Below are 57671 nucleotides of genomic sequence, written 5' to 3' on the forward strand. Positions count from 1 at the left end.
CATGCTGCCTAGATTGTTTTGAGCTAGCGCATGCCCTTGCTCAGCGGCCTTTCTATACCAAGACACCGCCTCTTTATAATCTTGAGAAACACCTGTGCCATCGGCGTACATCCATCCTAAATTGGTTTGGGCTCTCGCATACCCCTGCTCTGCGGCCTGTCTATACCAAGACACCGCCTCTTTATCATCTTGGGAAACACCTCTGCCTTCGTCGTACATCCACCCTAAGTTAGTTTGAGCGCTCGCATCACCCTGCTCAGCGGCCTTTCGATACCAAGACACCGCTTCTTTATAGTCCTGAGAAACACCTCTGCCTTCTTCGTACATAACGCCTAGATTGTTTTGAGCTCTCGCATGTCCTTGCTCAGCGGGCTTTCTATACCAAGACACCGCTTCTTTGTTATCTAAGGAAACACCGATGCCTTTTTCGTACATCCATCCTAAGTTAGTTTGAGCTCTTACATACCCCTGTTCAGCGGCCTTTCTATACCAAGACACTGCTTCTTTGTCATCTTGAGAGACACCTCGGCCTTTTTCGTACATCCATCCTAAATTGTTTTGAGCTCTAGCGTACCCCTGCTCAGCGGCCTTTCTATACCAAGACACCGCCTCTTTATCATCTTGGGAAACACCTCGGCCTTCGTCGTACATCCATCCTAAATTGTTTTGAGCTCTAGCGTACCCCTGCTCAGCTGCCTTTATATACCAAGACACCGCCTCTTTATCATCTTGAGAAATACCTCGGCCTTCTTTATACATCCATCCTAAGTTAGTTTGAGCTCTCGCGTACCCCTGCTCAGCGGCCTTTCTATACCAAGACACTGATTCTTGATAATCTTGGGAAACACCTCGGCCTTCGTCGTACATCCATCCTAAATTGGTTTGAGCTCTTGCATACCCCTGCTCTGCGGCCTTTCTATACCAAGACACCGCCTCTTCATAATCTTGGGAAACACCTCTGCCTTCTCTATACATCCATCCTAACTTAGTTTGAGCTCTCGCGTACCCCTGCTCAGCGGCCTTTCTATACCAAGACACTGATTCTTGATAATCTTGGGAAACACCTCGGCCTTCGTCGTACATCCATCCTAAATTGGTTTGAGCTCTTGCATACCCCTGCTCAACGGCCTTTCTATACCAAGACACTGCTTGTGTATCGTCCTGAGATACACCTTTTCCTTCTTCATACATAACGCCTAGATTAAATTGACCATGAGCGTCCCCTTGCTCTGCCTGTTGAAAGTATGCAGCTTTTTTTGCTTCAATATCTTCTTGATGTCGATCTTGAGTGCACCCAGCCAAGCTAATAGAAACTATTAAGAAAATTAAAATTCGCATCTCTGACTCTGTTGTATAAGTAATAATTATTATTTATGTGTGTAACTTGTGATTTCCACAAAATCTATGACAAGTAGTAGCAAAGTCGCTATAGCGACCTTTAAATAGCAAGTAATAAGATAATGCGATCTTCTCTTTGTGACTTTTTATAAAATCAATAAGTTAGAAGAAAGTCAATCGAGTGAATTGCTTATTGTTGCATATGTTGAATATTTACTGCGTTTGAGTGAATTCTAGTCGGGAAAGGCTCGTCGCTAAATTGTGTAGAGTATTCAATCTGTCAAATAAACGGGCAGGGATGTGACAGTCGAGAATCAACCGACTCGACTATTGAGAAGTTAACTAGGAATAAGTTATTGAGGGTCAAACTTAACAAGTTCAGTAGCTGAAACTCCTGTGTTGCGTACATAACGAGTCACAAAGTTGTGCCCCCCTCACGCATAACACAACTAGCTCCCCTAATGACTCACCGACGTCGAAAACAGGTTGATAATCACCACACCTGCAAGAATCAAAGCGATGCCAATGATCGCGAAGATATCGAGTTTTTGTCCGTAGACTAGCCAAGACAGAGCTGCGACTAACACAATCCCTGCACCACACCAAATCGCATACGCCACACCTAAAGACATAGTTTGAACCGTGAGAGACAACAGATAGAAAGCAAAGCCATAACCGACTAGCACTGCGGCAGTCGCGGGTAAAGAAGTAAACTGTTGCGTTTTAGGTAATAGAGAAGTCGCGGCAACTTCAAGCATAATGGCAAGTGACAGCATCACAGGAGGCGGGAGAGATAAAAGCATGTTTAAGTCCACAACAATAAAATACGGCGCTCAGAATATTGTAGTTTTATTTCCGATTCATGCGATTTTCAGCAAGTAATTATTATGATGCACCTTAAAAATTCTTAGGTGTAATTCTCGATTAAAACGCAGAACAGATATACAAAAGAGCCCTACAGCATCATGTGTAGAGCCCTGTTTTTTAATAAGAAAATAAGTTAATCAGCTAACAATCTAAATAGATTAATTTGCTGATGATGAGCCTCTTAGGATATCGCGCTTCACTTCACCTTTAAGGTCGGTCAGGGTTTGTTGGTCGATATCAATCAAGAAGTGGTCACTTGCTTGGCCTGTTGCGAATTTTTCAAGAATCACGAACAAGCTACCAAAACGAGAGCGGAACACTTCACCAACGGTATACTGGCCAAGATCACCTAGCTCTGAATCCACCGTGCCATCAAACTCGGCAAGCTCACGGCTTAGCAGTTCGTATTGGCGCAGCTGTGTTTCACCGATATCACGGAATGCCAGTTCGTCTGCGTTACGTAGTCGATAGAAGTCTGTCGCTAGTAGCTCACCGCTCCACTCTGCAAAGTCAGTTAAGCTTAACCCCTCAGTAGATGCCAAAACCTCAGCTTCTACTTTGGCAGCCTGCCAGTCTTGTTGGAATTGCTCGTAGTCATCCACACCATTTTCAACGCAAGTTCCTACGTCATAGCCCAGTTCATTTGCTAGCTGACAAACCGTAAAATTGGTTTCTAGCTGAGACATGATCATCATCTCTTCACCGTTCATGTGCATGATCATTTCACGCATTTCGATTGGCCAATCACTAGGAAGGAAACGCAGACGCGTTAATTCACGGATATGCCAGTCAGTCAGTTCGTAGTAGCTCTCTGAATCCAGAATATCTTTGTTCCAGATCTTAGCTTCTGCATCAGGATCTCCATTCGCAGCTTGAGTAAGGTATGCATGCTCTTCTTCGTAGTGACTAAACAGTTCGTTGTAACGAGCCACTTGGTCAATCACTACGGTTTCAACTTCGATCTGGTTATCAGGGCGAATGTTCAGCAGCTTGTAAGCTGGGATGTAACCCGCTAACGATGGCGCTTGGATATTAAAGAGCGTGTGCTGAACACCATCGATATTGAAGCTTTTCTTACCTGTATCGTTAAAGTGCATGTGACCGCCAACGTGGATGTTTAAGCCCGTTGCAGCCAATGCTCGACTGGTATTGTCATCCGGTTCACGCGCTAATTGATGACTACCTTCACCAAACAGATCTTCAATCTCTTCAGAAGCACCGTTATAGAAATCAGTCATTGGGAAGTGTGAGAAAGAGACAAGCGTCTTGTTCTGCTCTTTCGCTGCTTTTACCACATCAGAGATCCAATCGATCACGTGTTCTTTGTGAGTCAGCATCATGTTATAGCCAGCGCTGCTTGAACCATCAAACGTGTCGCCATCGACAGAGTTATCAGACGAGTTTTCTTTAGGGCGATAGACATTCGCATCAATGGCCAATAACCACAGTCCTTTAACTGGCTCAACTAAGTAGCTGGTATCAGGTACTTCAGAACAACTTGTATAGCCACTCTCTTTGTAACTGCCACCTGTGCCTTCATAACAGATCTCGTACATACGTTGGTCAAAAGCCGCTTCTTCTTTGGCTAAATCATAGCTGTAGTTGGCACGAGCTTCGTCACTACTGTAAGGCGTTTCAAAGTAGAGATAATCTTGCTGAGGATAGAAACCGTGAGTGCCTAAGATACCCATGATCTCTTCATAGCCCCATTCACGAACTTCTTCAGTACAAATGGTTGCTAGGTTATCGCCGTCACCGGGAATGGTTGTCCACTCATCTTCATAGCCAACACACTCTTCTTTACCCCGACTATAAATACGTTGGTTCTTACCCCCTTCCCCCAAAAAGTCCGACTTACCCGCAGGGATAGTAAATGGCCTCACTGGATCGTGGTTGCCAGGCGCTGCAAAAAACTCAAGGCCGTACGTGTCACGATAGTGGTCAAAAATGCTCACTAATCCACGCATATGTACTGGCTGACCGTCGTCACTGAAGTCCCCCGGCAGTGCTACGTACTTCACACCGCGCTCAACCACATCATCAAGCGCTGCGATCATCGCGAAATAGTTTTCGTTGAATAGACGGGTAGAGTTCATCTGAGACTCCATCGTTCTGATCGTTGCATTCTTACCACTGATTGCATTAGGTAACCCTTCGAACGAGCCGTCCTGAAAATCACCGTAAACATCATGAAAATGGATATCAGGCATGAACGCCACTTGCACTGCGCTATCCATATTGCCGCTGTCATCACTTGGCGAACTTGAATTGCAACCGACCAAAGCTGTTGCTATCAAGCCTGACAGTACGGTCAATGTACTCTTTTTCATTTTCTCTTCCCAAAAAGTTAGAACTCAAAATTTGGCGAGGAGATTAGGTGAGAAAAATGACAGTATTGTTTCTGATATCTTACAAAACGTCGCGTACAGAGTGCTTATGCGACATTGCTTCAATCCTTAAAATTCAATTGGTTAATAACGATCATGAGTATTGATGACTCTACCGTACGAATCAGTTATTAATATATAAGCTGCCATAAGACAACCACTCAAACATCAATGGTAGCTATGCATTCAGACTATTTGGATAAGTAGCCCTCCATCAAAAATCGGCTCGATCCGAATAAAGTAATCACTGGGAAAACAGATCAGCTTTCCATACCCATTATTACAAATACGTAATAATCATTTTCTATTTAAGGGGATTATCAAAACACGCACTCACACCTATACTAGCTCCAACAAAACGAGAGAGCGGAAACAATTAAGCTCAACTACGCTTAACGGGTTGAATTTAATTGCACGGTTATCCGCTGTACTGACATATATAGGAAACATCCAATGACAATCGAAATTAAACCTGGTCAAACTCATATCAAATCAAAAGCAATGGTTGCATGGGCAGCTGGCGAGCCACTAAAAATGGAAGAAGTTGATGTACAACTTCCTAAAGCTGGTGAGGTTCTAGTTCGCATCGTTGCTACTGGTGTTTGTCACACTGACGCATTCACATTATCAGGTGACGATCCAGAAGGTATCTTCCCTTCAATCCTTGGTCACGAAGGTGGCGGTATCGTTGAGATGATCGGCGAAGGCGTTACAAGTGTTGAGATTGGCGACCACGTTATCCCACTTTACACAGCTGAATGTGGCGAATGTAAGTTCTGTAAATCTGGTAAAACTAACCTATGCCAAGCGGTTCGTGAAACGCAAGGTAAAGGCCTAATGCCAGACGGTACAAGCCGCTTCTCTATCAATGGCGAAACAATTTTCCATTACATGGGTTGCTCTACTTTCTCTGAGTACACAGTACTTCCAGAAATCTCTCTAGCGAAAGTAAGCAAAGAAGCACCGCTTGAAGAAGTTTGTCTTCTAGGTTGTGGTGTAACAACGGGTATGGGCGCGGTACTGAACACAGCTAAAGTTGAAAAAGGCGACAACGTTGCTGTATTCGGCCTAGGTGGTATCGGTCTATCTGCAATCATTGGTGCTCGCATGGCTGGTGCTGACCGCATCATCGGTGTTGATATCAACGAGAGCAAATTCGAGCTAGCAAAACAGCTTGGCGCGACTGACTGCATCAACCCAACTAAATTCGACAAGCCAATCCAAGACGTTATCGTTGAGATGACAGACGGTGGTGTTGAGTACTCTTTTGAGTGTATTGGTAACGTAAACGTGATGCGTCAAGCACTTGAGTGCTGCCACAAAGGTTGGGGCGAATCAGTAATCATAGGTGTTGCGGGTGCAGGTCAAGAGATCTCAACTCGTCCATTCCAACTAGTGACTGGTCGTGTATGGCGTGGTTCTGCTTTCGGTGGTGTTAAAGGCCGCTCTGAGCTTCCAGAAATCGTTAACCGCTACATGGCAGGTGAGTTTGGTCTTCAAGAGTTCATTACTCACACTATGGGTCTGCAAGACGTAAACGAAGCATTCGACCTAATGCACAAAGGTGAATCTATCCGTACTGTTCTACACATGGATAAATAATTCTCCTTGGCCTCGATTCTTTCGAGCATCGAGGCCAAAGTTATAAATGAAAAGCAACAAACTGTCTTCACCACCTCCTGCCCGGTGGGTGGTGAAACTTTAAGTGATATAGAGAAATTTACTCCCAAAACCATCAACCTAACGGAGCACAATAGATGACAATCGAAAACATTAGCCAAGCAAAGGTTGCTGGTGGTTGGCACAAACAATACACCCACTTTTCTGCAACGCTTGACTGCAACATGCGTTTTGCGATTTTCTTGCCGCCTAACGCAAGCAAAGAAAACCCAGTTCCTGTTTTGTATTGGTTATCAGGCTTAACCTGTACCGATGAAAACTTCATGCAAAAAGCCGGCGCGTTCAAAGCCGCGGCTGAGCAAGGCATTGCTATTGTTGCACCTGATACAAGCCCACGCGGCGAAGGCGTTGCCGACGATGAAAGCTACGATCTCGGCCAAGGTGCAGGCTTCTATGTGAATGCCACTCAAGCACCATGGGACAGCCATTACCACATGTACGATTACGTGGTAACAGAGCTTCCAGCATTGATTGAATCTTTCTTCCCAGTAACGTCTGTGAAATCCATTTCAGGTCACAGCATGGGCGGACACGGTGCCCTAACGATTGGTATCAAAAACGAAGATAGCTACCGTTCTATCTCGGCATTCAGCCCAATCACCAACCCAATGCAATGCCCTTGGGGACAAAAAGCATTCAACCAATATCTAGGCTTAGATATTGAAGAGTGGAAGCACTACGATGCCTCTGAGCTTCTAAAAACCAAAGGCACTAAGCTGCCAATGTTGGTTGACCAAGGTGAAGCCGATAACTTCTTGATTGAGCAACTTAAGCCTGAGCAATTAGTCGAAGCGGCTAAGGTAACCAATGCCGATTTAGAGCTACGTATGCAGCCAGGTTACGACCACAGCTACTACTTCATCTCTAGCTTTATTGATGAGCATATTGAGTTCCACGCTGCTTACCTAAACAAGTAGTCACACCGATTTAGCCCACACCTTGCAAAAGCGTGAGGTGTGGGCTTTTTTGTGCCTGCTGTTTGGGCAAATACGCTGTTACTAAAGAGCAGTAACAACGATTAACACTTTCAAATACCCCGCTATACCAACAAAAAACAATACAACTAAAAGGTACGACTATGAGCTGGTTTTTCTTAATGATGGGCGTGATGGCGGAAGCACTTTCTCACGTAGCACTTAAAGCAACCGACGGTTTCAGTTTGTCTAAACCCATCCCTGCTCTATTAGTGATTTCAGGACATTTGGCGGCATTTCTATTTTTGAGCCAAGCCATGAAAGGGATGCCTGTAGGTGTGGTTCACTCTTTATGGGCGGGCTTGGCTATCGTAACCGTGAGCTTGATTTCTACGTTTGTTTACCGCCAGCACCTCGATACTATGGTGTGGGTTGGTATGTTATTTGTGGCAGCAGGTGTTGTGATGATCAACCTATCTCAAGGCCACTCGCACTAGTGTAGATGGTGACTTATTAACAGTGTGTCAATTCATTCAAACTTCCTAACAGACAGGTGTCGCCTTCACTTATTCATACTCTTACAATCAGCAAATCAAACCTGTTACCATAGCGCCTTCAACATCACCTATTTTGAAGGTTGCTATGAAAGCAATTAAGACTCTTTTCTTCCTGATGGTTTTACTGAGCGGTCTGTTTACCGCTTGGCTGTTTATCCCAATTCCAGCGACCATGGACAAGCAAACGCTCGATGTTCCATTAACGGAACCGTTCAAGCTTGTAGCGTACCGCAGCAACCCGAATGATGCGAGCAAGCCGCTGACTTACCACTACTATGTGATTTCAGATGTGGTTGGCGTGGACGACATGGACCCGTTTCTGATTACCACAGACCAATTCGTGAAACTTGGCGAATTCGACGAGAACACGTTCAATTTAACGGTTAATGGCAAGATTGAGAGCTACACCAACGATTTGTGGATCAAAAAATCTGACGGTAAGCTTCAGCACTGGTACGTGAGTATCGATGCGAACTATGTTCGTTAGCGTCGAACCCAAATAGACCCGATTTAAAACTGCGCTTTGGCTTCCAAGCGCAATTTTTGTTTCAAGCCGCCCGCTTTACACTCTCCCTCACTTTTTACCCATCATTGCCGTGCTCTTAAAAATGCTACTAGCAGAGCGGGTGTTATAAGCTCATGAGATACGATAAGCTCCACCTATGCTCGACTCCCTATAAATCAAAAATAATAAAGGATCACTAGTGGAATTTACGCTCGACAAATTTAACGGCATCATCATTGACCCAGCAACAGCCCCTCACGATGCTGATTCATTCAATGCCGAACTCAGCGAGATCACCGAATTTTCAAATCAGAATAACAAAGGCATCATTTGGATTAGCTTACCTATTTCACTCTCGCACCTTATTCCGGTGGCGACTGAACTTGGCTTTGTGTTTCACAACTGTCTAGAAGACGAGATTACGCTGATCCACAAATCTGAGATTGTCGAGTTTGTGCCTTTCATCCCCACCCACACCTTGGGTGCAGGCGCATTGATCACTAACGAACACAATCAAGTGCTGATGATTAAAGAGCACGGTATGACTGGCTACAAGTTACCTGGCGGCCATATTGAGTTGGGTGAAGGCATTGAAGAATCGGTGGTTCGTGAAACCTTGGAAGAGACAGGTATCGAGGCAAGGTTCGTTTCGGTGGTTGGCATGGCGACAAGACACCCGTATCAATTCGGTAAATCAAACCTCTACTTTATTTGTCACCTTATCGCTAAAACTCAAGAGATCGCGATTCAAGACACTGATGAAATTGCAGAAGCCAAATGGATTGATGTTGAAGAGTATATTAACAACCCCGACAGCTACCCGTTCAACCGCCAATTAGTCGGTTCTCTGATAGGAAAGCAAGGCTTGGAACTCACTCAGCTAGAAGGCAACTATGGCCCTGTCCACAAGCCCGAGATCTTCTTTTCGCAAAGCTAGAACGATTAAGACATAAAAACGCCCAACTCAAATGAATTGGGCGTTTTGGTTTTGCTTTCACTTTTTATTTTTCTTGATTAAGCCGACTGCGTTGTTAGTTATTATTCATTCCCTCAACTATCTAGCACTTAAAGCTAATCCGTCTTAGAACATATCTTTTTTAGAAAAATCCTAGTGGATTGGTATCGTAGCTGATCAGCAGGTTCTTCGTATTTTGGTAGTGGTCGAGCATCATCTTATGTGTCTCACGGCCAATGCCCGATTTCTTGTAACCACCAAACGCGGCATGAGCTGGGTACGCATGGTAACAATTCACCCAAATACGCCCCGCTTCAATGTTACGACCCATGCGATACGCTAGATTTGCATCACGTGTCCACACGCCTGCACCCAAGCCATACTCGGTATCGTTAGCTATTTCTAACGCTTCCGCTTCGTCTTTAAACGTCGTTACTGCGATAACAGGGCCGAAGATCTCTTCTTGGAATACACGCATCTTGTTGTGTCCTTCCAGCATGGTTGGCTGAATGTAGTAACCGTTGCCGAGATCATCTGGTTGTTGCGCAATTTCACCACCTGTCAGCACTTTCGCACCCTCTTGACGACCGATTTCTAGGTAGCTCAAGATCTTATCAAACTGCTCTTTTGAAGCTTGTGCGCCCACCTGAGTATCGGTATCTAACGGGTTACCTTGTTTAATAGTTTGAGCACGCTCGACCACCTTGGCGATGAACTTGTCGTATACCGATTCATGAATCAACACACGTGATGGACACGTACACACTTCACCTTGGTTGAAGAACGCAAGCAGCATGCCTTCGACACACTTATCAAGGTATTCGTCTTCATGGTTAAAGATGTCTGGGAAGTAGATGTTTGGAGACTTACCGCCAAGCTCAACCGTTGATGGAATCAAACTTTCAGCCGCACATTTCAGGATATGGTGGCCGACCTCTGTTGAACCAGTAAACGCCAGCTTCGCCAAACGATCGCTGGTTGCTAACGCTTGACCCGCTTCGCTACCAAAACCATTCACGATGTTGACCACGCCTGCAGGTAGAAGATCAGCGATCTTCTCCATCATCACCAAAATCGATGTCGGTGTTTGCTCGGCTGGCTTCATCACCACACAACAGCCCGCAGCAAGTGCTGGAGCCAGTTTCCAAGCCGCCATTAAAATCGGGAAGTTCCAAGGAATGATCTGCCCCACCACACCAATAGGTTCTGGGAAGTGGTAGCTTGCGGTGTTTGAATCTAGCTCTGCTGCGCTGCCTTCTTGAGCTCGAATACAGCCCGCAAAGTAACGGAAGTGATCGACAACCAAAGGAATGTCTGCTGCCAAAGTTTCACGCACAGGCTTGCCGTTTTCCCACGTCTCGGCGACTGCGATTTCTTCTAGGTTCGCTTCAATGCGGTCGGCAATTTTAAGCAGAATGTTCGAACGCTCAGTCACACTGGTCGAAGCCCAACTTGCACGAGCAGCATGCGCCGCATCGAGTGCCAAGCTAATGTCCGCCTCGGTTGAGCGCGCCACTTGGCAATACACCTGACCATTCACTGGGGAAGTGTTATCAAAATACTCGCCGCTAACAGGCTTCACCCACTCACCACCGATAAAATTATCGTATTGCGCTTTAAAGTTAACCACTGCGTTATCACTACCCGGCTGTGCGTAAATCATAGTTAGATCCTTCTTAGATTTTTAGTCGTTATTCATTCGTTGTTGAGATTATGTTGTCGAGCTTGCATGGCGGCTTCCCTTGAGAAGAGATCACGTGAGAAGAAAGCTCGTAAGAAGAGAGCCACCATGTTTATACTTTCTGTTTAAAACACTGATACTTCGTGTTTTCTTCACAACAGTAACAACGCAAATCACACGCCAGAACTTCAAAACTTGTTGTTGATAAATTGTAAAACTATGATTACCAAACGTTTACAACCCAAAGTGAGTTGGTATTGAACGGACGTCTGGAAAGCACTCCAGTGTTCAACTGTTCCAAATTGGTACACCCTCACTGTTACGACATGGAACAGTCATGCACCTTCAACAAGCAAACACCTCAGATTGGCTTTCGTCTTCTTGGCACCGCAGCACAGAAGCGGGTCTAAAACAGAGACGACTTCCCGAAGACATTCGCCTGCCACAATCGATTCTTAAACAGCGACGTCATCAATCTTCGAGCTTAATTCAAATAGTCGAACGTAATGCTCTACCTCTGTTTAATCAGATGTTTGCACGCACCGACAGTCGTTTGATTCTGACCGACATTGAAGGGGTGATTCTGGCGAGTTGGGGACAGGAGCGGTTTAAAGAGAAGCTGACATCAATTGCACTCAGCTCGGGAGCGTGTTGGCAGGAACAACTTAAGGGCACCAACGCGATTGGCACCGCGATTGTTGAAGCGAAACCCGTATCCATCATTGGCGAACAACACTTCATCCACCAGCATCGATTTATCAGCTGTTCAGCAAGCCCGGTGTTTGATCATCAAGGTCAAATGGTTGGCGTACTGGACATCACCAGCGAGCAGCAACAACACGACAGCTCAGTGCAATTACTGGTTCAAAATATGGTTCAGCTTGTTGAGAACCAGCTACTGAGTCACATCCCACAAGGCACCACTCGAATCGATCTCGCGTGTGAGAAATCTTTATTACACAGTGGTTGGCAAGGGATAGTGATAGCCAATGAAGCTGGCGAGGTAGTAGCGCACAATCAAGTCGCCTCTCAGCTGCTGGATCAAACCTCGATCGTCGGCGAATGCATAGATACCCTGTTCAATCGAACTTCATTAGATACACCTTTTGTGTTTGAGAAACAACACCTCAAACAACCAACCGTAAAACGCACTCGCTCTATTTCAGCATCGTGCGATTTGCACCATGGCGAACAAAAGATAGAGCACGCTTGGCAGCAAGCTAATAAGGTTATTGATAAAGGGATCAGCCTATTAATCCTAGGAGAAACAGGGGTCGGAAAAGGCGAATTTGTTAAAGCATTACACAAGCAAAGCCAACGCAAATCTTCGCCCTTAGTGGCGGTAAATTGTGGTGCACTACCGAAAGATCTTATCGAATCAGAACTGTTTGGTTACGCGCCGGGGGCTTTTACGGGCGCAAGCCACAAAGGTTTCCAAGGCAAGATCCGACAAGCAGATAAAGGCATTCTATTTTTAGATGAGATTGCCGACATGCCATTGAAGGCTCAATGTCGATTGCTCCATGTTCTGCAAGACAAATCGGTAGTGCCTGTGGGTTCGAACCAAAGCTACCAAGTCGATTGTCAGATCATCGCCGCGACTCATAAAAACTTAGAACAGTTGGTCGCTACGGGGGAATTTCGACAAGATCTCTTTTACCGCCTGAATGGCTTGGCCTTTACTCTGCCAAGCTTGCAACACCGACAAGACAAGCACGCCTTAATCGAGCACATTCATCGTAACTACGCAGAAGACGAACAGACAATCTGTCCGCACTTAATGAGCTTACTGTGCGCTTACTCATGGCCCGGTAATATCCGCGAGTTAGACAATTTACTTATGGTCGCAGCCCTACTCGCGAGTGATGAACCACAGCTCACCTTAGCGCACGTGCCTAGCCACCTTGCTCAACATCTCACGTCGTTAGCACACGATAATCAGCATCAACTAATAACTCCTAATGCCATCAAAGGTACAGCGCATTCCGATTTAAGAAGTACCGTTGAAAAAACCTTGCTACAAACCTATCAAGCGAACCAAGGCAACATCAGTAAGACATCTCGAATACTGGGCATCAGCCGTAATACCATTTATCGAAAGCTGAAAAGTTTAGGCATTCTTCAATAAAACATGAACAATGATTTGGATGCTCTAATTAAGCATCCAAAGTAGAAACACACACTTTATAAGTGGATATACTGTGCTTCGGACCAAATTAAAGCGTGAGTAAAGTCACATAATAAGTAATCCATATTCAGGACACCCTCAAACTACAACCTCTTGATTTACCGAAAAATAAATATCATTAATAAATTTAAAAGATCAATGAATACAAATAGCTAATGAAATACTAACGGCCATTTGCTTACCTTATAGAACCCGCCTTCAAGATATAAATCTGAGCACTATGCAATCCTATTTATAATTTTGATCACCCTATTCTTTTTGTGTTCATTATTTTGAATTTTCCATTCACTTATCTTGTTTAAAATCTCGGGGAAATTACCAATATTTGGCTATAGGGATCATATGTTTAACAGTATACGTACGCGAATTGCGGTGAGTGCAGGTGGAGCAATGGCTTTCACTCTGTTGATCGCAATGGGCATGACCACCAGCGCCTTTACCGATGTGAACGAACAAGTCACTGAAAAAGTAAAGACGCAGCTGACAGACGCCACAACGACAGATTTGCAAAACACAGCCATTCAACAAGGTTTGAACATTGCTAACCAACTTGATCCTGTACTAGCAAACCTTAAGCAAGCACGATCCATTATCGAATTAAGTTCAGAAACCAACGCAAGCGCAGACCTTATCGTTAAACAGTTTACTGCCGCCTTGGAAGCACAAAACAAAGCTGTATTTGCTGGCTACATGGTTTGGGAGAACAAGACTTGGCCACAACAAACCGATCTGAATAACGAGATCAGCTTGGACACCGAATTAGGCTTTAACAGTCAGGGCTACCTTGCGCCTTTCTTCTCTCCAAATGATCAGAACAGCTTTGACGCCGTCGCAATGGAGAGCTTCAGCAATACCGAACTCAACAGCAATGGTGAGCGCAAAGATGACTGGCACTTAATGCCATACCAAACCGGTAAGACATTTGTGATGGAACCGTACTTCTATCCAGTTCGCGGTAAACAAGAGCTCATCACTACCATCAGCCAACCAATCAAACAAGACGGGAAAATCATTGGCTCAATTGGTTTTGATTTGTCTTTGTTTGAGCTTCAAAGCCAAAGCGAATTGCTTGCACGTAACTTGTTTGATGGCGAAGGAAAAATCCTTATTACATCATGGAAAGGCATAACTCTCGCCAACAGCCGAGCTGGAAACATGGTGGGTAAAAGAGTCTCTTCTGAATTGGAATCGGAATGGTCGACAATTCAATCTATCGCTAAACGAGAAGGGGCTGGTCTTGTTAATTTCGGCGGCGATGAGTACGCAATTACAGCAATTGATACCAGTGATGCTCCTTGGGTAGTCATGGTATCCGTTCCCAGTAGTCACCTTACAAAAAGCGTCGACGGTTACACGCAATGGAGTGATGCACAGAATTCAAAAGCACTTGAAAAAGGTGTGTGGGCGGGGATCATCGCAGCTATTCTAGGTATTGCCTCAATGGCATTCATTGCCAATTCTCTGGGCAAGGTTCTAAACAACTTAGTGGAGCGCTTTAAAGATGCAGCACAAGGCGAAGGTGACTTAACTTACCGCATTGAAGTGAAAGGAAAAGATGAAACTGCTCAGCTTGCACACTGGTTCAATACCTTCCTATCTCGTATGCAAGAGATGCTACTTACCGTGATGGTAACGGCCGACCAAGTGGATAAAAACGCAACAGAAGGCCAAGCTCGTGCTGAAGTTTCACGTGACCAGTTGAACTCTCAGGTTAACGAGGTGAACTCACTTGCAACCGCGATCAATGAAATGAGTGCAACTGCGCAAGAAGTGGCAAGTTCAGCGGTTCAAGCAGCAGCGGCAGCAAGCCAAGTGCAAAGTAATAGTCTCAATGGCATGACACGCATGGACAATGCCGCCAGCGCGGTAGACAGCTTGGCTGTGCAGGTTAACGATGCGCAGCAACAAACACAGAACCTAGTCGATTCGAGCACTGCTATTCAGGGTATCTTGAGCGAGATTGGTGGTATTGCAGAACAAACAAACCTACTAGCGCTTAACGCTGCGATTGAGGCTGCACGTGCGGGTGAAGCAGGACGAGGCTTTGCTGTCGTGGCAGATGAAGTACGTAACCTCGCAAATCGCACTCAAGGCTCGACAGAAGAGATTCGCTCGATGCTGGCTCGCCTAGAGCAAGAGACTCAATCTATCGTGATATTGATGGAGCAAAGCCAGAAGCAAGCGAACGATACCAAAGGCGAAACCCAAGCTGCACACCTCGCCTTGTCTGAAATCAACCAAGCAATTGAAGTGATTAACGATATGAACAATCAGATTGCTTCGGCTGCCGAAGAGCAAAGCTCAGTGTCAGAAGAGATTAACCGCAATGTAGTGATCATCAATGACACCGCTGTGGAAGTGATGGACACCATGACATCATCAGTAGCAATCAGTAACGAACTGACCGTAAAAGCTGGAGATTTACACGGAGAATTGAGTAAGTTTAAGCTCTCTTAACGCACGTTCAGTCTTCCATAAAAATAAGGCCGAGAAACGCAATGTTCTCGGCCTCTTCATTTCTTAATTCCCGCTCAGCTTCAAACTCATCGATTGCAGTTCATCTATTAGATTTTACCGAACCAAGCTCGCCTAACAAAGCTACTCAGAATCCAACTCGACAAGTTGATTGAGCACTTCTTTGTCTAACACGGGGTGATGTTTGCTCGCTAAGATCAGCACAATATCCACTGCCGGTAACGGCGGCATATCTTCAAGTATTTTCAAATCCGGAGTCACACTGAGCTTACCCATTGCACCAATGGCTAAACCCGCTTTAACAATGGCACGTTGCGCCGAAGCGGTATTACTGCACGCCAACAACTGATAAGGCGTACCCTGCTTAGTTAAACCATTCACTGCTGCAGCATGATATTTGCAGTCCGTTTGAAACAAGGCTAATGGAACAGGCTTGGAACCATCAAACGCATAATCAGGGCTACTAATCCAAACCCCAGTATCACTGGTGAGCCAATGCCCCTCTTCGCTGTCGGGAGCTCGAGTGACAATCGCCGCATCGAGTCGACCATCATCCAGCCACTCTCTCAGCGTAATGCTCGGCAGGCTAAATACTTGAATAGAACAGGTGGGCTCCGCTTTCTGCAACAGGCGAATGACTTTCGGCAGAATGGTGTCGTTATAGTCTTCAGGGCAGCCGAGTCTCAGAGGCTTTTTGTCTTCATAACGCTTTACTTGCTTTAGCGCGGTATTGTGGAGGGCGACCAACTGTTCGGCATGAGAACGCAGCGCTAAGCCCGCTTCAGTCAGTATTAAATTACGTCCTTCTTTTTGGAAAAGAGTCACGTTGAGTTCTTCTTCCAACTTTCGCATCTGAGCACTAAATGCCGATTGGGTGCGATTGATCTGTTTCGCAGCGCGCGTAAAGCTACTGGTTTCTACAAACGCGAGAAAGCCTCGCAACGCATCAATGTCCATATTGAAATCACCACCCATCGTTTTTATTAATGTATTGCATCAAAATTATCCGTTAGTACGCCGCAATACAATCCCCTAAGCTCAAATGCATGCCCCTAGGCTCAATACATACCCACTAAACGCAAGGAAGCAACTATGCAGCTTTATATTGGAAACCAGAACTACTCAACTTGGTCACTGCGCGCATGGCTGATATTCGACAACTACAACCTGAATGCGGAAATCATCAAGCTCAAGCTATTCACGTCTGATTTTTACGACACACTAGCTTCAGTGACACCAACAGCCAAAGTTCCAACCCTGGTTGACGGTGACGTTGCGGTGTGGGATTCACTGGCGATTCTTGAATACGTTAACGAAGCTTACTTGGACGGCGCAGCATGGCCTAAATCAGTGAAAGAACGCGCCCATGCCCGAGCAATTTCTGCAGAGATGCACTCTGGATTTTTTGCCGTAAGAAATGAAATGCCGATGAACTGCCGCGCTCAACGAAAGCTTGCTTTGAGTGAAGAAGCATTGAAAGACATCGCCCGTATTGATGCCATATGGTCGACGCAAATGGAACAATATCCAGAAGGTTGGTTGTTTGGTGAATGGTCGATTGCCGATGCGATGTTTGCACCTGTGGCATTACGCGTTGAAACCTATGGCATCAAACTTTCAGAGAAGGCATCACAGTATCAACAACGCGTGCTTAACAGCCCATCAATACAGAAATGGTTGGCAGAGGCAAGCTTAGAAACCGATGTGGTTGAAGAGGACGAGGCAGGCGAGACTGTATAAATAGTTAGCAATGAGTCTCGATAAGGGCATCGAGACTCGTTCAATATTAGATGATTAGAAAGCGATTTCCTTACCGGCTATTCTTCAGCAACGCTGTCTTGATGATCATTCGGTTCAAACTCCAAAATATCACCAGGTTGGCACTCTAAAACTTCACACAGCTTATCGAGTGTCGATAGCCTTACCGCTTTGGCTTTACCATTTTTTAATACTGATAAGTTGGCTTCAGTAATCCCAACTTCTTTTGCCAATGTCTTCAATCGCATTTTTCGTTTGGCCATCATAATGTCTAAATTAATGCGGATAGTCATGACAAGTCCTTTAAATGGTTTGGCTATGTTCGTCAGCCAGAATATAACCTTCTTTCATCACCCATGAGATGATCAAAATAATTATACCCAATATCAGTGTTAAAAAGTCCATACCAACAAAACTAATCTCAAAGATACGTTCACCTGGTGGATTATTGAACGACAGAATCACTGACATCAATGAACCATAGATAACTGAACCTAATACCCAATAAAACAGGCTATATCCGAGCTTCTGGTAGGACATTGCGTTTTCTAAAGAGAAGATTTCACCTCGCTCATAGTTACGGAATAAACGTATCAGAACCATCAGTGCGTACATGAGGATGCTCGACATCAATAAGCTTGTGAACGCAGCAACGATTCTTGTTGTCATAGTGAGCGGTAACATCGTGAAATACCCGATGTCGTAGGTAAGATAAAAAATGCCCGTCGCACTAATAAAGTCATAGGGAGTCTCAATTGTTAGCCAGAAGTAACACACCATTATAGGAGTAAGTACAAAAAGGGATTGCAATAGCATACGTACACGTCGGCTTTGTTTTTGGATGTTGGACATACTTAGATTCCTGTTGAATTGACGAAGGGGATATTAAGATCAAAACAAACGATGATCAACAAAAAATTGTCGATAAACGATAATTTTATATCGATTTAAGTTTAGTGACATCAGGCCAATCTAGTGCGTATTCTGTCAATAAATTGAGATAACAACCGCCTGGTTCTAAAAGCTCCAACCCAATAATCCATTTTCATCAGACTTCCATTTACTTCCTAATAATTTGATCGATTGTGATCGCCTAATCACAATGTGCAGATGTGATTGTTTATATTCAACGAAACTCAAATCATTAAGATAAACATCATGTTACGAGCAACGATCGCATTACTCAGCGTGGCCAGTTTCACTGTATCTGCCAATGTCACCCTTCCCTCTGGAGAAGACTGGATCAATCATGCCTCTGAAGGGCTGGCACCTTACTGGCTAATGCCTAGTGCTCAGGGAGAACCGATAGGCAACTTCCCGACGTTTCGTTGTGATGACGGTACCTTGCTCGATGTGTCTGATGTGTGTCCTGAATTAGACAGAGGCTGGATCACTCCCCACTTCGGCAAAGAGTTTACGCGCATGAAATCACGTCAAACTTATGCCTATGGCGTACTCTACCATCTTACCGGAGACAAACAGGCTTTAGCGCTTGCCAAACAAGGCGCCTACTACCTCATTGATCAACTAGAAGATAAGAAAAATGGTGGCTTTATTGGCTACACAAAAGAGGGCAAAGCTGGTCAGAATTGGCAGCAACGTACCTCTCAAGATCAAGCGTATGCACTGGTAGGCCTCGCAATTTATTACTACCTGACGCAAGACAAAAAGGTGGAAGAAGCTCTCATCGCCCAACAAGCGTTTATCTTTGATAAGTATCGACTTAGCGACAACAGTGGTCTTGCTTGGGTACTTGCCGACGGTGAAGATGGAAAAGCCACACGACGTGAATTGGTCGCGCAACTTGATCAAATTAACGGTTACATGCTGTTAGTCGCCCCTTTGCTGAAAGAGCCCACCAAATCAAAATGGCTTGATGACCTAAATTGGCTAACACAAGCTATGATCGACCACTATCACTCTGAAGATGAACAACGCTTCTACGGGGCTATTCACGACAAAGCAGCGATGATGCCGAATGCTAATCACAATGATTTTGGGCACACCATCAAAGCGTATTGGATGACTTATCTGACAGGCCAAACATTGAATAACTCTGAGTGGAAAGAGTTTGGCATCAAAGGGATGAAGCACACCATAGAGCAAGCTCAATACCAGAAAGAGTTCGTGAACGTCTCCCAATATTTTGGCGAGGAACTTCAGAATGCGTGGAATGGACAAGAGATTACAGGTTGGCAAAGCAGGCCAAACACGAATTGGGCGTCATCATGGGAATGGGCAGAGCTAGATCAAGCAGCCATGACGGTATCGCTTGTCGATGGTTCAATGAAAGACATCCTGCAATACACGCTACCGACCTTTCATGATGTGTGGGTTGATCATAAGTACGGTGGCGTAGGGCTTGAACCTAAACGCACTAAGGCTTTCCATTGGGGTAATGGCTATCATCAATTCGAACATGCGTTGATTGGTTATTTGTATGCTCAGCAAGTTGACGCTAAACCCGCGGTCTTGCATTACGCAAGGCCAACCAACAGCAAGATGCCAATGGAACCTTACTATTATCAAGGTGATGTGGTGGAGTTGGAGAACCTAGGCGATGGAACGCAGAAGGTCAGCTTCAATAACATTCGACCTTAGCGTCTGATACTCACTCGTCGATACTTTTAGCAGAGGTTAACCGTTAAGACGGAAGATATGAGTCACTAGTCGTTAGCAAAGCCTGAGAAGAAAGAAGCTTTTCAGGCTTTTGAAATACAGTCGAACGCATTTATTGGTAGGGTTTGAAATTAATCTTTAAGCAAGTAAACCTTATCGGTTCTCAATTGAGAGGGAACAAGGCATTGCGAAAATCATTTCTTCTTGTTCTGCTCAACCAGCTTTTCATTCCACGCTACGTTGCCGTCTCGCTTGCTAACATCATACTCAGAACAAAACTGCGATATGGTCATGTTGTTGTCGCCAGTTGCTAGCTTTAGCGCTAACTGCACTTGCTGGAGCTTGCTTTGCAGACGAAGGTTTTGACCTGCCTTTGGGCTTTTTTCTTTAGCAAACTTTAAAGCAGCATGTTTACGTTCGGCAGCTCCCGCTCGGCGATCCGCTTCTGATAGTAGATATTTTAGCTGCGCGACACTCTTGCCCTTCTTAAAGGCAGGCTCAAGCAACTCAACGCATTCATCAAATGATGGATTTATAACATATGGATCAATTCTATGCGCTTGTTGGCGCATCCACTCTAGCGCGAGCTTTTCATCTGACATTTTGCGATCTTTACCAATAAAACAGCCGTACATGGTATCGCTCAATAGCAAACCGCTGCAATAAAAAGTTGAGCAAGTTTTGCCTTTTTAACGAGTACTTGTCGTCAGGTATCAATAACGACAAATCGGACAGCTGCTCTAGCCCCGCTACAAAGAGCCAAACTTGACGCTATTGATACCTCTTTCGGCCTTTCTAACGCATTACAAACAGCTCTTCGTGATAATTCTGCTCAACATTGAACTTGCACGCATCCAGTTCTTTTTTAAGCGATGTTGAAAACCGCTCTGGCCCGCAGAAATACAGTTCAGAATCGTTTAAATCACCACACTGGTGAGCAATGCGTTCAGCGTTTAATCGAGGTGAGTGCAAGGTATCTATCACGTTCAACTTCACTCCGACTTGATGTGCAAGGTGCCATAACTCATCCACCAAATGTTCATCGACACCACGAGTGCAATAGAATAGCTCGATGCGAGTGTGAGTCTTCTCTGTTTTGAGCGCTTCAAGCGTTGCAAAAAACGACGCTATCCCGACACCACCAGCAATCCAAATTTGTGGCTTACTTAGGTCAAACTCAAGTCGCCCATAAGGCCCTTCCACCGTAACCGCATCGCCCGCCTTTACTCGCTCATAAAGACCATTCGTAAAGTCACCCAACTCTTTAATCAAGAAACGCAGTTCTGAATCTTCGCTACCTGAAACAATAGTAAACGGATGAGGATCTTCATTACCAAAACGTAAGTACGCAAACTGCCCTGCTTTGTGTCCTCGCCAAGATGTATCGGGCTTTAGCACCAACTCCATCACTTCGGCTTGTGGAAAATATCGAGTGGAGGAAACAGCAGCAGAGTGACGATTACGACGCCCTACAAAACCCAACAAACTATAAATCGCTGCGATAGACCCAACTAAAGCAAATGCCACCGTTAGGTAATAAATAGGCTGGCCCCAATAGGCATGTTTGAGAAGTAATACCGAGTGAAAAGCGATCAATAGGTACGCGACCGACATCAGGCGATGTGACAGTTTAAACGGTTTGTATTTCACAGCCGCCCACAACGACGCTACCAGTAAGACGAGTAATAAGTAAAAGCCCCACTCTCCAATGTTTTCAGCAAAACCGTGTAGTCCATTGACCCACGCCTCCCAACCAGACAAGGTTCTTGCAGGGCCTGAACCGTCATGACGAACAGGTTTCGCCAACACACCTGACATCACTAGCCACTTAGGGATCTGGTACCACAACCAGTGCGTCACACCCAATGCAACGCCACCGATACCCAACCATTTGTGGACTCGATACGCTTTATCCATACCTTTGAGCCAATTCTCAACCATAGGTAGACGCATCGCCAAGATCATGGTGATGGACATTAACATCAGAGACAAAATACCCGAGTACTGAATCATGTCCGAGCGCCATTCAAATACGTTGCTTGAAGCGAAGAGTTGCGGTTCCATCGCAAACCAAAAGGCTGACATTGTGGCAATCATTGCCCAGATGATATTGCGGACTGTTTTCATTTTTTAACACTCATAAAGACGACATCATTACTTTAGCGTGCGTGATGTAAAGCGACGTCAACATGCGTAAATCTATGCAAAGAGACAAGCTCAACTGATCGATAACGGATGCTTCTGCGTAAATATGGTTTGGCTAATGAACACGTTCGTCGATAACAATGGGAAGCAAAAAAGACATGAAGGACATGACCCTTTCAAGACAAGATATTCAAACAATGGATCAGAGAGAACGCGCTCGCTTAATCAACTCCTTATCGGGATTCAAAAGCGCAAACCTAATTGGTACGTGTGATAAACAAGGACTAGAAAACCTTGCTGTGGTGAGCTCGGTGGTTCATTTAGGGTCGAATCCACCTTTATTCGGCTTCATAGTTCGACCAGCAGAAAGTCGTCGCCATACATTAGAGAATATCCTAGAAACTCAGCACTTCACCATCAACAGCATCGGCGCTGATTTTGTTCAAAAAGCGCATCAAACTTCGGCTCGTTATCCAAAGACGGCATCCGAATTCAAAGCCGTCGGCCTCACGCCCTACTATGACGACATGTTCCCCGCACCATTTGTTTTGGAAAGCAGTCTCAAAATAGGGTTAGTTTTGAAAGAACAGATATCGATTGAGAGCAATCAAACGCAAATGTTGATTGGAGAGGTCATTACGATTCAAGCACCCAAACGTGCCGTGATGCCGGATGGCTACCTTGATTTAGAAGCGCTGGATTTAGTCACGATTTCAGGGCTAGACAGCTACCATGTCACCCAAAGGCTTCACCGCTTAAGTTATGCCAAGCCAGACAAATCTCTGTTTCCGCTGACTCGTGAAGGAAACCCAACCTCATGGGAAGCTCGTGAGCTCAATTTAAGCTAATTTTGTTCGGTAATTTAGTCACAAAGGTGTTAACTTTCTCAGCTTAACTCAGTGCACACACAACGATCTGAGCTACATCTACCGCCACTTCCAAGGACTCTTTTGAAGTTAACTCACTTTAAGTACAAGACTCGCAAAGGCCCAGATTATCGGCATGGCGATCAGGTGTCATTCATGGACATCAAACAGACCTTCGGTATGGGCAGCATTCGTGTGGGTGCTTGGGTCACTAAAGAAGAGAAAGAACTCGCTGCGAATCTGATATTCGATTCGTTGGCAGACTTGGCTTACATCCTGGCTTTGCCACCAGAAGCAATTGGCTTACGTGGCACATTAGGCTTAGCGTTCGGCAGTGGTGGCAGAAAGGGTGTACAAGCACACTACGCACCAAATCAAAGAGAGTTAGCCCTCGCTAAAAACGCAGGTGCTGGTGCGTTAGCGCATGAGTTCTGGCATGCGTTTGACCACTACATCGCCGAAAAGGCGTTTGAGATTGGTGACACCTCCGGTCCTCGCAAACAAATCTTGTTCGCCAGTGACTGTTGGCTACACGATAGAAAGGTACGACCTCATCCATTAAACGAGAGTTTGATGTCTGTGTTCGATGCCACACTACTCAGTGACAACAACCTAGATAAACACGACTACGTTGCACGCAGTGTTATTGCAGACAAGGCAACGTCTGCCCGCTACTTCTCACTACCAACAGAAATGATGGCGCGAGCCTTTGAAGCTACGATTGAATCCTGTTCAGATATCGAGAATTCTTACTTAGTCGATGGCACGACCAAGCCGGATATGTTCCCTCTCTATCCAGACCTCAAGCATCGCAAAGAGATTTATGAAGCGCTTCAAGGTTATTTCGCGCCGTTGGGTCGATCTCTAAGTAAGTAACGTTCGAGTCGTCAGAGGTTAGAGATGATCCATCAGCGAAAAGTGTTTATAGTCCAGACACAAACTTCAACATCCATGATTTAGAGGCAGTAATGATCAGTTGGCCATCTTTGGTAAAACTCGACGGTGATGATGAGCTTATTTACGTCGCATCCGAACACGAATTTCAAGCAGAATGCTCAGATATGATCTTGGGCGAAGATGATTACCTCATCGATTCTGAAGGCGACAGCTATTCGCTGCAATCAAGCTCAAATCAACTGTCTCTAGCTAAACGAGCTAAGCAGTATTCAGTTGAAAACGTGACTAAGCTGATTCGAAATCACGAGTTCCAGAAAGCTGAAGTGTGCCTAATGAAGATCCACTTCCTAACTATCGAAGAAGCGATTCAGTCTTTGGCTTTTGAGCCTCGCTAATACTGCCTAAGAGCTCGTATCAAAGCTAATTCCCAAGACAGATTAAACAAAAACAGCGCCAATTCAGGCGCTGTTTTTGTTTGTTATTTAGCTATCTCAAAGAAAGCTAATTCATTAAGCGATAAAAATCTGTGCCAGTGCGTAGCCTAAACAACATGCGCCGACTACACCGATTAAACCCACCGACATGAATGAGTGGTTGAAATACCACTTACCAATCTTGGTGGTGCCAGACACATCAAAGTTAACCGTTGCGATATCTGATGGGTAGTTCGGGATGAAGAAGTAGCCGTAAACTGCTGGCATCAAACCGATAAGCAGTGCTGGATCTAATCCTAAACCAAGGCCAACCGGTAGCATCATACGTGCCGTCGCGGCTTGCGAGTTCACCACAACTGATACGATGAATAGCGCTAGTGCAAACGTCCATGGGTAATTCGTTACCATTTCCACGATGCCAGATTTGAACTGAGGCATTGCGTATTGGAAGTAAGTATCCGACATCCATGCGATACCGAAGATAGCAATCGCCGCCACCATACCCGATTTGAATACCACACCATTTGGTACATCACGTGGGTCAGTTTTGGTTGCCAGCAAGATGATACCGCCGAAACAGAGCATCATCATTTGGATGATCACTGACATCTTGATTGGCTTGTCGCCGTCTACAATGGTTCTGATCTCTGGCACCATCGCTACGATAACAATCACCACAATCGACAATAGGAAAATCAATACTGCATTACGAGCCGAAGTTGGCAGTACTTCATCCAAAGACGTCGCGGTGGTGCTTTCGATACGTTTTTTCCACTCAGGATCTTTTAGACGCGCTTGATATTCAGGATCGTCGTTCAGTTCTTTACCGCGTTTCAAGCTATACAGAGAAAGCAAAAGTGTGCCGAAAAGCGTTGCAGGAACCGTCACCATCAAAATCGAAAGCAGAGTAATAGAGTGTTGGATATCAGAAAGTTGTGCGAGGTAATACACCACTGCTGCCGAGATTGGAGATGCAGTAATCGCCAGTTGAGAGGCAACAGACGCAGCTGCCATCGGGCGCTCAGGACGAATACCATTCTTCAACGCAACATCGCCGATGATTGGCATAATTGAGTAAACCGCGTGGCCAGTACCCAATAGGAAAGTCATCGAGTAAGTCACGAACGGTGCTATCAAGGTGACGCGTTTCGGGTTCTTTCTCAGCACCCTTTCGGCAACTTGAAGCATGTATTTCAAGCCACCCGCCGCTTCGAGGATCGAGGCACAAGTAACAACAGCGAGGATGATCAGCATTACGGTGACAGGTGGAGACGTTGGTGGCATCTTGAAGACAAACACCTCGATAACCAAGCCAATCCCAGAAACAACACCTAAGCCGATACCGCCATACCGAGACCCGATATAAAGTACGACTAATAAAAATAGAAACTCAAAATACAACATAAGCAACCTTGCTAAAAGTGTGGACTAATTCTATTTTGTCCGTAAGTTCCACCATTTACTTTTTGCTTGGTCACACTCTGATTGCAGGCTTCCGCAAATTGTTTTTTATAAGATTATGGTCACGCTAACACGCCTGTAAGTTTATGAATTGTAATAGGAAGCTAGGTGCTCAACCTAGATTTGTTATGTATGATAACCATTCTTGTGTCTGTTAGAACGGTATGACCTATAAAATATCAGGCTCATAACTTAACGATATCATTCCAGACCGAATCAATTACATCACAGCTCATCCAGAAGCATATTACTGAGCCAATTCTGCATATTCTCACGCAACACTGACTCGCCTATCTCCAGACACTATGTCAAAATACTCGCCCTCACGACGACAACACAGAAAGAACCACGGATATGAATTTCCAAGCTGCTATTTTTGATATGGATGGACTGCTGCTCGACACCGAGCGACTTTGTATGCAGGTTTTTGAAGAAGCATGTCACGCGCAAGGTGTTCCGTTTTTGCAGGATGTTTACCTAGGCATCATTGGCTGTAACGCAAAAACCATCGAACAGATCTTTAGAAATGGCTACGGCGAAGGGTTAGATTACCCAGCATTGAACCATGAATGGCGCACTCGCTACAGTGCGATTGTTAAGCACCAGGCTATCCCAGTTAAAGATGGCGTAATTGAGCTTCTTGAATGGCTGAAATCAAACGACATTCCAATCGCGGTGGCAACCTCGACTCAGCTTGATATCGCGAAAAAGAAGCTTGAGCTGGCAGGCCTAGATTCTTACTTCACCTCACTAAGCACCGGCTGCGAAGTGACCAATGGTAAACCTCACCCAGAGATCTACTTATTGGCGGCAGAACGCCTAGGTGTTGCCCCTGAAACCTGCCTAGCGTTTGAAGACTCAAACAACGGTATTCGCGCATCAATGGCAGCCAACATGATCAGCTTCCAAATCCCTGATTTAGTAGAGCCATGTGACGAAGTAAAAGCGCTTGGTCACACCATCAGCCCTTCTCTGCATGATGTGTTAGCACAGCTTCAACAAGCTGCTGCTTAAGCTCTCACTGCCGTTGATAATGCTTTTATCTGTCTCGTCCTAAAATACGTAGACAAGCCTCTCTAGTAAGCCGACTCACAGAGTCGGTTTTTTTGTGGGTATTCCTTTTATAAAAGATAAAAACTCGCGCTTGAAACTGTTAAAGTCGATGTGAAATAAATGCTAGGTGATCAACAAGATTGCTAACGTCTACATATGGAGAAAGAGACGCGTGAAGGAAAAGTTTGAAGACCAACTGCTTGATTTTGCACAACAAGAAATGACACAAGATGCAGCGCACGACATTAGCCACATTAAGCGCGTCGTTAAAACCGCTAAGGCTTTGTGTGTTCAAGAACAGGCTAAGCTTGAAGTCGTTTTACCCGCCGCTTACCTTCATGATTGCTTCACCTTTCCTAAGAACCATCCGGACAGAGCCCAAAGCTCGCAAATGGCCGCAGACAAGGCGATCTCTTTCCTCAAATCTATCGGCTATCCCGCGTCCTATCTGGATGAGATCCATCATGCCATTGTCACGCACAGCTACAGCGCTAACATCACACCTGAAACCATAGAAGCTCAGATAGTCCAAGATGCCGATCGACTAGATTCTCTCGGTGCGATTGGTATCGCTCGCTGCCTGTACGTAGGTCAGAGCTTTAACGCCGAGCTTTATAACCACGAAGACCCATTCGCTGAACATCGTGACTTAGATGACAAGCATTACAGTGTCGACCACTTCTACGTGAAGCTGTTTAAGCTCGCAGAAATCATGAATACAGAATCAGCCAAGTTAGAAGCCAACAAGCGCACCGACTACATGCGTGGCTTTCTTGAGCAATTGGGCGCGGAAGTTTAGCCGCTTAGAATTAGCAGCTTAGGAAAAAGAGACACACGATAAGGAAGAGACGAAGATATGGAAATAAACCGCTTTAAAGCCTCCGATGCCAACGAGATCATCACTTGGTTCACATCACTCGAAGACTACGTACTGTGGGGCGGACGAACATTTGGTTGGCCGTTAGAAGCCGCCTCCATCATCGAGCGATCTCAAGAACCACATGTCGAGCTTTACACCTTCTCCACGCCTAGCACTAATTCAAATACCAATGAATTGCTCGGTTTTATGGAGTTTCAACGTATGTCAGACAGTGAACTTCGATTCTGCCGAGTCGCCATTCATCCAAATCAGCGTGGTAAAGGATTTGGACAGTCCATGATAGAAAGTGCATTAGACGCTGCGAAACAACTTCCTGATGTCACCACCATCAGCTTAGCGGTATTCCAACAGAATCACGGTGCGAAACGTTGCTACGACAAAGCGGGCTTTCAAGTGGTCGACAAAGAGCCAAAGTTCAAAGAATTCAATGGCAACACCTGGCCTCTATATCAAATGGAATTAAAGCTCAGCTAGTTTGTTTTACTCGGCTTGATCGTTTTAATTAACAGACTTACTTTAGTTAACAGAATCGTTTTAATTGCCAGATTTGACCCCATATCATTAAGCATTGCTACACACTCAAGATACACAGATGTAATTTGGAACCTTCAATGACCCAAGAAAAATTCGACACCATTTATCAACGTGCCGCTCACCGCAAAGGCGGAGCGGCCGAACTCGAAAAAATTGTTCGTGCGCCCCTTTCACAAGCCGAGCTATCACAAATCACCGACGATCGTTGGCTAGCCGCCTTTACTGAAAAAGTATTCCAGTGTGGTATTTCATGGAATGTAGTGAGAAAGAAATGGCCGCAATTTGAAGAAGTGTTCTTTGAATTCAATATCGAAAAAATGCTGATGCTGCCGAATGAAATGTGGGAACAAAAAGCGCAAGACCCGCGCATTATTCGCCACCTCACTAAAGTGATGACCATCCCTGCCAATGCCACCATGATCCACAACGCCAAGCGTGAAGCCGATTCATTCTCGCAAATGGTTGCCGACTGGCCATCAGAACGTATCACCGAGCTGTGGGATTACCTGAAAAAACACGGCAAGCGATTGGGTGGTAATACTGGTGCCTACACTCTGCGCCAAATGGGTAAAGACACCTTCATCTTGTCATCAGATGTTGAAGCACACCTACGCAGTACAGACGTGGTGGATAGCGGTCGTAACACCAAGCGAGCACAACTGGCAGCGGGTAAAGCCTTCAACGAATGGCAACAACAGTCAGGTCGTAGCTTGAGCGAAATCAGCCAAATTGTTGCCTACAGCTGCGGTGATAATCGAGTTTAGTTAAATTAAAAATGGCTTAAAGCTAAAGATTGCACACAGTTCCCTGCAAACAAAATGTTATAAGTCATTAACAAATAAGCGTACATCGCACTTTCATCCGGTGGCATTGTATAGATAAATGTATACAATATAGAGTAATACTCATGAATTATTCTCGACCAATCCAACTCGACTAAACAAGGGTCCTTATCTCTATGACAGTTCTCAAAAACTCTGTCTCCAAAGGTGTAAAAACGAAAGTAACAGGCCAGACTCAAGACGATGTTGTTTACTGCCATATCTTCGACGCGATACTAGAACAAAGGCTGCCACCAGCCACCAAATTAAGCGAAGAAGCCCTAGCAGAAATCTTTAGCGTTAGCCGCACCATTATCCGCCGTGCCTTACTGCGTCTTTCTTTAGAACAAGTTGTGGTGATCCGTCCTAACCGAGGAGCTGTGATTGCTGCGCCAACGGTTGACGAAGCCAAACAAATCTTTAAAGCACGTGAAGTGATGGAAATTGCTATCACTGAGCTGGCGGTGAAAAACGCAACCAAAGCTCAAATAGAAGAATGCAGAAAATTAGTCGCAAAAGAGAACTGTGCTTTCGACCAAGGTGATTACGGCTCTGGCCTACGTTTGTCTGGTGAGTTCCACATCAAATTGGCTGAAATGGCAGAGAACGCGCCACTGCTGGCTTTTCAACGCAGCTTGGTATCGCAAACCTCACTGCTGATCGCTCAATACGAAACGGGCAACCACTCGAACTGTTCTCTAGACGAACACTCAGGCTTACTGGATGCAATAGAGTCAGGCAACGAACAACAAGCCGTAGAGTTGATGCAAGAACACCTAAGCCATATTCGTTCGAAGCTCAACCTAGACAGCAGCACCGCATCGAGCGACCTGCATGTCGTGTTCTCAGATTTGCTTAAGAACAAGTCATAACGAGTTGACCATTCCAATCCAGCTCTAACAACTTTCTGTTAACAACCTTTTGTTAACAAGACGGGAGAGAAGTAAGCCTCTGCGTTTACTTCTCTTTTTTATGCCCTCCCCATAATAATAAACGCGAAGATCGGCGCATTTTCGCCTCAAAACACTCTCTATTCTGGCCTAAATTGCACTGTTAGCGTCTACAGTATTTGATCCGCCAATGCCAAAAATCTTGTCTTTATTTTGTATACATAACCATTAATTCATTCATACCACAAAACTCAGCACTTCCAATTTAAATCCCAAGAAAACAAGCAACTACAGACAAAATTAAATTGTATACAATCCACCAAAGCGCAGTATTGTTGCATTTTTGTAAATAAATAGTTGACCACAGGGTCAGGATGGATAATTATTGACCTAGAAGTCAAAAAGAATACACATGGAAATATGTCGATTTACAAGGAGGTCTCTTGATTACTTTTTTGCTCAATCAGGAAATAAGACGTGAAGATAATCTGTCGCCAAACATGACAGTGCTCAACTACCTTCGTACCAAGGTTAATAAAACGGGTACCAAAGAAGGTTGTGGGTCGGGTGACTGTGGTGCATGTACGGTAGTTCTGGGTGAAGTGGTTGATGGGCAGTTGCAATACCGCTCGGTGAACTCTTGCCTGACTTTCGTTTCAGCGCTGCATGGCAAGCAACTGATCACAGTAGAAGATCTACAAAACCGAGATCGCTCTTTGCACCCAGTGCAGAAAGCGGTGGTAGATTTTCACGGTTCACAGTGTGGTTACTGCACGCCTGGCTTCATCATGTCGATGTTTGCGCTAGGCAAGAACAAACCCGATGCGAGCAAAGAAGACGTCATGGAATCGCTGGCAGGTAACCTATGTCGCTGTACTGGCTACCGACCAATTGTTGATGCTGCGATGTCACTTTCAACAGACCAGCCTTTGATCGACCAATTTGCTGAACTTGAACGCAACACCATCAAGAAGCTAGAAGGTATTCAAGACACCGAAGCCAACTTACGTCTTGGTCACCTCACCGCTTTTTCCCCGAAAAGCACTGATGAGCTGGCCAAGCTTTTTCAAGCACATCCGAACGCTAAGCTGGTTGCTGGCGGTACGGATTTAGCACTGGAAGTGACGCAATTCCATCGTGAGATTGAAACGCTAATCAGCGTAAATCTTGTTGAAGACATGAAGGTATGCGAAGAGACCGACACCGATTTAATCATTGGTGCCAACCTGCCTATCAGTGACTCTTACGCACTACTGAAAAAACACTACCCAGATTTTGGTGAACTGCTGCACCGCTTTGCTTCGCTGCAAGTACGTAACCAAGGCACCATCGGCGGTAATGTAGCCAATGCTTCACCTATCGGAGACACCCCTCCTCTGCTGATTGCCCTGAACGCGAAGATCAAACTTCGTTGTGGCGACGAATCTCGCACCATGCCGATTGAAGATTACTTCATCAGCTACAAAGTGACGGCGCAGAAAGAAAGTGAATTCATTGAACAGATCATCATTCCTAAGCCAAGCAACGACAGCTTCCGAGCTTACAAACTGTCTAAACGTTTAGACGACGACATCTCTGCGGTTTGTGGTGCGTTTGATATTCAAATCGAAGATGGCAAGGTTTCTTACGCTCGTATCGCCTTTGGCGGTATGGCTGCAACGCCTAAGCGCGCAGCGCGTTGTGAAAAGACGTTATTAGGCAAACCGTGGACAGACGCTAATATTAAGTTAGCGATGCAGGAACTGTATAACGACTTTGAGCCGCTATCTGATTTCCGTGCAAGCCAAGAATACCGTTCATTGTCAGCAGCCAATATGTTGCGTCGTTACTTCATTGAACAACAGAACAAAAACAACCAAATCGAAACAAGGGTAACGTCTTATGTCTAAATCACACGAGCATGCGATGACCCACGAAGAGATGGTTACCATTGCAAAACAAGACCTAAAAACTGGCGTTGGTAAAAGCGTTAAACACGACAGTGCAGCCAAGCAAGTTACGGGCGAAGCGGTATACATTGATGACCGCCTAGAGTTCCCAAATCAGCTACACGTATACGCACGCCTGAGCACTCAAGCACACGCGAATATCACCAAGATAGATTTATCACCGTGTTACGAATTTGAAGGCGTGGCGATTGCCATTCAAGCGAAAGACGTACCGGGTGAGCTAGATATCGGCGCCATCCTACCGGGTGACCCACTGCTTGCAGACGGAAAAGTAGAATACTACGGCCAACCTGTGATTGCCGTGGCTGCCAATGATTTAGAAACCGCGCGTAAAGCCGCACAAGCTGCAATCATTGAATATGAAGAACTCCCTGCGATTCTTGATGTAAAAGAAGCACTAGAGAAAGAACACTTCGTGACAGAGAGCCACACTCAACAACGTGGTGACTCAAAAGCCGCACTGGCAAAAGCAAAACACGTGATCTCTGGCGATCTAGAGATCGGCGGCCAAGAGCACTTCTACCTAGAAACCCAAATCAGTAGCGTTATGCCAACCGAAGATGGTGGCATGATCGTTTACCCCTCGACCCAAAACCCGACCGAAGTTCAAAAGCTGGTTGCGGAAGTGATTGGCGTGCCGATGCACAAAGTCGTGATTGATATGCGTCGTATGGGTGGTGGTTTCGGTGGTAAAGAGACTCAAGCGGCCTCTCCAGCTTGTATGGCTGCGGTTATTGCTCACCTTACAGGCCGACCTACAAAAATGCGTTTGCTACGCAGTGAAGACATGCAGCAAACCGGCAAACGCCACCCGTTCTACAATCAATACACAGTCGGTTTTGACGACAATGGTGTGATTCAAGGTGCCGACATTACCGTTGCAGGTAACTGTGGTTACTCACCAGACTTATCAAGTTCTATCGTAGACCGCGCAATGTTCCACTCAGACAACGCCTACTATCTAGGCGATGCAACTGTGGTTGGTCACCGATGCAAAACCAATACCGCATCGAACACCGCGTACCGTGGCTTTGGTGGTCCGCAAGGCATGATGACCATCGAACACATCATGGACGAGATTGCGCGTTACCTGAAAAAAGATCCTTTGGAAGTACGTAAGGCGAACTACTACGGCGAAGAAGGCCGTAACGTGACCCATTACTACCAAACCGTTGAAGACAACTTTTTACCTGAGATAACCGAACAGCTTGAACGCAGCAGTGACTATCACGCACGTCGTAAAGACATTGCCGAGTTCAACAAGCAGAGCCCTATTTTGAAGAAAGGCCTTGCGATCACACCAGTGAAATTCGGTATCTCGTTTACTGCGACTTTCTTGAACCAAGCAGGTGCGCTCATCCATATCTACACCGATGGCAGTATTCATTTGAATCACGGTGGTACGGAAATGGGGCAAGGCTTGAACATCAAAGTGGCACAAATCGTTGCACAGGAGTTCCAAGTCGATGTCGAACGTATCCAGATCACCGCTACAAACACAGACAAAGTTCCGAACACATCACCAACCGCAGCCTCATCGGGCACCGACCTCAACGGTAAGGCCGCGCAAAACGCCGCAATGACCATTAAGCAGCGCCTGATCGACTTCGCTTCTTCGCACTTCAAAGTGTGGCCTGAAGAGGTGGTATTTAAGAACGGTATGGTGCAGATCCGCGATGAGATCATGACCTTCAACTCGTTTGTTGAACTGGCTTGGTTTAACCAAATCTCGCTGTCGAGCACTGGCTTCTACCGCACTCCGAAGATCTATTACGATCACGAGAAAGCACGCGGTCGCCCGTTCTACTACTACGCATACGGAGCATCTTGTTCAGAGGTTATCGTCGATACCTTAACCGGCGAGAACAAGATTCTTCGTGTCGATATCCTGCATGACGTGGGCGCTTCATTGAACCCCGCGATTGATATCGGCCAAGTCGAAGGTGGCTTTGTGCAAGGGGTTGGTTGGTTAACGACGGAAGAGTTGGTTTGGAACCAGCAAGGCCGCTTGATGACCAATGGCCCTGCAAGTTACAAGATCCCGGCGATTGCTGATATGCCTATTGATTTCAGAACGCACCTTTTAGAAAACCGTAACAACCCAGAAGACACCGTCTTCAACTCGAAAGCCGTGGGTGAACCGCCTTTCATGTTGGGTATGTCGGTATGGAGCGCACTGAAAGACGCGATTAGCTATGTCGCCGTCGATGGCGCGATTCCTAAGCTCAACACACCTGCGACACCAGAGCGTATTCTGATGGCGATTCAGGAAGTCACTGAAACGGCTCCGACTTCGGTCGATGCTCAATCAGAAACGGCTTAGGGCTCATATCGATCGTTTAGCTTGGGAAGCATAAAAAGGGATTTAGGAGGACATATGTTTAAGGATAATTGGATTCACGAACTGGCAAAACTGGAAGAGAACTACGAACCGTGTGTAATGGTGACGGTGCTCGAAGACAGAGGTTCCGTTCCACGCGATGCGGGCACCAAAATGCTTGTCACTCGTGACCGAATCATCGCTACGATTGGTGGTGGTCATCTTGAACATGTGGCCACCAAAATGGCTCGCGAGATGCTGATTGCCAGCGAGAAATCACTCAAAGTGGAACGCTTCAACCTCGGTGCTCGTTTAGGCCAGTGTTGCGGCGGAATGGCAACGTTAAGCTTTGAACCGATTGGCACTCAGCAGAACCACCTTGTGCTATTTGGCGCAGGTCATGTTGCCAAAGCGCTGCTGCACATTGTCGCAACCCTACCCTTCCGCGTGACCTGGATTGATGAGCGTGAAGAAGTGTTCCCTGAAACACTGCCACACGGTGTGAAAAAGCTTGTTTCAGACGATCCAGTTGGCGAGGTGAAACACATGCCACCGAACAGCTATTACCTTGTAATGACGCACAACCACCAGCTCGATTTTGACCTAACTAAGGCCATCATCGACCGTGAAGACAGCCGTTACTTCGGAATGATTGGATCACTCACTAAGCGCAAGAAGTTCGACTTCCGCTTAGAGCAACGCGGCTACAGCCAAGAGCAAATTGAAACCATGATTTGCCCTATTGGCATTAGCGCAGTGAATGGCAAACACCCTGCCGAAATTGCGGTATCGGTTGCGGGTGAACTGATCGCACACTATCAAGGCCAAGCCCTTGAACAAAAGCGCCCAACCAAACAATATCGAAATCAGGATTTGACCGATCAACACAGTCAACCAAGCGACGTAGGCGAACCACCATTGGAAGAGAAGATCGCCTAACACAAGTCGCAAAGCTTCAGTGGCCATAACGTCGCTGAAGTCATTAAAAGGAAGTAAACATGACAACGCAACGCAAAGCTTATCGCGCCAGTATTTTACACAGCGTCGCCGACCCAAAAGACGTCGGCATCGATGAGTCTTACGACTATTTTGAAGACGGTGTTTTAGTGGTTGAGAACGGCCATGTCGTCGACTTAGGCCATGCGGACGAAGTATTGGCTCGCCAACCTAAAACACTCGAAGTAAACCAATACAAAGACAAGCTGATCACCTCTGGCTTTATTGATACGCACATCCACTACCCTCAAACAGGGATGATCGCGTCTTACGGTGAGCAACTTCTTGATTGGTTAGAGAACTACACCTTCCCAGAAGAAAAGCGCTTCAAAAACCCAGTCTACGCACACAAAGTGGCGAAGCTATTCCTAGACGAATTAGCAAGCAACGGCACCACTACGGCACTGGTATTTGGCACGGTACACAAAGAGTCCGTCAACGTGTTCTTTGAAGAAGCCGAGAAGCGTAACCTACGAATGATCGCGGGTAAGGTATTGATGGATCGCAACGCACCAGACTACCTCACCGACACTCCAGAATCTGGCTATGCAGACTCAAAAGAGTTAATCGAAAAGTGGCACAATCGTGGTCGTTTGCACTATGCCGTAACGCCTCGCTTCGCGCCAACTAGCACACCAGAGCAATTGGCTACCGTTGGCAAACTGCTAGAAGAATATCCAGACGTATACATGCACACTCACCTTTCTGAAAACGAGAAAGAGATCGAGTGGGTGAAATCGCTGTTCCCAGAGCGCGACAGTTACCTAGATGTCTATGACCACTATGGTCTGCTGCACAAACGCTCAGTATTTGCGCACGGTATTCACTTATCAGACTGCGAATGTAAGCGCCTCGCGGATACCGATTCTGCCATCGCCTTCTGCCCAACTTCAAACCTATTTCTGGGCTCGGGCTTATTCAAGTTACCGAAAATGGAAGAGCACGGTATTCGTGTCGGCATGGGTACCGATGTAGGCGCAGGCACCAGCTTCTCAATTCTACAAACCATGAGTGAAGCCTACAAAATCATGCAGCTTCAACAAGATAAACTGCACCCAGCCAAATCACTGTTCTTAGCAACTCTAGGTGGCGCGCGTTCGCTGCATTTAGAAGACAAGATTGGTAACTTGGAAGTCGGCAAAGAAGCGGATTTCGTGGTGTTGGATCTACACGCGACACAGCTGATGCGCTTTAGAATGGAACAAGCCACCAAGCTTGAAGAAAAACTGTTTGTACTAATGAGCTTGGGTGACGACAGAACCGTCAGCGAGACTTATATCTATGGCGAAAAAGCCTACGACGTAAACTTCAAAGATTACAAGAAGCTCGTTAGCTAGACTTAAAACCGATTAACAACCGCTAGACAGCGACAGCCGTCGTTAATTAAAAATCCGTCCAGATTTATCTAGCCTTTAAAGACCAGTTGCTGACGCCACTGGTCTTTTTTGTGCTTCATTCAAATAAATATAAATTAACCGCTTTCAGACAACGATCTTCGGTGACGCCAAGTTATTATATTGATAGGTTAATGTTTATACATATCGACTTTATGCTTCGTTTGGCGTCTCTCCAAAACATTCGTTTCTCAGCTGAATGGAAGCACCCAATCTAGAAAGGAATTCTATGTTCGAACAGGTCGTCAGCATTCTGTTTCCCGTTTTTGCTTTAGCCAGTGCTGGCTTTGCGGTGGGTCGTTGGCTCAAGCCCGATTTCAAACCGATCAATCGCATCAATATGGATGTGTGTATTCCTGCGCTAGTGTTTGCATCGCTGACCACCATGCCTCTCGACACAGAACAACTGCCACTCATCACCGCCTCTTTGGTCGCGGTGTTAGTGCCTGCTTTATTGATGATACCAATCTGTAAGATCTTTAAGCTCAACTTCAAAGCTTGGGCTCCGCCACACATGTTCCGCAACAGTGGCAACCTCGCGATTCCCCTGTTCACTTATACCTTTGGTGAGAGCGCATTAGCCCCTGCTGTACTGCTGTTTGTGGTGTCGGCATGTGTCCATATTAGTGTTGGCTTAGCGCTATTGAGCGACGGTAACCCGATCAAACAGATCCTCAAAATGCCGATATTCTTGGCCGCTGCATTGGCGATGACGTTGAACTTATCTGGCATTGCCGTATGGAATCCAATCTATGAAGCGACATCTCTACTCGGCCAAGCTGCCGTGCCTATCATGCTGTTGTCGCTGGGTTCGCAAATGGTCAACTTGAGACTGAGCGGATTAAAAGTCGGCTTGTTGTGTACCGCTCAATCGCTGTTTACCGGAGCCATAGCCTTTACCATCATCTACTTCTTTATCCCGCTGCCAACGCTACACCTACAAATGATGGTGCTGTTCACCATGCTGCCACCCGCCGTGATGAACTACCTGTTTGCAGAACGCTTCAATGTCGAGCCGCCTAAAGTCGCGTCTATAGTGTTGTTCGGCAACTTCCTGAGCGTGGTGACTTTGCCTATTTTGTTGTCATTCGCGCTGTCTTTTTCGTCTTAAAGAACCGCGAACCTTCAGGTATACGAGCTTTAAAACTCAGCCAATCAATAAAAAAGGAGCGTAACTTAGTAAAGTTGACGCTCCCTTTTCAGACTATATTTTCTATTTACCTCAAGCTGTGTTTCTCTCCGCAAGCACCTCTTTAAATGCGAACATGCCATTTAGTGCCGAAGGGAATCCTGCGTACACTGACATCTGCAATATCACTTCTTTGATCTCTTCTTCGCTGCATCCTACATTGAGTGCTGCATTCAAATGCACCTTAAGCTGAGGGGCACAATTACCGAGTACGGTCAGGGCAGCCACGGTCGCGATCTCTCGTGATTTCAAATCCAAACCGGGGCGCGAATAGATGTCACCAAAGGGATACTCGATAGTATACTTGGCAAGATCAGGACAGATATCTTGCAGGCTTTCGATAACCTGTTGCCCTGCTTCTCCGTCGATATGATTCAGTCTTTCTAAGCCAGTTTCAAAACGTGATTGATTCATGAGTCTGTTCCTGTATTTATAGTTTACAGGAACACCATACAAGTTAGAGTCGACTCTAAGTCAACGGACTTTTCCATCTCGATACAAACTAATTTTTTGCTCTAGCGCAGCCAGATGTTTTTGCTGTTCTTCAATATGGGCTCGCAAATTCTTTTGATGTTGTTCCAGCAACACTTGACGCTGCGAAACAGATTCTGGCCCTAACTCCCTCAGCTTTGCGTATTCTAGAATCTCATCCAGTGGCATTGCGGTGTCTTTTAAGCGTTTCACAAACTCAATCCAGGTAACGTCCTTCGATGTATAGACTCGATGACCGCTACTGTTCCGCTGAACATTTTTCAGCAAGCCGATTTTTTCATAGTAGCGAAGCGTATGGGCGGACAAACCCACCAACCGAGAAAATTCACTCACATTCATTACTTCACCTTTTCTATCTGGGTATAAGTACTAGGAACTCAAACTATGCGCACTTATCTAATTTGAGCTCTGCGGTCACTTTCGTCAAACGCAAAGCAATCGCGAAACACACTAAGTAAGGACTCACATACCAGAAGATGCTTTCTAATGGCTGCTTCACCTGCGCTTCTCTGGTTTTTATGTATTGGTTTTTCTGCTTCTCATACTGGCTCAACATACCATCTACCCACACTGCATCACTTTCCACCAGCGACACGCTCGGCGCAGGGACCGTAAAATCCGATGCATTCGGTAGCAAGGTGAAATCGACATCTTTGAACGTAATTGCCGTATTCAAATACCACAAACACGCTTCATGGTGCTGAGCGTGATTATCCAAAGATGGTTGACCGGTGCAGGTATCACTTCTCAGCTTATCCAAAGAAAACTGCTGAACCGACTCTAAAATCGCTACCGCTCTGGTTTGTTCTGTTTCAACCCAATCACCCGCTACTTTCGCACGAATCTCAGACACTGCACCCAGCATCCCGATACCCGCTAGAAACGGCCATAAATAATCCATAAGTTTCCATTTGCGTCGGCTCAAGTTGAACCCACACCAAATCGGAAGATGAAAAAGGAGCGTTAGCCCTAGTGATAGCAAAACGAAATTCAAAGAGCTAGAGAGCATGAGTTCGCTATCGAAGAAGTTCTTCATAATGAGAGACTTGCCTGTATAACAAAGAGAAATTTGATACTAGGTTCGATGTTAGAAAAGAGTGTAAGGGGAAAGTAAAAACAGCACCAACAATTGGAGTTAGTGCTGTTTATTTAAGCGTATAGCCGCTACTAGAACTTATGTAAATGACCTATTCGATAGTGCTGAAATCTAGGTTTCTCGGCACCGCAACACTAACAACCTGACTTCCCGCGATTAAGTCATGCAAGCAGCGTCTGTTTTTACGTAAAGCAAACAGATAGTTTAGCAACGCGATAAATTGACCAATAACAGGAATATAAACAAAGATGTTCATAGGTAAAATTCGTTTGATCATTATGTCGAATACCCCTAGTTGCTTGCCCTTCATATCGACAATCGCGATTTCCATTATATTTTTGCCAATAGTCTGCCCTTTCTTATGCAGCAAATAGCCATTCAACAAAAGGAACACGAACCAACCGTAAGCAGTGACTGCTATTAGTTCTGCTGTATCAACTGTCCCTGTTTCAGATAGTTTTTGGAAATAATCGGTATAGAGATAAATTGGCATGACAATAGCCACAGCAATTAAGACGTCAATAAAAACGGCCCAAAAGCGTAGCCATCTAGACGCGAGTTTTACTTCAGGTACATTTTCAACTGTTGGTTTTTCTAATGATTCATGCTCATTTTTTTCTAAATTGTTGTCTGACACACTAACAACTTGAGTGCCTGCGATTAAGTCATGCAAGCAACGTCTGTTTTTTCGGAAAATGAAAAGAGAATCCAACATGGATATTAAATGGCCAATGATAGGTATAATAGTAAAGGTAATCATAGGTATCATTCGTTTACCCACTATTTTATATAACCCTATAGGTTTACCTTCCATATCGACAATCGCAATTTCCATTAGATGTTTGCCAATCGTCTGTCCTTTCTTATTCAGTAAGTATCCATGTACCAACAAAAACATCAGCCCTAAATAGGCATAGACAGCAGCGACTTCTCTAAAGTCTATCACCCCTGTATCGAGTGTTTTTTGGAAACAATCTGTATACATAAAGATTGGCGCAATGATGACAGCCGTAATTACACCATCAATAAAAAACGCTAAAAAACGAGGCCATCGAGATGCAGGGATAACTTCGGTTGTATTTACACCAATTTCAGGGTTGTCGCTATCTGAACTTTTCTTTGAAACAATGACAACTTGAGTGCCAGCGATTAAGTCATGTAAGCAGCGTTTGTCTTTGCGAAAAACAAACAGATAATCAAACGTTGATATAAATGGACCAATAAAAGGTATGTAAGCTACAGCCACCATAGGAATGATTCGTTTGCCCATTATGTTTAGCAAACCTATTTGTTTACCTTCCATATCGACAATCGCAATATCCATTAGATTTTTACCAATTGTCTGCCCCTTCTTATGAAGTAAGTACCCTTGGCACAAAAAGTAAACCACCCAACCATAAACAGTCAGAGCAACTTGTTCTGTTAGTTCAATGGTTTCATTGGAAAGCAATTTATCGTACAAACCGCCATATAGGAAAACAGGAACAATGAAAATCGCATACACGAAAGCATCAATGATAGATGCCCATAAGCGAGACCATCGAGACGCGAGTACAATTGTAGGGGTGTTTTCTATTACTTCAGACATGTCCTTTCCTAAAGTCAAAATGCCTATAAATTAAAAAACGTCAGAAACTCGAAGCTCTGACGTCATCTTGAATTAGATTGAATCACTATATAGAAGGGCAGTTACCGCTTTCAGCCATTGCGACTTTGCGTACTTGAGCTTTCCCTACTTCTTCATCGACTAACTCAACACCTGCACCACCGACAAAAACGCCCATTTTAATGTATTGGTTAACGAAGTAATTCCGACCTTCAGCAGTAAAAAGGGATACGTGATTTTCAGAAAATTCAGATTCCGTACTGACGACATGCTCTTCATTTCCTTTGACCTCGTGATAAAAGAACACACCTGGAGCCGTTTCACCTACGCATTCTCCATCAACATATACGTACTTTTTGAGCGCACCACCGACAAAAGTATCTTCACGATAGATATAGATGCCTGTATTACCTTCTTTAGGAACAGGGAACGTTTTCGCTTGATCAGAAACTGAAGAATCGACTGTTGGCACAGAAGCACACCCAGATAATGCGAGAAGAAGAGCAGAGCAAAGAAATGCCTTATTTTTCATGTAATAACCTAGACTTTATAAAAACCCGAGAAACATAACATATGCAAATGGTTTGATTTTAAACTTGCATGTAGACGTGTGAGCTACGTTGCATAATGAGTAGTTAAAATTCAGAAAATTAGTTAAATAGAACTAAACCATTGTTCTGTATGAACTTAATCACTTACATGCAACTTTAATCAAATGGTTAGAGGATCTATTTTTTGTAATCACCTCTAATGAACAGGAGACGTTACGAGGTGAAAGCCTTTAGATAGTGAGAGCTAGAAAACGTACGCCTAGCGATTTAACTAGGGTTTATAGATTGGAGACAAAAAGGGTAAGGACTGCTGACTATTTCAGAGCCAACACATACTCGATAAAGTCAGACTTCTTTTCACGGTATTCATCTTGTGGCCAACCTTCACAAGACATTTTGAGGGTGTTGTATTGCTCCACTAATGCCGGATTCGCACGTAGCTTGTCACGAAATGCCAGAAAGCATTCGAACTCAGAACCATTGGCGACCACTTGCAAGGCCACATCATCAGAAGATGTAGATTCCAACATACACAGTTCCGGCGTTCTTAAGGTATCGAGTTTCTCTGTAAAGCCGAGTGTTGCGAGTCTCTCTATAACATCCTCAAATTCGCCAAGTTCAACACCTACGAAAATATCTAGATCGCCCTTAGATACGGCTGATGGAATAGAAGATGCACCTACGTGCTCAACTCTCGCGTTAGGGATTAGCTTTTTGATGTCACGTTCGTATCGGATAAACAGCTCGTTGCAAGCCGCTTGGTATTGTTCCGCGGGGTAAAACTTCATATATCCTCACTCCGAATCACAAGCTATTGAAGACACCAATTGCTAACAGAAGTAACACGATGCTAATAGCTCCGATATAAGAGATTCTGGTTCGCTCTTTTTCAGTTGGAATCAATGGGGGGAAGCGCCCTAGTGTGAATGCTTTACAGACTATCCAGCCAGATCCGTAACCAATGAACTCAATCAATATCGACTGAAACAGATACCTAAAGAATGAGCTCAATGCCCTAAAATACGCGACTATCAAGTCTTCCATTTTTTGTCCTAACTAAAGTCAATTTGGACTAAAAATGCCATGGGTAGAGATTCATATCAAGTGTCTTATACAGAACTATCTACGAAATAAGGACTGAAGTAAGACTTCATTCGACCCTCAATTACGAGAGAAAGGAAAGAGACTCAATCGGAAATAAAACCTATGGTATGTAATCTATTTAAATTGATTCGCAATTTGAAAGTGAAAAATTGATTTAAAATATAAGATCGATATAACAACAATATAGGTTCAATAAACAAATGGCACTCCCCTTGCTACTTATACAATGAAGGCCGAAACATTCGGAGGAAGACAACGACCAACAAGGGGATATAATCACATGGAGAACAGAATTCCATCTCTAGATGGATTGCGTGCTGCATCTATATTACTAGTCTGTTTGGGGCACTTGTGCGGTACCGTTAACTTTCCCCAGATCTTTATGCCACTCAATAGCTTGGGTAACTTCGGCGTAAAAGTATTTTTTGTAATTTCTGGATTCTTAATAACCACGCTATTGCTCAGTGAACTCAAGCTAACCAATAAGATCAACCTGCCTCAATTCTTCATCCGGCGAATGTTCCGTTTATTCCCTGCTTTTTATTTCTACATTCTTTGTATCGCTATCGCAGAATACGCAGGCATCATCTCTTTACTACCGGGCGACCTATTCCACGCGGTCACCTACACGATGAATTATCACCACGAGCGCGAATGGTGGCTCAACCATACTTGGTCACTTGCGGTCGAAGAGCAATTCTACCTACTGTGGCCGCTTTTACTCACCACAATGGGACGACAACACGCTAAGTCGTTGCTCCTATTAGCGGTTTTATTTGTCCCCTGTATTCGCTATTGGATGTGGTTTGAAGCTGGCAGCTCACCCTCTGCGATGACCCGAGAGTTTCAGGCAATTGCAGACGCACTAGCAATGGGCTGTGTTATTGCCTACATGAAAGAGGCAGGGTTCACACTCCCCAGTTACTTTGGTTCTAGGTGGTTCATAGTCGTGCCTGTGGCGATGATTTTAGTTCCCAGCGCACTCTATAAGCTCAGCCCCGCTTGGTTCTACGTGCTTGGTCAAACGTTAATCAATGTTTGTGCTGCACTTATGATTCTTCGCTATAGCCAGTTTAATCACGGTCTAAGCTTCACCATTTTAAATAGTAAACTTGCAGTGTGGTTAGGTGTATTAAGTTACTCGCTGTATCTGTGGCAAGAACCCTTCTTAAATTCTTGGACTCGCGAGTGGTATGCCACCTGGCCTATCAATATTGTTCTAGTATTCATATTTGCGCTCATTTCATATTTCTTAATTGAGCGGCCAGGGCTTAAATTAAGGAAGAAACTCGCAGCAAGACGTAAAAAGGCAAAACCGGTAAACGGACGTAAATCCAAGGTGTAATATCTAATCCTCTTTGCCTTAACGATAGCTTCTCGAAGCACATATCAGATATCTAAAACAAAAAGCCCCGGTTATAGGAACCGGGGAAACAGGGTGGGATGAGTTTGGCGCGTGCCCGAAACCAAACTCTCCCCAAGCCTCACCCAAGACTCATGCTCTTAGGTAAAGGATTCACATCATTATTGAAGCGTAGCGCCTTGCTCTACCCAAGTACCGATGAGTGCGCGTTCTTCGTCGGTCATTTGAGTCATGTTGCCGAGCGGCATCACCTTGGTTGTTACAGTTTGAGCAACAATCCTTGGTACGTTGGCTTTAATCTCTTCTGGGGTATCAAACATCACACCGGCTGGCGCAGCAGCAAAAGCAGCGTGGCTCGGGGTTGATGAGTGACACACAGAACAGCGCTCTTGAATGACTTTGTTAATGGTTTCAAAGCTTACACCTGCGCTAGCCGTTTGCATTGCGTGGTCTGCAGGTACAACTGGGGCATCTGCCGAAGTTGAAGCTGTGCTGTTCGAAACAGCCTCTTCTGTCGCCGATTCCGTCGCGCTTACTTGCGCTTCTTGAACCACTGGTGCTTGCACAACCGGAGTCATCTGTTTTTTCGCGTAAGGTGAGGTAACAAACGCGAGCGTAATCATACCCAATGCCGCTACTGGCACTGTCCATGCAAACTTCTGACTACCATGACGGGTGTTGAAGTAGTGACGCACTAAGATGCTAAAGATCGCTAAACCAGCAAGAATCAACCAGTTGTATTCCGAGCCATAAGTGCTTGGGAAGTGGTTACTGATCATGATGAACAGCACTGGCAGTGTCATGTAGTTGTTGTGACGAGAGCGCAGTAGACCTTTCGCTGGTAGTGCTGGATCCGGTTCGCGTTTCTCTTCAATCGCTTTCACCAAGTTGCGCTGTGCAGGCATGATAACGCGGAATACGTTACCCACCATGATGGTACCAATGATGGCACCCACGTGGATGTAAGCACCACGACCACTGAACACTTGAGTTAGACCATATGTCGCAGCGACAAGCAGCACAAACAGCACAACGCCAAGCAGTACCGGGGTTTTACCTAATGGTGAGTCACACAGTAAGTCGTAGATAAACCAACCAGCAACGAATGAACCAATACCTATCGCGATTGCCGTTGTTGAATCAAGGCCAGAGCCCGGTGCAATCAGGTAGATTTCAGCGTTAAGGTAGTAAACCACACCCAATAGGCACACACCGGTAATCCACGTGAAGTAGGCTTCCCATTTGAACCAGTGCAGGTGCTCTGGCATTTCTGGTGGCGCAAGTTTGTACTTCTCTAGGTGATAAATACCACCGCCGTGAATCGCCCATAAGTCGCCTGAAAGGCCCGTTTTAGGGTTAACTCGGTTAAGGTTGTTCTCTAACCAAACAAAGTAAAATGATGCGCCTATCCACGCAACACCAACAATCATGTGAATCCAGCGAATCGCTAAATTCAACCACTCTGTAATATGCGGATCCATAATAAACTCCTGTATCACAACGCTTTAGCTAAGCGTTGCTCTTCCTTGTTGTCTTCCGTTGGCAAGTCTTCCAAATGCAATGCCACTCGGTCGCTGTCGAAATAAACTTCATCACAGTTATGTCCTTCTCCGCCTCTATCGACAATCAAGAACTGGTCTTGATCGGTGAGCGCGAGAACTGGGTGATGCCACACCCCTTTGTGATAGTTCACTCCTTGACGGCCGTTGCTCAAGAAAGCTCGGCTATTGGCTAACGTTGGGTTATCGCCTTTTGGTGCAACAACAATTAAATAGGGTTGACCAAGTAATGGAACGAATGCCTGAGAGCCAAGTGGATGACGCTCTAACATTTTGATGGTCAGTGGGTAGCTCAACGGTGTGGCCTGGAAGATGCTGATGATCGCTTCTCCGTCTTGGTCTTGCACATCCGTTGTCGCTAGCTTGTGGTAGCGACGTGTTGATCCACTGTTGATCATGAAGAAATCACTATTATCGGACTCGATAACATCACCAAACTCAGCAAAAGCCTGCTTGGTTAACGGTTCGATAGATAAACGACGTATTCCATTACTCATACTCATTTCCTTACCTATTTCGCTTTCGTACCAAATAGACGCAAACGGCTGATGCCACCATCTGGGAATATGTTTGCACGTACGTGGGTAATCGCACCAAGGTCATTTACCTCAGAAATGAATTCGTGAATCTCGTGCGCTTGCAGCTTTTGTGCTGGCAGGAGTTCACGCCAGAATAGACTTTGTGTTTCCACTTGGTCGTCGGTACCACCTTTCACGTAAGCCGCTTGGATTGAGCAGCTGTCTGGGTAGTTACCTTTGAAGTGTGCTGTATCTACAACGATACGTTCGATGTTACCTGGGTGGCCTAATGCCACGATTACCCAGTCGTTACCCGGTGTACGACGACGTGCTGTTTCCCAGCCATCACCCATGTTTTCACCGCGGCCTGGGCCTAAGATGTTGGCTTTGTTACCGTAGTGCTCATCGCTACATGCCAGCGCTCGGCCACCGTGTTCAACGGCTGCTAAGTCGACTTGCTGCTGAGAATCTATTGCGTCCCAATCCACGCTTGGTCGGCCATAAACACGTAGACGTGCGACACCGCCGTCTGGGTAGATGTTCAAACGTAGGTGCGTAAATACTTGGTCACTTTCGATGTCTTCAAGATGATGATGATCACCCTGTAGTGCCATTGAAGGCAGAATTTCTTGCCACTCTGTTGAGTCTGTTGGCTCACCTTGTGGTGAATAACACGCGTCAATTGATGCCGAAGGTGGGAAGTTACCTGTGAAGAATGAGGTATCAATATCAACGCCAACAATGGTGCCAGCTAGGCCAAGGCGAACGACACAGTAGTCGTAACCTTCGCCGCGTTTGCGTCTGCTTTCCCAACCGTCCATCCACTTGCCGTTGTCGTCGTATAAGTCGTCTTTCCACTCTGGTGCTGCGTGGCTGAGTAGACGGCTTTTATCCGCGAAAAAATCGTCGGTTGCGAAGATCGCTTCTGCGCCGAGTTTTTCGTCTGCAAGGTTTATGTACTGTTCAAATTTATGGGTCATGTCCGTGTAATCCTATGAAATTAATCAAGTAATAATAAAATGAGAACTTAGTGGCTTATGTTTTTACAAATCAAACCTTTGGCGCACTAAGACTGGGCTGAGATAGCTGTTAACTCCGTTAACTTACATATCCCAGAGACGAAACATCGCGATCTTGTTGATCTCTTGAATCGCCGTAGCAAACTCAGTTTCACTATCATTTCCTAATCGCATCTCGAACGACTCAAGAATTTGGTAACGATTGGCTCCCTTCACCGCCATGATAAAAGGGAAATTGAAGCGACTTTTGTAGCTGTTGTTGTAAGAAGTGAATTTTTCAAATTCTTCGGCGCTGCATTGATCAATGCCCGCCCCCGCTTGTTCTTTTGTCGACGACTCAGTGAGTTCGCCGTTTACTGCTGCTCTTCCCGCTAAATCTGGGTGAGCGTTGATCAAAGCCAACTGTTTGCCTTGATCGGCATTTAACAAGGTCGATGCCATTTTCAGATGAAGATTCTCGATATGATCATCTTCGGCATTCAAACCTTGGTCATACACCGCTTCAGCAACCCATGGGCTGTGTTCGTACACATCAGCAAAGTGCGCGACAAACATATCGCGACTCATGGTTGTTGGTTGGCAAGATCGAAATTCAGTCACGTTAAGCCTCCTTGCTGTTCGTTCTAATTTTGTTGTTCGTTGTATGGGTGATGTTGGTGCCAGTGGTTGGCGATATCGATTCGACGACATAGCCACACGCTGTCGTGCTGTTTTACGTAATCTAAGAAACGTCTTAATGCAGCAATACGACCGGGGCGACCAATCAGACGACAATGCAGCCCAACCGACATCATTTTCGGTGCGGTTTCGCCTTCCATGTAAAGGGTGTCAAAAGTGTCTTTTAGATATTGGAAGAACTGCTCACCCGAGTTAAAACCTTGCGCGGTTGAGAAGCGCATATCGTTTACATCGAGTGTGTAAGGGATCACCAGTTGTGGATGACCGATTTCGGTGTGCCAATAAGGCAGGTCATCGTCATAAGCATCTGAGTCGTAAAGGAAGCCACCTTCTTCTGCAACTAAACGACGAGTGTTCGGCCCCGTTCGACCTGTGTACCAACCTTGTGGGCGCTGACCCGTCACTTGTTGGATGATCTCAATCGCTTTGGTCATGTGGTCGCGCTCTTCAGACTCATCAATGTATTGATAGTCAATCCAACGATAACCGTGGCTACAGATTTCGTGACCCGCTTCGACCATGGCTTTAGCTACGTCTGGGTGACGCTCAATTGCCATCGCGACCGCAAAGACGGTCAGTGGGATTTCATATTCATCGAACAAGCGAAGAACACGCCACACACCTACACGGCTACCATATTCATAAATGGATTCCATGCTGATGTGACGTTCGCCTTTGATCGGTTGTGCTGACGGGATCTCTGAGAGAAAGGCTTCAGACTCGTCGTCTCCATGTAACAAACAACGCTCACCGCCCTCTTCATAGTTCAATACAAAAGAAACCGCGACGCGCGCATTACCTGGCCATTGAGGGTTTGGAGGGTTAGCTCCGTAACCGATCAAATTTCTTGAATAATCCTTATTCATCCAAGTACTCCTAACATAAGTGGTTGGCTTAGCCGCTCTTTAATTGAGTCACCAAATGGATTCTCGATAAACAAAGCAACCTTACCCCTGTACATTTATTGTATACAATTATTTATCTCAATGTAAAGATTTTGTTATTCAAGTTAAATTTACGCACCATACTCATTTAAAAACAATTAGTTAATGAAACACAAGCTCACAAAAAAACGATAATCAAGATCTATAAAGTCAGAAAAAACGACACAATGGTTAACATTTCTACAACAATTTGCTTTACTAATTGTGTACAGTTCGTACATAGTTAGTGATAACAAAGTGACCAGTTGCATTCTTTGCAAGGTCGAATCAGACAGATAAACCACGGAACAGAGGAGCGCCAAAAGCGCTATTAAAGGACTATGGGAAGACTAACAACACACGTATTAGACACGACTCACGGCTTACCGGGTGCAGAGATCAAGGTAGAGCTTTATAAGGTCAATGAAGACTCAACAGAAAAGCTGGCGACGGTAATCACTAACTCCGATGGCCGAACCGATGCGCCGATTCTGGCAGGGAATGATTTCCGACCGGGGAAATATCAATTGGTGTTCTACGTTGCGGATTACTACAAAAGCAAAGGTGTGGAATTGGATGGCGTGCCTTTCTTAGACGATGTGGTTATTCGTTTCGGCTTAGATGATCCAGAAGCGCATTATCACGTTCCTCTTCTCGTCTCGCCTTACAGTTTCTCAACCTATCGGGGCAGTTAGTCCCGTGTCCTAGAACTTCGAACTAGGCTCAACCATCGAATAATAAACAGATTCGTGCGTGCATCTAAAATGATGCGCGCTCATTAAGCACGCTCATATAAAAATACTAACAACGTTGATAGTTAGAGAGTTGATGATTAAACAACAGATAACTAAAGAAATAGCGGCTAGGAAAAACCTTAAAACTTAATATTGAAATCTCGCTGTATTCAATAAATGGATCACAACATAAAAGGACTTGCTGACATGAGTGAGAGTAAAACAGAAATACTCAACCAAGATGCGAATAACGGATTTTTAGAGAAACTCTTTAAAATTAAGGCCCACGGAAGCAGCGTAAAAAATGAGTTAGTCGGCGGTGTCACCACCTTCGCTACCATGGCTTACATTATCTTCGTTAATCCACAAATAATGGCTGCTTCTGGCATGGATGCAGGCGCGGTATTCGTCGCAACCTGTATTGGTGCTGCGATCGGTTGTTTGTTAATGGGACTATTTGCGAACTGGCCTGTCGGCCTTGCACCGGGCATGGGCTTGAACGCCTTCTTCTCGTTCACGGTAGTAAGCGAAATGGGTTATAGCTGGGAGGTCGCACTGGGTGCGGTGTTTATCTCAGGTATCTTGTTCGTCGGGATGAGCTTCTACAAAGTCCGCCAATGGATCATTGAAAGTATCCCAGTGAGTCTGCGTTATGCCATGACAGCGGGTGTTGGTTTGTTCTTAGGCCTAATTGGTCTTAAAACAGCGGGCATCGTCGTCGAAAACCCAGCAACTTTGGTTTCTCTAGGTGACTTCACCAAACCAGAAGCGCTACTGGCCGCTATCGCGTTCTTGATCATCGCGGTTCTTAGTGAGCGTAAAGTATATGGTGCGGTGTTAATCGGCATTTTGAGTGTCACTCTGGTCGGCATGATGCTTGGCTTAGTGCATTACAACGGCTTCTTTGCGGCTCCACCAAGCTTAGCGCCTACATTCCTAAAAATGGACATTATGGGCGCTCTCGATGTTTCAATGATCAGCGTTATCTTGGCTTTCCTTTTTGTAAACATGTTCGATACCGCGGGTACTTTGATGGGCGTGGCTGAACGTGCAAACCTAACCAACCCAGAAACGGGCAAGATCGAAGGCCTGAGCAAAGCGCTTAAAGCCGACAGTATCTCAAGTGTGGCAGGTGCGTGTGTGGGTTGTCCGCCAGTAACCAGTTATGTAGAAAGTGCAGCGGGCGTTGCAGCAGGTGCGCGAACTGGCTTATCAGCGATTGTGGTTGGTGTGTTGTTCTTAGCGGCGATTTTCCTATCTCCACTTGCAGGCATGATCCCCGCTTACGCGACCTCTGGCGCGTTGATTTATGTCGCTTTCGTAATGATGAGCAGCATGCAACACGTGGACTGGAAAGACTTCACCAACGGCGCACCCGCAGCTATTACTGCATTAATGATGCCCCTGACATTCTCTATCGCGAATGGTATCGCACTGGGTTTCATTACCTACACCGTGTTGAAATTGGCGACAGGTAAAACAAAAGACGTATCAATTTCGATGTACTTCCTAGCCGCGATTTTTGTCGCGAAGCTCGTGTTCATCGGCTAATCACCAAACGTAACTATCGCTTGGCTTGTTCGCAGGCCAAGCAATCAATACACATGCTACCGACAATATTTTTAAGAAAAAGCTAATTGTGCTAATCAGCGGAGCGCAGACGCATTCCGCTCGGTTAGTGCACCTTTTTTATGACCCTACGCAGTTTGTAGAAGTCATTATTTGACCGCCAATCGTCTGTAAACGGAAACGCAGGCAGAGGAATATCAAATGAAACTTCTGTACACCCTAAATGAAAGACCGCCTCACGGCTTAACCCTTCTACTCGCATTGCAACACATGCTCGCCTCGATTGGTGGCATCGTTGCTGTCCCCCTTATTGTTGGAGCTTCAATTGGCCTACCTAACACAGAGATCGTCTCGCTGATCAACGCGGCGCTATTGGCGTCAGGTATTGTGACCGTCGCTCAGTGTCTTGGCTTTGGTCCTATTGGTATTCGGCTGCCCGTTGTGATGGGTTCAAGCTTTGCCTTTTTAGGTGTCGCCATTTCAATCGGTAACGAAGGTGGTGTCGCCGCGATCATGGGCTCAGCGCTTATCGGCTCATTTGTAGTAATTGGTGCCAGCTTCTATATGGACAAGGTTCGCAAGCTGTTCCCAACCGTGGTAAGTGGTGTGGTGGTTACCCTAATAGGATTAACCATTTTACCGGTTGCCATGAATTGGGTCGGAGATTCTCCTGCCAACACGGAACAATTCGCCACGCTACCAAAGCTGTTTCTAGCACTGATCTCTTTGGGGATAGTGGTTGGCGTATCGGTTTACTGTAAAGGCGCGGTTGCCGCTTCGGCCATCGTGATTGGTTTAGCGGGCGGCTACATTGTGGCACTATCACTCGGCATGGTCGACCTTGAGCAAATCAGCTCTGCCGCTTGGGTTGGCGGACCTGAACCCTTCAAATATGGCTTTACCTTTTCTGCGAGTGCCATCATCAGTATGAGCTTGGTGTACATCGTGGTTATCGCCGAAGCTACGGGTGATTTCATGGCATTAGGCAACAACTGCCAAACCCAAGTCAGCGGTAAAGACTTAAAACGTGGTCTATTGGGCGATGGACTTGGTAGTACCTTATCTTCGATTTTAACGGCAATGCCATTGGCGTCGTTCAGTCAAAACGTCGGCATTGTAGGTATCACAGGTGTAGCAAGTCGCTATGTAGTAGCTGCAACTGGTGGCTTGCTAATTTTAGGTGGCTTATTCCCGAAATTAGCCGCTATTGCCGTCACAATTCCGAAACCCGTTCTAGGTGGTGTGGGCTTCGTGATGTTCGGTATGATTGCTTACGCGGGTATCCGCATGTTGATCAAAGCCGCAGACACTAAGCGAAATGCCTTGGTAATCTGTGTAGGTTTGGCGTCTGGCTTAGCCGTCACTTTCGAACCACGATTGCTGCAACACTTACCGCATGACCTAGCGAATTTCCTTCATTCTGGCATCACTACCGGTACTATCATGACGGTGCTGCTAAACCTTGTGTTGCCGAAATCTTCACGAGCAGAAGAGCAAGAAGCACTAGCCGAAAGCCAAGCGCAAGTTGAGCTAGAAATGAAAGAGCAAGCTGAAGAAGAACGACACTCAGACGAGCAATTAGAGATTCAACAAGCAAGTACAGAAACAGATGTTCAAGCGGTATCAAAAAACCCTGAGCCCAAAGCGAATTAACTGATTCTCGAACTAACGTAAAACCGATTTTCACAGAATCAGGGAATGATTAGAGCGTTGAACGTTTTAACGCCCCTGATTCGAATTTATCTATCAACAGCAAATACCAATAAAGACCCTCTTCCCTGAAAAGGCTGAGATGGCTAAGGACTACTATGAATGGAAACCATCTGGATTAAGAATCCTCTCGCAATCTACACTGGCTCACTCGCTGATGCAGAAGGCGGTATTGTCATTAAAGGTAATAAAGTTATTGAGCTGGTTGGCAAACACAAAGAGCCAACCTTACCCGTAGATTACAGCGTCGACGCCTCTCGTCATGTTGTGACCCCTGGGCTTATCAATGCGCACCACCACTTCTATCAAACCCTAACGCGTGCCTACCCCGGCGCACTGAATAAAGAGCTCTTCCATTGGCTACAAAGCCTCTACCCTGTTTGGGCCAACCTCGACTCTGAGATGATGAGCCTTGCTACAGAGTTAGCTCTGGTCGAGTTAATGATGTCGGGCTGTACCACAGCGTCAGACCATCATTACTTGCTGCCAAACGGACTAGAACACGCCATCGATTTACAAGTCGAGGCGGCAGAGAAATTGGGCGTAAGAGCGATATTCACTCGCGGTTCCATGAGCCTTGGGGAAGATGAAGGTGGACTACCTCCACGACACACCATTCAAACCGAACAGACCATCATTGATGACAGCCAACGCTTGATTCGCGATTACCACCAGCGTGATGAAGGGGCGATGATCCAAATCGCGCTCGCGCCTTGTTCGCCATTCTCGGTCACTACAGACCTGATGAAAGAGACCGCCAAGATCAGCGAACGTGAAAACGTAATGATGCACACGCACTTATGTGAAACGCTCGATGAGGAGGACTTCTGTATCGAGAAGTTTGGCCTGCGCCCAGTTGATTACCTAGAAGATATCGGTTGGCTGAATGAACGAACTTGGCTCGCTCATGGTATTCACTTCAACCCAGAAGAGATCAAGCGTTTGGGCAAAGCGGGAATTGGTATCAGCCACTGCCCTACGTCCAACATGATGTTGGCTTCCGGTGTTTGTAAGAACAACGACCTAGAAGCTGCTGGCGTAAAAGTCGGACTGGGTGTCGATGGTTCAGCTTCAAACGACGGCTCGAACATGATTGCCGAAGTACGCATGGCGATGTATCTACAACGCCTGCAATATGGCTCTGCCAATGTATCTCACTTCGACGCACTGCGCTGGGCAACATCAGGCTCCGCACGAGCGATGGGCAGAACCGACATTGGTACGCTAGAAGTCGGTAAACAAGCCGACATTGCAATGTTCAAGCTCGACGACATTCGCTTCTCTGGCAGCCACGATCCACTGGCTGCACTGCTACTTTGTGGTGCTCAACAAGCGGATAAAGTAATGGTAGCCGGAAAATGGCGAGTTAATGATGGTGCCGTTATTGGTGTAGACATGGAACAGTTGATGCACCGCCACCATGCTGCCGCCATGAAGCTCGGTAAGCTGGCGATGAATAACAACTAACTAAGATATTTGCCCGTCAAACACTGCAAGCCAAAGCGCGTGGCTTTGATGGGCAAACATCTATAAGTATCCGAAACATTCGAAAACACGCGCAAACATGATTGCCTCTCAGTCTATGTATCAATCTATTTCCTAAAATAGTTCCAGCCTTAATAAACCAACAACATAATCCGCCAATAATTAAAGATAAACTAATTTAACGCCATCTAATATAAAGTTACCTAATAAAACATTCGCTAATAAAACCTTCAATTAATATAAATTCGCCCATACATTATTTGGCACAGATCAAATTTAAAACGTTCGTTCTATTTATATATTCATCAAATTAATCAACAGATTTAGTAATAATAGAAATAATGACAGTAATTATACTTCTATCACTTATCACCTTTATGAATAGAATAAAAACCTCTCGAGACCTTTTCGTGTCTAGCCTGACAAAAGAAACAAAAACTAATGATTCAAATATCATTAGATTAAATAGATCAACAAACGATCAATATGAATCCAAATATGTGATCTAAATAGAACTTTTCATTATAAATCTGCTATAGATTGGCCAAATCTTATAAAAACAAAAAACACATTAAAGGAGTCGATTTTAAAAACCATAAGATAACTACAAGAATAACAATATAAAACTATTCAATAACCCTTCATAAATATTTAAAAATGCCATCTAAATGGTAGGGGGATTATTGTCTTTGCAAAAAGCTAATAACAAATCTAACAGGGCTAAACAATGAAAAAAATAACTAAAACACTCGTATTATCTACGATCTCAATTGGGCTACTTTCCTCTTTCGCTTTCACTTCTCAAGCAGCGCCAGTTCAAATTAACCAAGCGTCAGCTGAACAAAACATACCTCAAGTCACCTACGATACGATCATAGGTGAGAATGGTGTCTTTATTGACCTAGATACGGACAACTTTATTCTCAAGCAACAAGAGTGGTATCAGATCCAAGCTTATGTAGAAGGAGCCTTGGCTCTGCCCGTGACAGAAGCCAGTATGAAGTCGACTTTAAGTATTCCTAACGACATTCCTTTCTCTAATTTCCAAGCACTGGTCGAGCAATACTCAAATATTCACGACACTGCCTTTTATTGGAAAAAAGACCTTTACCCGAGCATTGTTGGCCTTTCATTGAGCTTGGCCAATTACGCACAAATCAAAGACTACATGCTCAACCCTTTGAGTGACGCCTTAAATGAAATGTTGGCCAAAGCTTTCTCGCCACTACCGGAAGATATTGAAGCGGTAGAACGCAACAGAAAAATAGCGATTGCTTACCTAAAAAGCTTGCAGAACTTTTCCATGAGATACCAACAAGAAGTGTCTGACGTTGGCGGCAATCTATTGGAATTCTCAGCCACATTGGACACGCAAAAATTACAGCTAGATGTGTTGGAAGGCACACATAACGGTTATCTAAGCGATGATGGTAGTGCACTTCAGCAACGAGTGAACGACATCAATGCGCGTATTACTCAACTCAACAAAGATTACACTCACTACGTTACGGTCGCCTCTACTGCAGTGACTTATGCATGGTTCCCTCTGGTTGCAGGGCCAATCATGGGCGTCTACGGCGACAAAGCTGAAAAAGCACGTAAACTTCGTAACGAATTACAAAGCGAAGTAAAAGAGCTTCAAGAGCAGTTAACTTACACGCAAAAGATATACAACTCTTATCATCGCTCTTCAGAGAGTATCGAGATAATTTCTCAGCAAATTGGAAATGCGATTCCACATATTAATAAGCTGAAACTGAATTGGCAGAAAATGAATGCCGACTTCACTTCGTTACTCGTTGCACTAGAACAAGCTCAGGATAATGCCGATATCATGAAAGACGATGCCATGCTTGGTGCGATAGGTGCTCTTGCGAATACAACAGTTGCGGAAAGTAACTGGAGCAATATCAGTGAGAAAGCAAAAGCGTTCGCAAACAATGCATATATCCAAAAAATGGATTAGTCCTATATCTCTCGAAAAATAGCGCGACAGATAAATACGACGCTATACACAGCAACTAAACTGCTAAAAATATAACAAGATAGCCAAATTACCTTCCGAATAAGAAGCCTCACCTTAAGAAAATTAAGGTGGTGGTTTCTGCTACCCAAAATTTGGCGAATACTAATTTCGACAGGACATAAACATGAGACTTCTACCTATTATTATCTCTCTTTCATTTTCCCCACAGGCTTTTTCTAGCGACTGGCTTGAACTGAACAATTTACCCAATTCAACCGAATACCCAACTTGGGTTCAATCTGCCTATTCAAATGTTGATGTGTTATCGCGTTCAACATCCGATTTACACATCAACCTCAGTGATTGGGTTGCTGAGCAGAACCTTTATGTTACTAAGCCTTCAAAAATCGTCGTTTTTGCAGATACGATTGAGGTTCCAGAGAACTTCAACTTGCTCGTAAATAATCAAAATATCCTGATTTTTGCACGTAAAATCGTAGGCCAAGGTACGCCGACGTTTGTGCTCGGGCAGCAAGGTTCCGCTGCCTCTATTTCTGTGATTGCGGGGGAGATAGAGACACCCATTAATGTGCTCGCTTTCCAAAGCGATGGCAGCATTACGCGAGACGCTCTAACAGGAAAAACTGGCGATGGTGAGTCTGTAGTATTAGCAGGAGAGCACTATCGAAGAACCACCATCGACTCGAACATTACCGGGCAAATGAAACTGGCTACCGAACCTTTTACAGACATTATTAACCGCTCTTTTGATATGGCAGCGAGCTTGTTCGACACGAACCCAGAACTTAGCCTCGATCTCATCAACTGGATTGAGCAGAGCTTACGCTACTCAGGTTCAGTGGTGGAAGATGACCCTATTCTTTCAGATCTTTACCTGCAAACGGTCGCGTTCAAGCAGTTTATTAGCTTCAGTACCAAAGAGAGCCACTACGTCCCTTACCTCGACAAAGTGCTGTATCAAGATAAGTACGAGGCGTATCTGAAAGCGATGATCGCCTACCAAGCTCAATGGGACATTATTCAAGACAGAAACACCGTCATTGAAGACAAAATCGAAGCCGCTAAGTTAGCACTCGCTAACATCGAAGACGTTCTTCGCGCTCAGAGTTCGATCATCACACAAACTCAATCCAACATAGATAAGATAGGAGACAGCCTTACTGAGGTAGATAGCCAATACAAAGCACAAGAGTTAGTGACCCTTGATGCAAGAACGACTTATTTAGTTGGCGTAGAGAATTGGAAAACCCAACAACAACTCAATGCTGCGCTTGCGATATTCAAAGCAATCGCTGAGATTGGAAGTGCAGTGAGTGGCGTGTTCACAGGTAACCTTTCAGGCGTCAACGACCTAACCGAGCAATTAGCGAAAACCCCAGAAGCATTAGAAAAAGCGAAAAACCTCGTCACCAATATAAAGTCGGTCACGGGCATTATTGATAGCGTGACCAAAACGATTTCTGGTATTTCTCAGTTAACCGCAGATATTAAATCAACCATCAAGCTCCAGAAGATATCTGAAGC

50 protein-coding genes and 1 pseudogene (1 of these 51 running past the window's edge) are annotated in these 57671 nt (G+C 45.3%); 29 read left to right on the top strand and 22 right to left on the bottom strand.

All coding sequences use genetic code 11. From position 1 onward, the window contains the following. The 3 genes and pseudogenes from OW495_RS07535 to OW495_RS07545 form a co-directional block, all read right to left on the bottom strand. Nucleotides 1-1338: pseudogene (locus OW495_RS07535) on the bottom strand (cobalamin biosynthesis protein CobT); the annotation flags it as partial. Nucleotides 1339-1796: 458 nt separating this feature from the next. Next, a complete protein-coding gene (locus OW495_RS07540; RefSeq protein WP_102362659.1) occupies nucleotides 1797-2141 on the bottom strand; it encodes a multidrug efflux SMR transporter in 345 nt (114 codons plus the stop codon). A 222-nt stretch (nucleotides 2142-2363) separates the two neighbouring features. After that, nucleotides 2364-4535 carry a metallophosphoesterase gene (locus OW495_RS07545; protein WP_289885860.1) on the bottom strand — a complete coding sequence of 724 codons (2172 nt, stop codon included), beginning with the start codon at nucleotides 4533-4535 and terminating at the stop codon, nucleotides 2364-2366. Nucleotides 4536-5045: 510 nt separating this feature from the next. Between OW495_RS07545 and OW495_RS07550 the strand changes: the two genes are divergently transcribed. The 5 genes from OW495_RS07550 (at nucleotide 5046) to OW495_RS07570 (ending at nucleotide 9185) form a co-directional block, all read left to right on the top strand. Further along, entirely contained in the window at nucleotides 5046-6194 is a 1149-nt protein-coding gene (locus OW495_RS07550; RefSeq protein WP_012601124.1) for an S-(hydroxymethyl)glutathione dehydrogenase/class III alcohol dehydrogenase, read from the top strand. A 155-nt stretch (nucleotides 6195-6349) separates the two neighbouring features. Next, nucleotides 6350-7189, top strand: a complete 840-nt coding sequence (fghA, locus tag OW495_RS07555; protein ID WP_017099111.1) for an S-formylglutathione hydrolase — start codon at nucleotides 6350-6352, stop codon at nucleotides 7187-7189. Nucleotides 7190-7350: 161 nt separating this feature from the next. Continuing rightward, a complete protein-coding gene (locus tag OW495_RS07560) occupies nucleotides 7351-7683 on the top strand; it encodes a multidrug efflux SMR transporter (protein ID WP_012601126.1) in 333 nt (110 codons plus the stop codon). 145 nt (nucleotides 7684-7828) lie between these two features. Further along, nucleotides 7829-8230: a hypothetical protein gene (locus OW495_RS07565; RefSeq protein WP_102340444.1), complete on the top strand. Its 402-nt coding sequence runs from the start codon at nucleotides 7829-7831 to the stop codon at nucleotides 8228-8230. Between the two features lie 217 nt (nucleotides 8231-8447). Next, entirely contained in the window at nucleotides 8448-9185 is a 738-nt protein-coding gene (locus tag OW495_RS07570) for an NUDIX domain-containing protein (RefSeq protein WP_102514486.1), read from the top strand. A 160-nt stretch (nucleotides 9186-9345) separates the two neighbouring features. On the opposite strand, the gene OW495_RS07575 is transcribed toward OW495_RS07570, so the two are convergent. Then, a complete protein-coding gene (locus OW495_RS07575) occupies nucleotides 9346-10866 on the bottom strand; it encodes an aldehyde dehydrogenase family protein (protein WP_016785531.1) in 1521 nt (506 codons plus the stop codon). A 355-nt stretch (nucleotides 10867-11221) separates the two neighbouring features. On the opposite strand from OW495_RS07575, the gene OW495_RS07580 reads away from it, so the two are divergent. After that, entirely contained in the window at nucleotides 11222-13012 is a 1791-nt protein-coding gene (locus tag OW495_RS07580; protein WP_289885861.1) for a sigma-54-dependent Fis family transcriptional regulator, read from the top strand. Between the two features lie 402 nt (nucleotides 13013-13414). Continuing rightward, nucleotides 13415-15529, top strand: a complete 2115-nt coding sequence (locus OW495_RS07585) for a methyl-accepting chemotaxis protein (protein WP_099165848.1) — start codon at nucleotides 13415-13417, stop codon at nucleotides 15527-15529. 141 nt (nucleotides 15530-15670) lie between these two features. Here OW495_RS07585 and OW495_RS07590 read toward each other — a convergent pair whose 3' ends face one another. Further along, nucleotides 15671-16522 (bottom strand): LysR substrate-binding domain-containing protein, encoded by an 852-nt coding sequence (locus OW495_RS07590; RefSeq protein WP_102514484.1) that lies wholly within the window; start codon nucleotides 16520-16522, stop codon nucleotides 15671-15673. A gap of 117 nt (nucleotides 16523-16639) precedes the next feature. Here OW495_RS07590 and OW495_RS07595 point away from each other — a divergent pair, with 117 nt between their 5' ends. Next, nucleotides 16640-17287 carry a glutathione S-transferase family protein gene (locus OW495_RS07595; protein WP_102514483.1) on the top strand — a complete coding sequence of 216 codons (648 nt, stop codon included), beginning with the start codon at nucleotides 16640-16642 and terminating at the stop codon, nucleotides 17285-17287. A gap of 77 nt (nucleotides 17288-17364) precedes the next feature. Here OW495_RS07595 and OW495_RS07600 read toward each other — a convergent pair whose 3' ends face one another. Next, entirely contained in the window at nucleotides 17365-17598 is a 234-nt protein-coding gene (locus OW495_RS07600; RefSeq protein ID WP_017054877.1) for a helix-turn-helix transcriptional regulator, read from the bottom strand. 10 nt (nucleotides 17599-17608) lie between these two features. Further along, a complete protein-coding gene (locus OW495_RS07605) occupies nucleotides 17609-18157 on the bottom strand; it encodes a DUF2975 domain-containing protein (RefSeq protein ID WP_102383830.1) in 549 nt (182 codons plus the stop codon). A gap of 306 nt (nucleotides 18158-18463) precedes the next feature. Between OW495_RS07605 and OW495_RS07610 the strand changes: the two genes are divergently transcribed. After that, nucleotides 18464-19906, top strand: a complete 1443-nt coding sequence (locus tag OW495_RS07610) for an N-acylglucosamine 2-epimerase (protein WP_102514482.1) — start codon at nucleotides 18464-18466, stop codon at nucleotides 19904-19906. 212 nt (nucleotides 19907-20118) lie between these two features. Here OW495_RS07610 and OW495_RS07615 read toward each other — a convergent pair whose 3' ends face one another. Beyond that, nucleotides 20119-20526 (bottom strand): hypothetical protein, encoded by a 408-nt coding sequence (locus tag OW495_RS07615; RefSeq protein WP_065206759.1) that lies wholly within the window; start codon nucleotides 20524-20526, stop codon nucleotides 20119-20121. 193 nt (nucleotides 20527-20719) lie between these two features. Continuing rightward, nucleotides 20720-22051, bottom strand: a complete 1332-nt coding sequence (locus OW495_RS07620; protein ID WP_102514481.1) for a ferric reductase-like transmembrane domain-containing protein — start codon at nucleotides 22049-22051, stop codon at nucleotides 20720-20722. 176 nt (nucleotides 22052-22227) lie between these two features. On the opposite strand from OW495_RS07620, the gene OW495_RS07625 reads away from it, so the two are divergent. The 3 genes from OW495_RS07625 (at nucleotide 22228) to OW495_RS07635 (ending at nucleotide 24227) form a co-directional block, all read left to right on the top strand. Continuing rightward, the gene (locus OW495_RS07625; protein WP_102514489.1) at nucleotides 22228-22917 is read left to right on the top strand and encodes a flavin reductase; all 690 of its coding nucleotides are present in this window, start codon (nucleotides 22228-22230) and stop codon (nucleotides 22915-22917) included. Between the two features lie 102 nt (nucleotides 22918-23019). Continuing rightward, a complete protein-coding gene (locus OW495_RS07630; RefSeq protein ID WP_102514480.1) occupies nucleotides 23020-23811 on the top strand; it encodes a CLCA_X family protein in 792 nt (263 codons plus the stop codon). A gap of 92 nt (nucleotides 23812-23903) precedes the next feature. Further along, nucleotides 23904-24227, top strand: coding sequence for a DUF4144 domain-containing protein (locus OW495_RS07635; RefSeq protein WP_059018138.1), 324 nt, complete (start codon nucleotides 23904-23906; stop codon nucleotides 24225-24227). A gap of 114 nt (nucleotides 24228-24341) precedes the next feature. On the opposite strand, the gene OW495_RS07640 is transcribed toward OW495_RS07635, so the two are convergent. Further along, nucleotides 24342-25670 (bottom strand): anaerobic C4-dicarboxylate transporter, encoded by a 1329-nt coding sequence (locus OW495_RS07640; RefSeq protein WP_004732879.1) that lies wholly within the window; start codon nucleotides 25668-25670, stop codon nucleotides 24342-24344. A 411-nt stretch (nucleotides 25671-26081) separates the two neighbouring features. Here OW495_RS07640 and OW495_RS07645 point away from each other — a divergent pair, with 411 nt between their 5' ends. The 10 genes from OW495_RS07645 to OW495_RS07690 all read left to right on the top strand — a co-directional run bounded on the left by OW495_RS07645 (nucleotide 26082) and on the right by OW495_RS07690 (nucleotide 37675). Further along, complete coding sequence (locus tag OW495_RS07645; RefSeq protein ID WP_054541477.1) at nucleotides 26082-26741, top strand: HAD family phosphatase; 660 nt, start codon at nucleotides 26082-26084, stop codon at nucleotides 26739-26741. Nucleotides 26742-26952: 211 nt separating this feature from the next. Beyond that, a complete protein-coding gene (locus tag OW495_RS07650; RefSeq protein ID WP_102514479.1) occupies nucleotides 26953-27579 on the top strand; it encodes an HD domain-containing protein in 627 nt (208 codons plus the stop codon). A gap of 57 nt (nucleotides 27580-27636) precedes the next feature. Next, complete coding sequence (locus tag OW495_RS07655) at nucleotides 27637-28134, top strand: N-acetyltransferase (protein WP_102514478.1); 498 nt, start codon at nucleotides 27637-27639, stop codon at nucleotides 28132-28134. Nucleotides 28135-28271: 137 nt separating this feature from the next. Beyond that, nucleotides 28272-28958, top strand: coding sequence for a DNA-3-methyladenine glycosylase I (locus OW495_RS07660; protein WP_017067459.1), 687 nt, complete (start codon nucleotides 28272-28274; stop codon nucleotides 28956-28958). Between the two features lie 194 nt (nucleotides 28959-29152). Continuing rightward, complete coding sequence (locus OW495_RS07665) at nucleotides 29153-29887, top strand: GntR family transcriptional regulator (protein ID WP_289885872.1); 735 nt, start codon at nucleotides 29153-29155, stop codon at nucleotides 29885-29887. Between the two features lie 461 nt (nucleotides 29888-30348). Then, nucleotides 30349-31794 (top strand): xanthine dehydrogenase small subunit, encoded by a 1446-nt coding sequence (gene xdhA / locus OW495_RS07670; RefSeq protein ID WP_289885873.1) that lies wholly within the window; start codon nucleotides 30349-30351, stop codon nucleotides 31792-31794. Then, nucleotides 31787-34177 carry a xanthine dehydrogenase molybdopterin binding subunit gene (gene xdhB / locus OW495_RS07675; protein WP_289885874.1) on the top strand — a complete coding sequence of 797 codons (2391 nt, stop codon included), beginning with the start codon at nucleotides 31787-31789 and terminating at the stop codon, nucleotides 34175-34177. The genes xdhA and xdhB overlap by 8 nt, the downstream gene beginning before the upstream one ends. Before the next feature lie 54 nt (nucleotides 34178-34231). Continuing rightward, nucleotides 34232-35113 carry a xanthine dehydrogenase accessory protein XdhC gene (xdhC, locus tag OW495_RS07680; RefSeq protein WP_017630713.1) on the top strand — a complete coding sequence of 294 codons (882 nt, stop codon included), beginning with the start codon at nucleotides 34232-34234 and terminating at the stop codon, nucleotides 35111-35113. A 59-nt stretch (nucleotides 35114-35172) separates the two neighbouring features. Further along, nucleotides 35173-36507, top strand: coding sequence for a guanine deaminase (guaD, locus tag OW495_RS07685; protein WP_289885875.1), 1335 nt, complete (start codon nucleotides 35173-35175; stop codon nucleotides 36505-36507). A 286-nt stretch (nucleotides 36508-36793) separates the two neighbouring features. Then, nucleotides 36794-37675: an AEC family transporter gene (locus tag OW495_RS07690; RefSeq protein ID WP_289885876.1), complete on the top strand. Its 882-nt coding sequence runs from the start codon at nucleotides 36794-36796 to the stop codon at nucleotides 37673-37675. Nucleotides 37676-37786: 111 nt separating this feature from the next. Here the strand turns inward: OW495_RS07690 and OW495_RS07695 are convergent, their stop codons facing one another. From OW495_RS07695 to OW495_RS07725, 7 genes are all read right to left on the bottom strand, one after another. Next, the gene (locus OW495_RS07695; protein ID WP_289885877.1) at nucleotides 37787-38167 is read right to left on the bottom strand and encodes a carboxymuconolactone decarboxylase family protein; all 381 of its coding nucleotides are present in this window, start codon (nucleotides 38165-38167) and stop codon (nucleotides 37787-37789) included. A 60-nt stretch (nucleotides 38168-38227) separates the two neighbouring features. Next, a complete protein-coding gene (locus OW495_RS07700; RefSeq protein WP_289885878.1) occupies nucleotides 38228-38584 on the bottom strand; it encodes a MerR family transcriptional regulator in 357 nt (118 codons plus the stop codon). A 43-nt stretch (nucleotides 38585-38627) separates the two neighbouring features. Beyond that, nucleotides 38628-39146 carry a hypothetical protein gene (locus tag OW495_RS07705; RefSeq protein WP_048669456.1) on the bottom strand — a complete coding sequence of 173 codons (519 nt, stop codon included), beginning with the start codon at nucleotides 39144-39146 and terminating at the stop codon, nucleotides 38628-38630. A 286-nt stretch (nucleotides 39147-39432) separates the two neighbouring features. Continuing rightward, complete coding sequence (locus OW495_RS07710) at nucleotides 39433-40929, bottom strand: RDD family protein (protein WP_289885879.1); 1497 nt, start codon at nucleotides 40927-40929, stop codon at nucleotides 39433-39435. A gap of 85 nt (nucleotides 40930-41014) precedes the next feature. Then, nucleotides 41015-41479: a DUF2846 domain-containing protein gene (locus OW495_RS07715; protein ID WP_102448147.1), complete on the bottom strand. Its 465-nt coding sequence runs from the start codon at nucleotides 41477-41479 to the stop codon at nucleotides 41015-41017. A 333-nt stretch (nucleotides 41480-41812) separates the two neighbouring features. Then, nucleotides 41813-42286, bottom strand: coding sequence for a GrpB family protein (locus OW495_RS07720; RefSeq protein ID WP_102541777.1), 474 nt, complete (start codon nucleotides 42284-42286; stop codon nucleotides 41813-41815). Between the two features lie 16 nt (nucleotides 42287-42302). After that, nucleotides 42303-42542 carry a hypothetical protein gene (locus tag OW495_RS07725; protein ID WP_102541776.1) on the bottom strand — a complete coding sequence of 80 codons (240 nt, stop codon included), beginning with the start codon at nucleotides 42540-42542 and terminating at the stop codon, nucleotides 42303-42305. 340 nt (nucleotides 42543-42882) lie between these two features. On the opposite strand from OW495_RS07725, the gene OW495_RS07730 reads away from it, so the two are divergent. After that, nucleotides 42883-43947, top strand: coding sequence for an acyltransferase (locus OW495_RS07730; protein ID WP_102328411.1), 1065 nt, complete (start codon nucleotides 42883-42885; stop codon nucleotides 43945-43947). Between the two features lie 179 nt (nucleotides 43948-44126). On the opposite strand, the gene OW495_RS07735 is transcribed toward OW495_RS07730, so the two are convergent. The 5 genes from OW495_RS07735 to puuE form a co-directional block, all read right to left on the bottom strand. Then, the gene (locus tag OW495_RS07735; protein WP_289885880.1) at nucleotides 44127-45446 is read right to left on the bottom strand and encodes a urate hydroxylase PuuD; all 1320 of its coding nucleotides are present in this window, start codon (nucleotides 45444-45446) and stop codon (nucleotides 44127-44129) included. Between the two features lie 14 nt (nucleotides 45447-45460). Further along, entirely contained in the window at nucleotides 45461-46021 is a 561-nt protein-coding gene (locus tag OW495_RS07740; protein WP_289885881.1) for an ureidoglycolate lyase, read from the bottom strand. Nucleotides 46022-46035: 14 nt separating this feature from the next. Continuing rightward, entirely contained in the window at nucleotides 46036-47022 is a 987-nt protein-coding gene (alc, locus tag OW495_RS07745; RefSeq protein WP_289885882.1) for an allantoicase, read from the bottom strand. 123 nt (nucleotides 47023-47145) lie between these two features. Beyond that, entirely contained in the window at nucleotides 47146-47661 is a 516-nt protein-coding gene (gene uraD / locus OW495_RS07750; protein WP_176678905.1) for a 2-oxo-4-hydroxy-4-carboxy-5-ureidoimidazoline decarboxylase, read from the bottom strand. Between the two features lie 23 nt (nucleotides 47662-47684). Further along, nucleotides 47685-48605, bottom strand: coding sequence for an allantoinase PuuE (gene puuE, locus OW495_RS07755; RefSeq protein ID WP_289885885.1), 921 nt, complete (start codon nucleotides 48603-48605; stop codon nucleotides 47685-47687). Nucleotides 48606-49003: 398 nt separating this feature from the next. On the opposite strand from puuE, the gene uraH reads away from it, so the two are divergent. From uraH to OW495_RS07785, 6 genes are all read left to right on the top strand, one after another. Then, nucleotides 49004-49357 (top strand): hydroxyisourate hydrolase, encoded by a 354-nt coding sequence (gene uraH / locus OW495_RS07760; protein ID WP_004732855.1) that lies wholly within the window; start codon nucleotides 49004-49006, stop codon nucleotides 49355-49357. Between the two features lie 246 nt (nucleotides 49358-49603). Beyond that, nucleotides 49604-50947 carry an NCS2 family permease gene (locus OW495_RS07765; RefSeq protein WP_289885887.1) on the top strand — a complete coding sequence of 448 codons (1344 nt, stop codon included), beginning with the start codon at nucleotides 49604-49606 and terminating at the stop codon, nucleotides 50945-50947. A gap of 219 nt (nucleotides 50948-51166) precedes the next feature. Further along, on the top strand, nucleotides 51167-52618 hold the full coding sequence (locus OW495_RS07770; protein WP_289885888.1) for a nucleobase:cation symporter-2 family protein: 1452 nt from the start codon (nucleotides 51167-51169) through the stop codon (nucleotides 52616-52618). A 159-nt stretch (nucleotides 52619-52777) separates the two neighbouring features. Further along, nucleotides 52778-54142, top strand: coding sequence for an 8-oxoguanine deaminase (locus tag OW495_RS07775; protein ID WP_289885889.1), 1365 nt, complete (start codon nucleotides 52778-52780; stop codon nucleotides 54140-54142). 745 nt (nucleotides 54143-54887) lie between these two features. Continuing rightward, a complete protein-coding gene (locus OW495_RS07780; RefSeq protein ID WP_289885890.1) occupies nucleotides 54888-56126 on the top strand; it encodes an alpha-xenorhabdolysin family binary toxin subunit A in 1239 nt (412 codons plus the stop codon). Between the two features lie 184 nt (nucleotides 56127-56310). Further along, nucleotides 56311-57671 carry the 5' portion of a hypothetical protein gene (locus OW495_RS07785; protein WP_289885891.1) on the top strand. It continues 1036 nt past the right edge of the window, so only the first 1361 of its 2397 coding nucleotides appear in the window; the start codon lies at nucleotides 56311-56313; the stop codon falls past the right edge of the window.

The organism is Vibrio sp. 14N.309.X.WAT.E.F5 (assembly GCF_030397615.1).
GTDB classification, from domain to species: domain Bacteria; phylum Pseudomonadota; class Gammaproteobacteria; order Enterobacterales; family Vibrionaceae; genus Vibrio; species Vibrio lentus.

What these genes read in the sequence shown, in the direction of transcription:
- OW495_RS07540 (WP_102362659.1), bottom strand. Translation starts at nt 2,141, where the DNA reads ATGCTTTTATCTCTCCCGCCTCCTGTGATGCTGTCACTTGCCATTATG.
- OW495_RS07545 (WP_289885860.1), bottom strand. Translation starts at nt 4,535, where the DNA reads ATGAAAAAGAGTACATTGACCGTACTGTCAGGCTTGATAGCAACAGCT.
- OW495_RS07550 (WP_012601124.1), top strand. Translation starts at nt 5,046, where the DNA reads ATGACAATCGAAATTAAACCTGGTCAAACTCATATCAAATCAAAAGCA.
- fghA (WP_017099111.1), top strand. Translation starts at nt 6,350, where the DNA reads ATGACAATCGAAAACATTAGCCAAGCAAAGGTTGCTGGTGGTTGGCAC.
- OW495_RS07560 (WP_012601126.1), top strand. Translation starts at nt 7,351, where the DNA reads ATGAGCTGGTTTTTCTTAATGATGGGCGTGATGGCGGAAGCACTTTCT.
- OW495_RS07565 (WP_102340444.1), top strand. Translation starts at nt 7,829, where the DNA reads ATGAAAGCAATTAAGACTCTTTTCTTCCTGATGGTTTTACTGAGCGGT.
- OW495_RS07575 (WP_016785531.1), bottom strand. Translation starts at nt 10,866, where the DNA reads ATGATTTACGCACAGCCGGGTAGTGATAACGCAGTGGTTAACTTTAAA.
- OW495_RS07580 (WP_289885861.1), top strand. Translation starts at nt 11,222, where the DNA reads ATGCACCTTCAACAAGCAAACACCTCAGATTGGCTTTCGTCTTCTTGG.
- OW495_RS07585 (WP_099165848.1), top strand. Translation starts at nt 13,415, where the DNA reads ATGTTTAACAGTATACGTACGCGAATTGCGGTGAGTGCAGGTGGAGCA.
- OW495_RS07590 (WP_102514484.1), bottom strand. Translation starts at nt 16,522, where the DNA reads ATGGGTGGTGATTTCAATATGGACATTGATGCGTTGCGAGGCTTTCTC.
- OW495_RS07595 (WP_102514483.1), top strand. Translation starts at nt 16,640, where the DNA reads ATGCAGCTTTATATTGGAAACCAGAACTACTCAACTTGGTCACTGCGC.
- OW495_RS07600 (WP_017054877.1), bottom strand. Translation starts at nt 17,598, where the DNA reads ATGACTATCCGCATTAATTTAGACATTATGATGGCCAAACGAAAAATG.
- OW495_RS07605 (WP_102383830.1), bottom strand. Translation starts at nt 18,157, where the DNA reads ATGTCCAACATCCAAAAACAAAGCCGACGTGTACGTATGCTATTGCAA.
- OW495_RS07610 (WP_102514482.1), top strand. Translation starts at nt 18,464, where the DNA reads ATGTTACGAGCAACGATCGCATTACTCAGCGTGGCCAGTTTCACTGTA.
- OW495_RS07615 (WP_065206759.1), bottom strand. Translation starts at nt 20,526, where the DNA reads ATGTCAGATGAAAAGCTCGCGCTAGAGTGGATGCGCCAACAAGCGCAT.
- OW495_RS07620 (WP_102514481.1), bottom strand. Translation starts at nt 22,051, where the DNA reads ATGAAAACAGTCCGCAATATCATCTGGGCAATGATTGCCACAATGTCA.
- OW495_RS07625 (WP_102514489.1), top strand. Translation starts at nt 22,228, where the DNA reads ATGAAGGACATGACCCTTTCAAGACAAGATATTCAAACAATGGATCAG.
- OW495_RS07635 (WP_059018138.1), top strand. Translation starts at nt 23,904, where the DNA reads ATGATCAGTTGGCCATCTTTGGTAAAACTCGACGGTGATGATGAGCTT.
- OW495_RS07640 (WP_004732879.1), bottom strand. Translation starts at nt 25,670, where the DNA reads ATGTTGTATTTTGAGTTTCTATTTTTATTAGTCGTACTTTATATCGGG.
- OW495_RS07645 (WP_054541477.1), top strand. Translation starts at nt 26,082, where the DNA reads ATGAATTTCCAAGCTGCTATTTTTGATATGGATGGACTGCTGCTCGAC.
- OW495_RS07655 (WP_102514478.1), top strand. Translation starts at nt 27,637, where the DNA reads ATGGAAATAAACCGCTTTAAAGCCTCCGATGCCAACGAGATCATCACT.
- OW495_RS07660 (WP_017067459.1), top strand. Translation starts at nt 28,272, where the DNA reads ATGACCCAAGAAAAATTCGACACCATTTATCAACGTGCCGCTCACCGC.
- OW495_RS07665 (WP_289885872.1), top strand. Translation starts at nt 29,153, where the DNA reads ATGACAGTTCTCAAAAACTCTGTCTCCAAAGGTGTAAAAACGAAAGTA.
- xdhB (WP_289885874.1), top strand. Translation starts at nt 31,787, where the DNA reads ATGTCTAAATCACACGAGCATGCGATGACCCACGAAGAGATGGTTACC.
- xdhC (WP_017630713.1), top strand. Translation starts at nt 34,232, where the DNA reads ATGTTTAAGGATAATTGGATTCACGAACTGGCAAAACTGGAAGAGAAC.
- guaD (WP_289885875.1), top strand. Translation starts at nt 35,173, where the DNA reads ATGACAACGCAACGCAAAGCTTATCGCGCCAGTATTTTACACAGCGTC.
- OW495_RS07690 (WP_289885876.1), top strand. Translation starts at nt 36,794, where the DNA reads ATGTTCGAACAGGTCGTCAGCATTCTGTTTCCCGTTTTTGCTTTAGCC.
- OW495_RS07695 (WP_289885877.1), bottom strand. Translation starts at nt 38,167, where the DNA reads ATGAATCAATCACGTTTTGAAACTGGCTTAGAAAGACTGAATCATATC.
- OW495_RS07700 (WP_289885878.1), bottom strand. Translation starts at nt 38,584, where the DNA reads ATGAATGTGAGTGAATTTTCTCGGTTGGTGGGTTTGTCCGCCCATACG.
- OW495_RS07705 (WP_048669456.1), bottom strand. Translation starts at nt 39,146, where the DNA reads ATGGATTATTTATGGCCGTTTCTAGCGGGTATCGGGATGCTGGGTGCA.
- OW495_RS07710 (WP_289885879.1), bottom strand. Translation starts at nt 40,929, where the DNA reads ATGTCTGAAGTAATAGAAAACACCCCTACAATTGTACTCGCGTCTCGA.
- OW495_RS07715 (WP_102448147.1), bottom strand. Translation starts at nt 41,479, where the DNA reads ATGAAAAATAAGGCATTTCTTTGCTCTGCTCTTCTTCTCGCATTATCT.
- OW495_RS07720 (WP_102541777.1), bottom strand. Translation starts at nt 42,286, where the DNA reads ATGAAGTTTTACCCCGCGGAACAATACCAAGCGGCTTGCAACGAGCTG.
- OW495_RS07725 (WP_102541776.1), bottom strand. Translation starts at nt 42,542, where the DNA reads ATGGAAGACTTGATAGTCGCGTATTTTAGGGCATTGAGCTCATTCTTT.
- OW495_RS07730 (WP_102328411.1), top strand. Translation starts at nt 42,883, where the DNA reads ATGGAGAACAGAATTCCATCTCTAGATGGATTGCGTGCTGCATCTATA.
- OW495_RS07735 (WP_289885880.1), bottom strand. Translation starts at nt 45,446, where the DNA reads ATGGATCCGCATATTACAGAGTGGTTGAATTTAGCGATTCGCTGGATT.
- OW495_RS07740 (WP_289885881.1), bottom strand. Translation starts at nt 46,021, where the DNA reads ATGAGTAATGGAATACGTCGTTTATCTATCGAACCGTTAACCAAGCAG.
- alc (WP_289885882.1), bottom strand. Translation starts at nt 47,022, where the DNA reads ATGACCCATAAATTTGAACAGTACATAAACCTTGCAGACGAAAAACTC.
- puuE (WP_289885885.1), bottom strand. Translation starts at nt 48,605, where the DNA reads ATGAATAAGGATTATTCAAGAAATTTGATCGGTTACGGAGCTAACCCT.
- uraH (WP_004732855.1), top strand. Translation starts at nt 49,004, where the DNA reads ATGGGAAGACTAACAACACACGTATTAGACACGACTCACGGCTTACCG.
- OW495_RS07765 (WP_289885887.1), top strand. Translation starts at nt 49,604, where the DNA reads ATGAGTGAGAGTAAAACAGAAATACTCAACCAAGATGCGAATAACGGA.
- OW495_RS07770 (WP_289885888.1), top strand. Translation starts at nt 51,167, where the DNA reads ATGAAACTTCTGTACACCCTAAATGAAAGACCGCCTCACGGCTTAACC.
- OW495_RS07775 (WP_289885889.1), top strand. Translation starts at nt 52,778, where the DNA reads ATGGAAACCATCTGGATTAAGAATCCTCTCGCAATCTACACTGGCTCA.
- OW495_RS07780 (WP_289885890.1), top strand. Translation starts at nt 54,888, where the DNA reads ATGAAAAAAATAACTAAAACACTCGTATTATCTACGATCTCAATTGGG.